Annotated in this window: 46 protein-coding genes; 25 read left to right on the top strand and 21 right to left on the bottom strand. The window is 46.9% G+C overall.

Annotated elements, in window-relative coordinates; genetic code table 11:
* From COV52_10400 to COV52_10385, 4 genes are all read right to left on the bottom strand, one after another.
* Positions 1–1354: transposase (locus tag COV52_10400; GenBank protein ID PIR10106.1), on the bottom strand; the 1354-nt coding region annotated here is incomplete at its 3' end.
* Between the two features lie 146 nt (positions 1355–1500).
* On the bottom strand, positions 1501–1854 hold the full coding sequence (locus COV52_10395; GenBank protein PIR10105.1) for an IS66 family insertion sequence hypothetical protein: 354 nt from the start codon (positions 1852–1854) through the stop codon (positions 1501–1503).
* On the bottom strand, positions 1848–2183 hold the full coding sequence (locus tag COV52_10390) for a hypothetical protein (GenBank protein PIR10104.1): 336 nt from the start codon (positions 2181–2183) through the stop codon (positions 1848–1850). Before COV52_10390 ends, COV52_10395 begins: the two co-directional genes overlap by 7 nt.
* Before the next feature lie 273 nt (positions 2184–2456).
* Complete coding sequence (locus COV52_10385) at positions 2457–3254, bottom strand: hypothetical protein (protein ID PIR10103.1); 798 nt, start codon at positions 3252–3254, stop codon at positions 2457–2459.
* 105 nt (positions 3255–3359) lie between these two features.
* On the opposite strand from COV52_10385, the gene COV52_10380 reads away from it, so the two are divergent.
* Positions 3360–4247: a hypothetical protein gene (locus tag COV52_10380; protein ID PIR10102.1), complete on the top strand. Its 888-nt coding sequence runs from the start codon at positions 3360–3362 to the stop codon at positions 4245–4247.
* Positions 4248–4498: 251 nt separating this feature from the next.
* Here the strand turns inward: COV52_10380 and COV52_10375 are convergent, their stop codons facing one another.
* Entirely contained in the window at positions 4499–4882 is a 384-nt protein-coding gene (locus COV52_10375; GenBank protein PIR10101.1) for a hypothetical protein, read from the bottom strand.
* A 25-nt stretch (positions 4883–4907) separates the two neighbouring features.
* Entirely contained in the window at positions 4908–5702 is a 795-nt protein-coding gene (locus COV52_10370) for a hypothetical protein (GenBank protein ID PIR10100.1), read from the bottom strand.
* Between the two features lie 132 nt (positions 5703–5834).
* Here COV52_10370 and COV52_10365 point away from each other — a divergent pair, with 132 nt between their 5' ends.
* Complete coding sequence (locus tag COV52_10365) at positions 5835–6281, top strand: DUF188 domain-containing protein (GenBank protein ID PIR10113.1); 447 nt, start codon at positions 5835–5837, stop codon at positions 6279–6281.
* Between the two features lie 2 nt (positions 6282–6283).
* On the opposite strand, the gene COV52_10360 is transcribed toward COV52_10365, so the two are convergent.
* The 3 genes from COV52_10360 to COV52_10350 are packed head-to-tail and all read right to left on the bottom strand — an operon-like array spanning position 6284 to position 7484.
* Positions 6284–6670, bottom strand: a complete 387-nt coding sequence (locus COV52_10360; GenBank protein ID PIR10099.1) for a cupin — start codon at positions 6668–6670, stop codon at positions 6284–6286.
* A gap of 3 nt (positions 6671–6673) precedes the next feature.
* Positions 6674–7030: a hypothetical protein gene (locus tag COV52_10355; protein ID PIR10098.1), complete on the bottom strand. Its 357-nt coding sequence runs from the start codon at positions 7028–7030 to the stop codon at positions 6674–6676.
* Between the two features lie 10 nt (positions 7031–7040).
* Positions 7041–7484, bottom strand: a complete 444-nt coding sequence (locus tag COV52_10350; protein PIR10097.1) for a hypothetical protein — start codon at positions 7482–7484, stop codon at positions 7041–7043.
* Positions 7485–7916: 432 nt separating this feature from the next.
* On the opposite strand from COV52_10350, the gene COV52_10345 reads away from it, so the two are divergent.
* Positions 7917–8378, top strand: coding sequence for a hypothetical protein (locus tag COV52_10345; GenBank protein PIR10096.1), 462 nt, complete (start codon positions 7917–7919; stop codon positions 8376–8378).
* A 41-nt stretch (positions 8379–8419) separates the two neighbouring features.
* Here the strand turns inward: COV52_10345 and COV52_10340 are convergent, their stop codons facing one another.
* Positions 8420–8896: a hypothetical protein gene (locus COV52_10340; GenBank protein ID PIR10095.1), complete on the bottom strand. Its 477-nt coding sequence runs from the start codon at positions 8894–8896 to the stop codon at positions 8420–8422.
* 193 nt (positions 8897–9089) lie between these two features.
* Between COV52_10340 and COV52_10335 the strand changes: the two genes are divergently transcribed.
* The gene (locus COV52_10335) at positions 9090–9911 is read left to right on the top strand and encodes a proline hydroxylase (GenBank protein PIR10094.1); all 822 of its coding nucleotides are present in this window, start codon (positions 9090–9092) and stop codon (positions 9909–9911) included.
* Positions 9912–9949: 38 nt separating this feature from the next.
* On the opposite strand, the gene COV52_10330 is transcribed toward COV52_10335, so the two are convergent.
* From COV52_10330 to COV52_10320, 3 genes are all read right to left on the bottom strand, one after another.
* On the bottom strand, positions 9950–10513 hold the full coding sequence (locus COV52_10330) for a disulfide bond formation protein B (GenBank protein ID PIR10093.1): 564 nt from the start codon (positions 10511–10513) through the stop codon (positions 9950–9952).
* A 234-nt stretch (positions 10514–10747) separates the two neighbouring features.
* Entirely contained in the window at positions 10748–14062 is a 3315-nt protein-coding gene (locus COV52_10325) for a hypothetical protein (protein ID PIR10092.1), read from the bottom strand.
* A 92-nt stretch (positions 14063–14154) separates the two neighbouring features.
* Complete coding sequence (locus tag COV52_10320) at positions 14155–15054, bottom strand: hypothetical protein (GenBank protein PIR10091.1); 900 nt, start codon at positions 15052–15054, stop codon at positions 14155–14157.
* A 146-nt stretch (positions 15055–15200) separates the two neighbouring features.
* On the opposite strand from COV52_10320, the gene COV52_10315 reads away from it, so the two are divergent.
* From COV52_10315 to COV52_10305, 3 genes are all read left to right on the top strand, one after another.
* Positions 15201–16928, top strand: coding sequence for a ubiquinone-dependent pyruvate dehydrogenase (locus COV52_10315; protein ID PIR10090.1), 1728 nt, complete (start codon positions 15201–15203; stop codon positions 16926–16928).
* Positions 16929–17207: 279 nt separating this feature from the next.
* Entirely contained in the window at positions 17208–18236 is a 1029-nt protein-coding gene (locus tag COV52_10310) for a peptidase M14 (protein PIR10089.1), read from the top strand.
* A gap of 2 nt (positions 18237–18238) precedes the next feature.
* A complete protein-coding gene (locus tag COV52_10305; protein PIR10088.1) occupies positions 18239–19549 on the top strand; it encodes an MFS transporter in 1311 nt (436 codons plus the stop codon).
* On the opposite strand, the gene COV52_10300 is transcribed toward COV52_10305, so the two are convergent.
* Positions 19509–20081 (bottom strand): DNA-3-methyladenine glycosylase I, encoded by a 573-nt coding sequence (locus tag COV52_10300; GenBank protein ID PIR10087.1) that lies wholly within the window; start codon positions 20079–20081, stop codon positions 19509–19511. The two genes, COV52_10305 and COV52_10300, sit on opposite strands and share 41 nt — an antisense overlap.
* 147 nt (positions 20082–20228) lie before the next feature.
* Here COV52_10300 and COV52_10295 point away from each other — a divergent pair, with 147 nt between their 5' ends.
* Genes COV52_10295 through COV52_10275 form a run of 5 tightly spaced genes read left to right on the top strand, consistent with a single transcriptional unit; the run spans position 20229 to position 24782 of the window.
* On the top strand, positions 20229–21155 hold the full coding sequence (locus COV52_10295) for a hypothetical protein (GenBank protein PIR10086.1): 927 nt from the start codon (positions 20229–20231) through the stop codon (positions 21153–21155).
* An 18-nt stretch (positions 21156–21173) separates the two neighbouring features.
* Positions 21174–22370, top strand: a complete 1197-nt coding sequence (locus COV52_10290; protein ID PIR10085.1) for a beta-ketoacyl-[acyl-carrier-protein] synthase II — start codon at positions 21174–21176, stop codon at positions 22368–22370.
* Positions 22367–22822 carry a hypothetical protein gene (locus COV52_10285; GenBank protein PIR10084.1) on the top strand — a complete coding sequence of 152 codons (456 nt, stop codon included), beginning with the start codon at positions 22367–22369 and terminating at the stop codon, positions 22820–22822. The genes COV52_10290 and COV52_10285 overlap by 4 nt, the downstream gene beginning before the upstream one ends.
* Positions 22819–23544: a 3-oxoacyl-ACP reductase FabG gene (locus COV52_10280; protein PIR10083.1), complete on the top strand. Its 726-nt coding sequence runs from the start codon at positions 22819–22821 to the stop codon at positions 23542–23544. Before COV52_10285 ends, COV52_10280 begins: the two co-directional genes overlap by 4 nt.
* Positions 23541–24782 carry a beta-ketoacyl-ACP synthase II gene (locus COV52_10275; GenBank protein PIR10082.1) on the top strand — a complete coding sequence of 414 codons (1242 nt, stop codon included), beginning with the start codon at positions 23541–23543 and terminating at the stop codon, positions 24780–24782. Before COV52_10280 ends, COV52_10275 begins: the two co-directional genes overlap by 4 nt.
* On the opposite strand, the gene COV52_10270 is transcribed toward COV52_10275, so the two are convergent.
* Both COV52_10270 and COV52_10265 read right to left on the bottom strand, forming a co-directional pair.
* Positions 24750–25211, bottom strand: a complete 462-nt coding sequence (locus COV52_10270; protein PIR10081.1) for an excinuclease — start codon at positions 25209–25211, stop codon at positions 24750–24752. The two genes, COV52_10275 and COV52_10270, sit on opposite strands and share 33 nt — an antisense overlap.
* Before the next feature lie 48 nt (positions 25212–25259).
* Positions 25260–26336: an SAM-dependent methyltransferase gene (locus COV52_10265; protein ID PIR10112.1), complete on the bottom strand. Its 1077-nt coding sequence runs from the start codon at positions 26334–26336 to the stop codon at positions 25260–25262.
* Between the two features lie 75 nt (positions 26337–26411).
* On the opposite strand from COV52_10265, the gene COV52_10260 reads away from it, so the two are divergent.
* The 12 genes from COV52_10260 to COV52_10205 all read left to right on the top strand — a co-directional run bounded on the left by COV52_10260 (position 26412) and on the right by COV52_10205 (position 37263).
* A complete protein-coding gene (locus COV52_10260) occupies positions 26412–27089 on the top strand; it encodes a hypothetical protein (GenBank protein ID PIR10080.1) in 678 nt (225 codons plus the stop codon).
* A complete protein-coding gene (locus COV52_10255; GenBank protein PIR10079.1) occupies positions 27086–27835 on the top strand; it encodes a 1-acyl-sn-glycerol-3-phosphate acyltransferase in 750 nt (249 codons plus the stop codon). The genes COV52_10260 and COV52_10255 overlap by 4 nt, the downstream gene beginning before the upstream one ends.
* A gap of 1 nt (position 27836) precedes the next feature.
* Positions 27837–28097, top strand: coding sequence for an acyl carrier protein (locus COV52_10250; protein PIR10078.1), 261 nt, complete (start codon positions 27837–27839; stop codon positions 28095–28097).
* A gap of 3 nt (positions 28098–28100) precedes the next feature.
* Positions 28101–28358, top strand: coding sequence for an acyl carrier protein (locus COV52_10245; protein ID PIR10077.1), 258 nt, complete (start codon positions 28101–28103; stop codon positions 28356–28358).
* Positions 28355–28927, top strand: coding sequence for a DNA gyrase subunit B (locus COV52_10240; protein ID PIR10076.1), 573 nt, complete (start codon positions 28355–28357; stop codon positions 28925–28927). The genes COV52_10245 and COV52_10240 overlap by 4 nt, the downstream gene beginning before the upstream one ends.
* A complete protein-coding gene (locus COV52_10235) occupies positions 28924–30567 on the top strand; it encodes a hypothetical protein (protein ID PIR10075.1) in 1644 nt (547 codons plus the stop codon). The genes COV52_10240 and COV52_10235 overlap by 4 nt, the downstream gene beginning before the upstream one ends.
* A complete protein-coding gene (locus COV52_10230) occupies positions 30564–32216 on the top strand; it encodes an acyltransferase (protein ID PIR10074.1) in 1653 nt (550 codons plus the stop codon). The genes COV52_10235 and COV52_10230 overlap by 4 nt, the downstream gene beginning before the upstream one ends.
* Positions 32217–32276: 60 nt before the next feature.
* Positions 32277–32702, top strand: coding sequence for a hypothetical protein (locus COV52_10225; GenBank protein PIR10073.1), 426 nt, complete (start codon positions 32277–32279; stop codon positions 32700–32702).
* Positions 32699–33289 carry a hypothetical protein gene (locus COV52_10220; GenBank protein PIR10072.1) on the top strand — a complete coding sequence of 197 codons (591 nt, stop codon included), beginning with the start codon at positions 32699–32701 and terminating at the stop codon, positions 33287–33289. Before COV52_10225 ends, COV52_10220 begins: the two co-directional genes overlap by 4 nt.
* Positions 33286–35637, top strand: a complete 2352-nt coding sequence (locus COV52_10215; protein PIR10071.1) for a hypothetical protein — start codon at positions 33286–33288, stop codon at positions 35635–35637. The genes COV52_10220 and COV52_10215 overlap by 4 nt, the downstream gene beginning before the upstream one ends.
* Positions 35621–36226: a hypothetical protein gene (locus COV52_10210; GenBank protein PIR10070.1), complete on the top strand. Its 606-nt coding sequence runs from the start codon at positions 35621–35623 to the stop codon at positions 36224–36226. The genes COV52_10215 and COV52_10210 overlap by 17 nt, the downstream gene beginning before the upstream one ends.
* A gap of 128 nt (positions 36227–36354) precedes the next feature.
* Positions 36355–37263 carry an acyltransferase gene (locus COV52_10205; GenBank protein PIR10069.1) on the top strand — a complete coding sequence of 303 codons (909 nt, stop codon included), beginning with the start codon at positions 36355–36357 and terminating at the stop codon, positions 37261–37263.
* On the opposite strand, the gene COV52_10200 is transcribed toward COV52_10205, so the two are convergent.
* A complete protein-coding gene (locus COV52_10200) occupies positions 37260–37559 on the bottom strand; it encodes a hypothetical protein (GenBank protein ID PIR10068.1) in 300 nt (99 codons plus the stop codon). The two genes, COV52_10205 and COV52_10200, sit on opposite strands and share 4 nt — an antisense overlap.
* A 90-nt stretch (positions 37560–37649) precedes the next feature.
* On the opposite strand from COV52_10200, the gene COV52_10195 reads away from it, so the two are divergent.
* Positions 37650–38876, top strand: a complete 1227-nt coding sequence (locus COV52_10195) for an integrase (GenBank protein PIR10067.1) — start codon at positions 37650–37652, stop codon at positions 38874–38876.
* Between the two features lie 300 nt (positions 38877–39176).
* Here COV52_10195 and COV52_10190 read toward each other — a convergent pair whose 3' ends face one another.
* The 4 genes from COV52_10190 to COV52_10175 all read right to left on the bottom strand — a co-directional run bounded on the left by COV52_10190 (position 39177) and on the right by COV52_10175 (position 43238).
* Positions 39177–40196 (bottom strand): IS110 family transposase, encoded by a 1020-nt coding sequence (locus COV52_10190; GenBank protein ID PIR10066.1) that lies wholly within the window; start codon positions 40194–40196, stop codon positions 39177–39179.
* A gap of 324 nt (positions 40197–40520) precedes the next feature.
* The gene (locus tag COV52_10185; protein ID PIR10065.1) at positions 40521–41795 is read right to left on the bottom strand and encodes a hypothetical protein; all 1275 of its coding nucleotides are present in this window, start codon (positions 41793–41795) and stop codon (positions 40521–40523) included.
* Between the two features lie 160 nt (positions 41796–41955).
* Positions 41956–42867 (bottom strand): TIGR01777 family protein, encoded by a 912-nt coding sequence (locus COV52_10180; GenBank protein PIR10064.1) that lies wholly within the window; start codon positions 42865–42867, stop codon positions 41956–41958.
* Positions 42868–42881: 14 nt separating this feature from the next.
* A complete protein-coding gene (locus tag COV52_10175) occupies positions 42882–43238 on the bottom strand; it encodes a mannose-6-phosphate isomerase (GenBank protein PIR10063.1) in 357 nt (118 codons plus the stop codon).
* Positions 43239–43408 lie beyond the last annotated feature (170 nt).

Raw genomic sequence — 43408 nt, 5'->3', positions numbered from 1 at the left:
ACCAGTCGTATGGGTTGATGCTGTGGGCTTTGCACGTTTCAATCAGGCTATAGATAATCGCGCCCGCTTTGGCGCCAGCAACACTGTTAGCAAAGAGCCAGTTTTTCCGTCCAACCGCGAAGGGTTTGATTGCACGCTCCATACGATTGTTACTGATTTCTAAGCGGCCATCTTCGAGATACGTTAACAACTTCGGCCATTGGTTCAGTGTATACGTTATCGCCTGACCCAGCTTGCTTTGTGAAGAGACTTTGTCGTGATGATCATCCAGTTTTAGTTTGATTTTTTTGATCGTGGGTAAAGCTTTTTCTATGCGATACCGCTTGGCTGCCTCAGCTTTCAACTGTTCAGCCTGAATCGCTTTTTCGACTTTGGCAAGATGCTGAATTTCCTTAATGATGTATTTGGCTAAACCCGGTTTCTTGCTGACCTTCTCAGCCTCCACAAATTTGCGGCGAGCATGGTACCAACAACCCACTAAGGTAATTTCTTCCGGATCTTTCTTTTTCACAGCGTCGTAAGCTTGATAGCCATCACAATGGAGATAGCCCCTGTAGCCTTCAAAGAAGTCGATCGCTTTTTGATGCTCACGGCTCGGGTGATAATGATACACCACACTGAATCGACCGGGTGGCCCGCCACCAAAGCACCATAGATAGGATTGGCTTTGCGCCGGTTTATCGGGTTCTTTTAATACTTGAAGTGTGCTTTCATCCGCATAGGCAATATCATAATTCAGAATGTCATCTTCAAGCAGATTCACCAAGGGTTGTAGTAATTCGCTGCAACGTATGACCCAAAGACTCAAGGTGGCGCGCGGTATATCCACCCCAATGCCTTGGAACATCATCTCCTGACGATACAGCGGCAAATGGTACTGATACTTCTGCGTTAGTACATGCGAAAGCAATCCAGGCGCCGCGATGCTTTTCGGAATCGGTTGCTTGGGCTTATCCGCCATTTTAATCGTTTCTTCACAACCTTTACACGCATATTTTTTCTGAACATGCACTAAAACCTGCATCTTGGCCGGAATGATCTCAAGCTGTTCTGTGCGCGTATCACCGATGCAGGTCAATTGACAGCCACAAGTACATTGCTTATCGCCGTCGGCCAAATCATAAATGATTTCAACACGAGGCAAGTCTTCCGGTAAAGGCTTGCGCCCGCGCTTCTTGCGCTGATGTTCAGGTACCGTAATGCTTTCATCGGCAGCTTCAATTTCAGGTGTGTTTTGTGGTAATTCAGCTTCATCAAACAAGCGACCTTGCGGCTGTTCATCGATATAACGCTCTGAGCTCGCGCCGAACTTGCCGTGCTTTAATAAGTAAATTTGTTCGTAGAGTAGATCAATGAGTGTTTGTTTTTTTGTAACTCAATGTGTTTTAAATCGATTTGACTTTGTAAATTCTCACTCAGCGTGACGATAATTTTTGTTAATTCTTCAGGCGTTTTATGCTGTAATTCGCTGATCTCTAACATGAAAACAGTATACCAGGATCAATAATAATGTGTGTAATTTAATTCATTAAATTGCTGCATTAATTGAAATTCTAAACCGGCTAATAGCCATTGTAATTGTTGCGCAGTCACTTCCAATCGCCCAGCTTGATTTCGCTCAATACGAAATCGACCTTTATCCAATCGCTTGTAATGAAGCGCAAAACCGTTGCGATCCCAGTAGACCAATTTCAGTTTATCTCTCGCTTTATTATAAAATACAAACACGTCGCCCGATTGCGGCGATTGTTCTAACTCATCAACAACAAGCGCCACCAACCCATCAATCGATTTGCGCATATCAATGGGTGTTAAGGATAAATGAACCTTGATGGATTCAGAAAAGCTTAACATGTTGAAACCCCCAACAACTGAAGCACATCGCTTACCAAGCCTAACTGGGCTGATGCACTGATCGATAGCTGAATACCGTTGGGTAGATGAATTCGAATGTTAGACGAAGCATGTTGGGGTGCTGGAACCGTCAGCGTTTCGAACCGTGATTTAGCCCTGTCTGAATTCTGGCTTAATTGTGTGCGCCAGTAATAAAACGACGCATAGTTTAAACCATGTCGCTCACAATACGTGGTCTGACTTTCACTGCTCGACACCCAGGCTTCATAGTGTGCTCGCCAGTCCTCGCGGCTTAACTTTTTGCTGGATTGCTTTGACCGTTCGCCCATCGGCTCATCTCCTCATCGTTTATCGATGAAGACAGTGTTAAGCGTTTTTGATGGCTTTGAAAGGTGGGGATAAATTACCGCTTACTTCTATGAGTGACACTTTTGGACCGCTTTTGGAGTTGGACCCACTTATCAGTTGAGTCCGCCTTTTTCCCCCAAACAAAAAGACTGATAATTTCAGTTATCAGTCTTTTCCGTATCTGGTAAGTGGTGGATTCAAGTCATAACTGCAACTACGCCCATTTAATATTACACTACCTTATATAACAAAAATTACCGTGGGTATAACGTACATGGACATGACCACACGTGCGACACGGGTGATTTCTCAATAACCAGCTGCATCAATTTGTATAGTTCGCTTATTATAGTCGGTTGTGTACGATGAAAAAAAGAAATCCTTCTCGTTTTTTTCTCTCGCTTTAATAAACTTACAATTTCCTTATATTTTTTATCAACAAACTCAAAAAACTGCGCCTTGTCCTTCAAATGCATTCGTTGAAAGTAAGGTCCAAATTCTTTGTAATACTGCCTTAGCTCACCTAGCACTTTGACAAAAGGTTTTTCTGCAAAGGTATTTTTAAAAAAAAGATCGAACAACTCATGGATGGTTATTAATTCCGGTATAATATTCAGGTACAAGTAATCCGTCGGTTTCCATGGTTTTTCTGGTAATTCACTTGTATTATATTCCGGCCAATCTGGTGCTGTTATCTTTTCTTTAATATTCGAAATACTAAGACGTATGAAAACGTTAACTTCCTCACTGTTTAAACGGATAACCTCCTTTTTTATCGGTAAATAAAAAAATTCTTCCTGTGCAACCTCTTTAAATGTACGACATGTTCTCATGAATCCAGCTAATTCTGCGCGATCAAAATGTTGCAAAATTAACGACCATGCATCATAAGGAATATCAAGAGCTGTAGTTTTTGCTTTAGGAGTATCGGGCGCTATGGTTGCTGCTTTTGGCATGTCGCCATCAAGTTCCTGCAATTCAATCCAACTTCCCGAGGATATATCATCATAAGGATTTTTTGCTTGTCTAAACTTTTTGTGCTGCTTTGCCATCACTCACTCCAAATATCACTTTTGATTAATAACTGCCCTATTTTAATATTTGGCAAATTGTTAGCATATTGACTATAATCTTTACCATATTAACTATTTGTTATAATGCTTATGAATGAACTTGCCTGTATTGAAGCTTTTGTGACGATTGTGGATTGCGGCTCTCAGCTAGAAGCGGCGAAACGGCTACATCAAACCGGTGCTGCGATTAATAAAAAACTCGCCAAGCTAGAAGAAAAACTAGGGGTTTTATTGCTGGAGCGTGATAACAAAACCTCTAAGCTCACCCCTATTGGTGAGCGTTATTACCATGCTTACAAAGAACTCCTTGAGAAACTCGATGAAACCCATCAAATTGCAAAGCTTGATAAAGCAAAACCCAAAGGCCGTTTGATGATCAGCGTTAACCGCGCCATTGCCAATGGTTGGATTGTTCCCCATATCGAAAATTTTCTAAAGCGCTATCCGGATATCAATTTAGTTTTTGATATCGCTGAAAAATCTTCTGACTACGTTCCTGGAAAACAGGATATCTTAATTGCCCCTGATTTTATTCAGCATGAAAACCTGGTGAGAAAGAACTGCTTTATCACGCGCGATATTTTATGTGCTTCACCACAATATTTAAAGCAACAGGGTGAACCTGAAAAATTAAGCGACTTACACCAGTTGCATTACATTGGCTTGTGTGCTCGCGCACCTTTAAACACAATTCAATTAAGTGATAATAAATCACTTGAAATTAACCAACCCTATATTCGCGTCAATGACGACCAAACAGCCATTGAATTAGCACTTAAACACTTGGGTTTTATTTTTATTAAAGAATACGAAGTTATTCACGAACTTCAATCAGGCAAGCTAGTAGAAATCTTACCGAGGCTGAATAAAAATAAAACGTATATCGCCATGTATTATCATTACCAACAGTATATTGACCCCAAAATACGTGTGTTCGTTGATTACTTTTCAGAAAGGCTCACTAGAACCTAGTAATAGCACTAAAAATCGAGCCGCATAAATACATCTGAAGAAAGCCCACCATCAACATTAATAACACTACCACTCATATAGCTTGAAGCCTCAGAAGCTTTAAATCGGCAAATTGTCCTGCTCGTTTCTCAGGCATTCGATTTAAGTAACAAGCAGCCTTTGGGTTAGTGTGGTTTTTTTGGCTGCATTTTTTGGAAAATCGAGATTATCTTTATCATAGGCGAGCAATAACTGCCAAGTTTTGCTTAAAATTAGCTGGATGGTTTCTCGATCAGCCACCGCTTTAAGCGCTTACAGTTGACACCAAAATCATAATAACCATAAACACTTCTGCTATAGAAATAAACAGTGGTTTTCTTCTGTCCAAGCGATACAAATTGGATATCAATAATATCAGGGAAATGAAACACGGCTGAGCGTTGTTCGAAGCGATAATGATGCTGGTGTTTGTCGACAGATAAACGTTTTATTCTGGGTTGTTTAGAAATGTATGCTAGCCACTGTTTTTCGACATCATGGATATTACGATCGTAAACCGGTGGTTGGATAATACGGTCGCCCGGCTTTTGCTTTGCGCTATAAACCAAGCAAAAATTCGGTGAGTTGGGTGGCGCGATAGTGTTAAACTGTATCATTCGATTCCCCTATTCATTGATTGATTTAAACGACAATAATAGCCCCAATAATCACAAGATACGTGTAGAAGATAGTTTGCATACGCCGCACCGGCACTTCTTTGACAAGCCTTAAACCCAGTGGTGGGAAAATTAGCATAGTGATTGAAATAAAGATAAAGGCTGGCAAATAAATATAACCCAGCGAGGCAGGAATGCTGTGCGTGACAGACAGGCCCGACGTGGCATAGCCTATGCTACCAATAATAGCGTATGGCACGGCCAGCACCAAATTGCTGCCAACCACGGATTTATGATCGGCATAGCGAGACAAAAAAGGAATCATGATGATGCCTAGGGCAACACCCGCCATGCCGCTTAAACAAGCACTCACGAAACTGACGGTGAAAATCAGAGCGGGCTGCAAAGGCTTTGTTTCAATGTGTTTGTGACGGTGTTGAAAAAGCTTGATGAGCTTATACACCCCCATAATAAAAATGTATAAGCCGATGTACCACTTAAGCAAACCTGTGGGTAAATAGTGTGCAGTAAAAGGTGCCACGATACCGCCAAGGATAACGCCAGGCAGGCAAAGCTTAAGTAAGGTGTTGTCATGGTGCCCGGCTTTCAAATAACTGGCTGCACCTGAGATCGCCCCAATAATGAGTGTTGCAAGACAGGTGCCAACGGCCATTTTAAGCGCAAGATTGGCTGGAAAAATCAGCGGAAAAATCAGCGATAAAGCGGGTAAAATGATCAAGCTGCTGCCGCTACCCAGTGCGCCAATAATGATGCCGCCCAAGCAACCGACGACTAGATAGATAAGGTCAGTCCACCACATGTTAATTTTTGACTCCAGTTAGCGACGTGAATAGTCTTCTGCTTTTCATGCATACGGTTTATGCTGCGATCATACCACTTCATCGTTGATGTGGTAAGATTCATGCCTGAAAATAACCTGGCGTGGTCTGTGATGAAGATTTGGGTTGATGGTGATGCCTGCCCTAAGGCGATAAAAACAATACTGTTTAATGCGGCAAAGCGCACAAAAACGCTGCTTTGTATTGTGTCGAATCATTATTTTGACATACCCCCCTCGCCGTTTATCACACGAAAAATTGTCGAGTCTGGCTTTGATGTCGTGGATCATTACATCGTTGAGCACATTGAAGAAAAGGATTTGCTGATCACGGCCGACATTCCATTGGCTGATGCGGCCCTCACCAAAAATGCGGCGGCACTCAATCCACGCGGTAAATTTTACTTGGCTGAAAACATTAAGCAAATTTTAGCCACGCGCAACATCAACGAAGTGTTGCGTGACAGCGGCATGATACGCGGTGGTGGTTCGCAGATGAGCGCCAAGGACATTCAAGAATTTTCTAATCACCTGGACCGCTACTTGGCGCAGAATCGCTAGCTTTATTTGACAGTGGGCGCCCAAGCTCCCTTTTTGACATAGCTGGCTTCGTCCGCACCAGGCCATGGTGGCAAAGTAACACAAATAAATACCAGATCAGCATTATCACTGCGGTATTGAAAATCGCAACCCAAAGGGATGTCTATGCTCACGCCTGGTGTGAGCGTGGTGATCTGTTCTTCATTGTTCTCTCTGCGCCAAATCGCGCCTGAGCCGGATAACACATACCAAAACTCACTTACAGTATGGTGCCTAACGGCTCTGGAAACCGTATTGGCTTTCAGCGTGCAGTGTGCCATTCCACCCTGCTCATTGTTCATCAGTAGTCGAACTTCGGCGCCTGCCGGGGATGTGTGTTGATAGGTTTCTGGTGTGCTTTGCGTTTGCATGTTTTATACCTGTTCGGTGTCGTTCACGTGTTGATGTTGCTCTGGCGTAAAGGCGGGGTTGCAAGCAATATGCAGCGTGTAATGCCCTTCCCAGTAAAAAAGCTCGCCCGGGTTGATGAGGATCACATCACCTTGATTGAGCTCAATGCGCTGGTTCTCAACAAAAACCAACCCACTGCCCTCGCCAATATAGACAATTTCCTTCACCTCGCGGTTCACAGCAAAGCCAGTTTCAGGGTATCGGCCATCCACACGAACGATAGCGAAATCTAGGTCTTGATCGTTGGTGGGGTATTCAGACACCACGCAGTTGTCTGCGTTGTTTCGCTTGATGATGTCAGTTTTTTTACAAAATTTCATAGGCTACCTATTAAAGCTCGAAGTTTGGAATGGTGACGCCGTAGCGCTTAAATAAGGCCAAAAATCTTTCTTTCGCGAGTGCTTCGCTGTCATTGCCATTAAGAATTTCAGCCACGCCTTTTAGGTAATCGGCCAAAGAATTTTTTCCGCTTGCCACAACCCACATGATGCAGTCTTTGTCACCGTGTTGTTGAAAGCCGTGCGGCGTGCCGCGATGCACGGGAATAAAGTCTCCGGCTTTGGCGATGCGCTTTTCGCCATTGATTGTGAAACATGCCTGGCCATCAATGATAAAAAAGAACTCCTCTTCTTCTGCGTGAATATGCGCGGGCACGGGCTCTGAACCTTTGGGCAAAGTGTAGTGAAAGCATTCTGCCTGACTGGGCGTTTGTGATTTCTGTAGTAACACGTCAATTGTCTGGCCGTGAAATTCGATGCGTGGTGTTGAGTTCATGAGGTTTGCTCCCAGGGGGGTGAAGAATGTTATTGTGTTCTAAAGGGCTGCTCTTGTCGACCACTGCATTTTTGGCTTGACAAAAATTGCTCAATCTGTAAAGTGCGACCACATGCGCGCATGGCTTCGTTCGTGGTCACAATCACAGGGCAAGGCGCAGGCTCAGCGTGTTCTTATCATGTATATCAAGATGAAAATGGTGATGAGCGTGTTGATGCTCAAGCTTTGCCGGTTGCCTCTTCAACCATCCAGTGCAAGGTTGATAACGGCAATATCGACGTAACGCCTGCCTCTTAGTTAATCGCTAGGCATTTTAAAAAAGTGGCGCTAAAACCATGGGGTTAGCGCCACTTTTTTTTCCCTTGCTTAAGCGCATTCGACGAGTAGACTATGGTTATTCGTTATGTGGTGTCATTGTCCAAGGGGGAAATTATGAAAGCCATTCGAATCCACGCTGTCGGTATCGTGCTTTTTTTTTCACTAAGTGTCTTGGCCGTTGCCAAGCAGGCCTTCAATGGCGAAGCCTCCCTGCTTATTAATAATCAAACTAACACCACCCTGTACACTGACACTTGGTTGCTTTCGGGCGCCGATGCCAGGATGGAAGCATCGCCCAGTACCGTCGCTTCCAAGGCTTCGCCTGCGAATATAAAGGCTGGCAATCTCGTGCCTTGTGATCCCGATTCGATGGATCCGATTCCTGTCTTTGGGTTGTCAGTCGGTACCAACTCAGAGCCCTCAGACATTGACTGTATTTATGATGTGTTGCTAGAGCCTAGTCTATTTCAATGTGTTTATCTCACCAAGGTTAATTTGATCTGGCAATTTCCGAATGCTGAAATGAATTGCCCTGAACAACCAGACGATAATGGCGTGATGACGTTCGGCGACTAGCGTGTCAACCTATCTCTTAATTCACGGTGGGACCTGCTGAGCTACCGCATAGAGCGCGCCTTTGGTCTTCTTTCGCGCTCTTGCCAGTCTTTATACGCGCTTAATATCCGTGTATTATCTTCTACTGTTTTAATACGCCATATTTTCTTTCCTTCAAATTCAACCATATTGGCAAAATGAATATTTTCAATGGCGATTGTGTCAAACATTCGTATGGTATCCTTTGCAAAGACAATCAATCGTGATGTGTCTTCGATGATTAAATCATACTCTCGTGTTAAGACCTCAATCTTGAAGGGTTTGATTTTTTGTGCGACACGGATAATTTCATCATGCCCTTGAAACAGGCCAATCCAGGGCAAGCCCTCTTTAGTTTGACTTCCGGCATTAAAGTCCCAAACGATGTTTTCGCTGCTGAGCGCTTTTAGGCGCTCTGTATCACCGGCTTCTGCTGCGACAAAAAAGTCGACATAAGCCTTAAGTTGCCAAGAGTGATGGGAATTTGATGTGTTCTTCATGACCTGTGCCTCGTTTTTGTTTTACAGGGTACATTTTACGATAACTAAAGGGCGAGTATATTGATATAAAGCAAGTCAGTGTTAACTATTCGTTAATACTAATTATTAAGGCTGCTGAACAAAAAGGTACTGTTGCATGCCTAATCATTTTCGGTATCATGCCCTTAAGTGAAAACAAAGAGCAAATAGTGCCATGACAGCAATATTCAAAGATGAAAAAGCGTTATTAGCCCTGGCCGAGCAGTCTGCGCAAGCCTACCAAACGGCAGCGCCTTTCTCTCATGCGGTGTTTGATAACTTTTTGAACGAGCTCGCTGTGCAGGCCGCGGTCGATGCCTTTCCCAAGCCCGAAGAGCTGGATTTTTACCGCTATGACAATCCTCTGGAGAAAAAGCTCGCCTTTGATCAGGTGGGTCTTTTGCCCTCGCCCATCTCGAGTATTTTGTACGCGCTGAACTCGCCGGTGTTTTTATGTTTTTTGGAAAAACTCACGGGCATTGATGGCATTATTCCCGATCCGTATTACCGTGGCGGCGGTATTCATCAAATCAAGCCCGGCGGTAAGCTCGATGTGCACATCGACTTTAACCACTACAAAAAGCTTAAGCTTGAACGGCGATTGAATGTTTTACTGTATTTAAACCAGAGTTGGGAAGAAGAGTACGGTGGTTATTTTGAGCTGTGGTCTGGCAAGCGTGAAAATGGTCGCCATGTGTTAAACCAGTGCGAAAAGAAGATTTTACCGCTGTTCAACCGCTTGGCGGTGTTCACGACTTCTGAGCATTCCTATCACGGTCACCCAGAGCCCTTAAATTGCCCTGAAGGCATGACCCGTAAATCTATCGCCACCTATTACTACACCGTAGGCCGCCCGGAAGACGAAATCGCCGATGCACACTCCACCACCTTCATCGCCCGCCCGCATGAAGTGGGCGATGAGACGCTTGATGCTTTGCGTGAAAAACGCAACCAATCTCGCTTAACGAGCAATGTGAAGAAAGATTGGTTGGCTTAAACTCAGGCTTGCGTTTTGGCGGGATACATGCCTTAACTTTATGGGGAAAAATTTATATGCGTTTGTCCTGTGGGGTTATCCGGGCATTGCTTGATGCCGCACTCCATCAAGGTCGAGACGATATTCACGCCGATGAACCCGAGCACAATCAGCATAAGAACATAGCTTACAATCTTATTGCGCTTAAGCCCAGTCACGGGGAAATATTGCCGATCGATGGAGAGCATGATGGTGGTGAACACAATAATCACCATGGATAGAATAAACGACCAAGTGTACATGTGATAACCCAAAAACGGGCTACCGTAGGCGCCACTGCCCGGCAATACATGCAACGCAATCTGGCGCAGTGCAACAAAGGCGGTGTACAGCGCGCTTAAAATCACCAGGGCATAATGACTCGGCCTTAGACCAAAACGTAAATTTAACATAAACCCAAAGGCCATCATCACAAAGCCCACACGTTGCAATAAACACAAGGGACATGGTAGCTCGCCAAAGGCAAACTGAAACACAAAGGCGGCCAGCAAAACCACAATAATGCCACAAAGTTCTAAGGCATTGAGCGTGCGCTCGATGAGTTTGATCGTGGTTGTGCTCATACCCCCCCCTCCTCACAAATGGATTTCAATGCTGGCGCTCATGTGATGCATAAACCACAAGCAAGCCAAGATAAAGGTGATGATAAAACACGCGATGGCAACGCGACGCAGCCCAAAGGCGGCGAGCAGAACACATACAGCGAGTAACGTGAATAAAAGTGCCATCATGGCGAAGTGTCCTTGGTTAACGTTTAGGCTAGCTTAGCAAAGCTCTTGCGGGTTTTCATGTTATTTTTAGCATTGAACCCTTGTGACTATGTTATCTCTGCCACAAGCGCTTCCTGCGCTTTGCTGTTGATTTGCGTAGAAGCTAGCGTGGTGTTTATGTAAAGGGTGCTTTTTGGGCGCAAAACGGTTTTCAATATCAATCGTATCTCGGCTCACGAACAGTAAAGCATTGCGAACGGCTTTTTCGACATCGTAGACAAAGTCAGGCATTGTACTGCCCTCAACACCTATTTTCATTGGATCAAAGAAGTATTGTTTATAGGCAGCCTTAATGGCCTTCGTAATTTCTTTTTCGCTGCGGGTCCCTGCCGGGCCTTTCGACAATACACAGGGAACTTTAGCTGGAGTCAATATTTTTCTTAATTCAGCGATAAAATCCTGAAGCTTTGTTTTAGCTGTTTCACGTGCACGATTTGTTGATGCACGAGGCGCTTTTCCAAGATGGTTGGCTTTCGCTTCAAGTTGTGTGGCCAAGTTTAAAAAATAGTCCTTGAATAATGTCATTTCACGATTTGTTTGTTCTTCCTGTGCGATTTCATAATAAGTGGTATTGCTTTTAATGAGGTTTAAATTTTCATCAATCTCGCCGATTAGCTCTCTAATGTTGGGACATGGGCTGTGAGGCTTTAGGGAGGCTTTCACGAGGTTCAAATTGAAGACATTAACTTCTTCCACTACGTCTTGGATGATATCGACTTTGCTACGTATTGTACGTAATTTTAATTCGGTAAAAAGATTGCGAATTTTTTTGCGCAAATGTGGAGGGTAATGGTTTATATTCCCTATGACTCGGTCTGAAAACTCTACAAGCGTTCTACGAGCGAAAGCACAGTCTGATTTTTGTCTTAGTGTACCATACACGGGTTCTGGCTTAACAGTGAGTGTCGTACGATCAAAAGGCGCAGCACCAAGCACACTTAATGCGCCATTAACTTTTTCTAGAATAGCATTGGCGGATTTTGGAATTGAAGGATCGCGAGAAACGGCATCAATAAAGGTTGTCTTAAAAGACTCGCGCAACTCGCTGACGATCTGTTGTCTTGTCACGCTTTCAGCTGCGCCATAATGCTCCGTCTCAAGCGTATCTACGATCAAATCATAAAGTGCTTTACTATGGTGTTCTCGTAGGTTCGCAATGAATACCTCAAGCGCTGATGAAACCGTACCTTCTGTAGTCGCAGTGAGCTGCTCTAATGTTGACATTAAATTTTGAAGATATGACAGAAATAGCCCTTTTTCTTCTGCTGCATACGCTTGAGGGCTTGGTTTTTGTTCATGATTTTCGATGGTTCCTGGACGCGGGCTGGCTGCTTGAGCCACCGGAGGTGAAGCGCCTTCCATAGGCCGCTCTATCGCTTCCTTACAGTTAAAATCAAACTCGCAAAATTCAATCAGTGTTGTATGGTTAGCACTAAAGGGTTGTTGAGCACCGCTTGGCATACCTAAGCGATTGAACTCAGCTGCGAGCAGATTCATCTTTTTGCGGAATATGCTTAATTTTCTATGGTAGTCGCTACGGTGGGGAAGTTTTTTGAATAGCTCATCGAGCTTTTCCACAACAATGCTGATATCAGCAGCGTCTGGATTCGCGGTGCTGGTTAACGTGCTCCACTTTAGTGCATTGATCTGTGATTGAAGGTTTTGCGCTAATGTTTCAGGCATGGTCTCACAAAGCTCAAGCACTTTGCCAAGAACGACTCTCGCGATATCTGTTTTTGTCAGTCTTTGTAAGTTACAAAGGCGAGAAAGCCTCTCGCCTGCTGCTTCGCGAATTTGCTGCTCAAATTTATACGCGATACCTGGGATAAAGCGGCCGTGCCGACTCAACGGGGTGAGAAACTTATCTTCGTAAATGATAGCAACCTCAAACAAAATCTCGTCAGCACTACGCAGCTCATATTGCGTTAAGGCTTCCACTTCTTCTTCGCTTGAAATCTGCTTATCTGCAAACAACAAGGTTTTCAGTTTTGCTGCAAAAGCATTTATGACGTCCTGGCTTTCACCAGCGGGTACCTGTGATGTTTCAGATTCACGAATTAATCTAAAAAGGTTGAGCTTCAGTTGTTTTAGCTTTTCTTGCTCGTGTTGAGTTAGCGATGTTTCTTGCTCAGTCGGCAATCGTAATTGGCCTACGCTCTGGTAAAGATCAATCGTGTTGTTACTCAAAAAGAGTACCGCTTCACGGATTTCAGCTTCAAATTCTCGCTCAATAGTCAGTAAATTTTCTGGGCGTTTTGCCTCGCTGGCAGGCGTGAAAAAATATTGTTCATAGGCAGATTTCATGCAAGCTATGATAGCTTGTGGGATTTTTAAGCCGGAATCATCAAGTATGCGGTTTAACTCAGATAGGGTTTGATTAATTCTTCCCAATCGCTTGTGCTGAGTTGGGATGTAGCGTGCTTGTTGTTCTTCGAACCTTGCAATGAGCGGGCGAAAATAAGCTTGAAATAATTGGTGCTCTTGGCTTAAATCTTGACGTTTATTATGGATTGGCGTGTCGTCTGAGCTGAGTCTCACGGGTTGATGTGGTGTGGCCGCTGGACATGCAAGCGGTGATAAAGGATCGGGCTGCCTTGCAGGAGGCGCCTCTTGTTCGGCTGTGAATTCAAAGCCTAAGCGGCAAAACTCTGTGAGGGTACGGTTTGCACCTGTGAAAATGTCGGGCGATTGCGCCTCAGAGGTTACGCTGAATGTTGAATACGGCGTTGAAGCTCCCGGGGTTCGACCCGGCGTGTAACAGGGGCGGCAGCTTACACTTTCCGGTTGTTGAGTTGGTGCTTTGAATTCTTTTATAAGCGCATCGCCCTGCTCTTTTAAGTTTTCTAACGCAGCAATCCAAGTTTGAATATGAGCTCCATACTGTTTTAGCGCCGTGATACAATTCGCCAGTCTTGTTGTGTGCTTATCTAGGTTAATCGTTTTAGGGTCGAAGGTGCTGGGTAAGGTGCCCCACTTGAGATCATTGAAGTGTTTTTTGATCGCTTCTTTTAAGTCTGCCGCAAGATCAAGCTCGTCAATAGCCCTTATCGCTGCATCGCAAAGTTCAACCGTTTTGGTGTTGATAAGACGTGCGATATCGATGCTTGTATATACAAAGATCTCAGAGTTGAAATTGCCGGGAGTATAAGGATCGCCAGGAGTGTTCGCTTGCGCAGATTGTTGACTAGGTGTTGATAGTGCTGCTGCTTGAGCGGCAAGAAATTCAGCCGTCATCACGCTCGGGCTTTCTTTGGGAGGTTGTAGTGTCGCCACACCGGGGCGTTGTCCACTAGGTGTTGTTGGGTTAAATGATAAACCACGGCGTACTTCTCGGCCACGCATAACTTTCCCCTTTTTTCCCCTGTATTGAGCATGGCGTAGAAAGATTAAGGAAACCTTAAGGTTTAGGCTTGGTGAATACCTACGTAGTGTGTTTAACTCATTGTAATGTCGAGTTGTTGAGAATCGCGACTCTCGATCGCTTGCTGCTGAGACTGATAAAACAAACTGGCGGGGTTGTGCCGGCCTAGCGGGTGCTTTTTAGGGGCGAAATGTTTAATGCCGCTCGAGTGTCGGCTAAAAAACCGAATGAATGCGTTCAGTTCTTTCTCAATACGGTAAGCAGCGTCTGGCATGATGCCTTTTTTCTGGCTCATCGTATTAAAAACCTGGTTTTCGTAGAGCTTCTTGATGTTGATTATCAGGGTTTCAATCGGTGCCGGTGTTTCAAATGGTGCCGGTGTTTCAAATGGTGCCGATGTTTCAAATGGTGCCGGTGTTTTAAATAAGGTGTTAACTGACTTAATAAATTCTCTGAGGTTAAAATCTAGATCTGCCCGATTACTTCGCGTGCTGGCGTTAACACACGGCGCTTGTTTGCGTAATAAGGTTTCTATGCGTTTTTGGCAAGTATCCCAATAGCCCTTGAATGATGTGGACAATACATTTAAGGGATTGACGGTATTTGATGGACCTGCAGCGCCCATCGCTGGCCTTCTTGGGCTTGCACCTGCGGGCTCAGCCCCACTTTGTGCGAGCGTCGTTAATTCTGTTATTAACTCTGTTGGGCGAAGAGACGCTTTTAGTTGATTAAGTTTAGCGATGGCATACTGCAATACCTTGGCCGTGCGCAATTCGTTTTCGGTATCTATAGGAGATTTTGAGGAAGCAAATAGAGCGTAAGGCTGGGTGATTTGTTCGACTTTGGTTCGGAGTATATGAAGCTTAAGCGCCTCAAGAATTGCAAGAGCACGCTTGGATATTGCTTCTTGAGCTATGGCCTCATTGCAAAGACGCGTGACTGCAATTTGTATATCCCTATGCCTGCTTGTCATTGATTATTGGGCTCGTCATTCGATGCTTGAGTATGTCATTGTTCAGCAACATTGTTAAGAAAGTCTTAACATCTTACAGACTTTGACATTTTATTTTTCACCGGCCTATACTCGATGCTCATGTTACACAAACAAGGAAGCTTATCGTGGCTCATCACAATGTGGCGCAAGTCTTGGTCGATAGTTTAAATGCGCAAGGGATTAAGCGGATCTACGGCATCGTGGGCGATTCGCTCAACGGCATTACCGATGCCCTGCGCGAGCAAAAAAGCATTGAGTGGATACACACGCGTCACGAGGAAGTGGCCGCGTTTGCGGCAGGGGCTGAAGCGGCTTTGAGCGGTGAGCTCACGGTCTGTGCCGGTAGCTGTGGCCCGGGCAATTTGCACTTAATTAATGGCTTGTACGATTGCCAACGCAATCAAGTACCGGTGTTGGCTATTGCCGCGCATATCCCGAGCACTGAAATCGGCTCGAATTACTTCCAAGAAACGCACCCTGAGGCGGTGTTTAAAGAATGCAGCGTGTTTTGCGAGGTGGTTTCGCGCCCTAGCCAAATGCCGCACATGCTGAATTTGGCCATGCAGGCGGCGATTGCCAAGCGTGGTGTGGCGGTTCTTGTGCTGTCGGGCGATGTGGCCCTCTCCCTCTGTGAAAATGCGCCTTTGCCGCGTAAGCTCGAGCGGCCTAATCCGGTGATCATACCTTCCAGTGATGAATTAGATAAGATGGCTAATTTGCTGAATAGTAGCGAAAAAGTGACGATTCTCTGCGGTGCAGGTTGTGCTGGCGCGCACGATGAGCTCTTGAATCTTGCCGAAGCCTTAAAGTCACCAGTGGTGCACGCATTACGGGGTAAAGAGCATGTGGAACACGATAATCCTTACGATGTGGGCATGACAGGCCTCATTGGCTTTTCATCCGGTTATTACGCCATGGAATCCTGTGACACCCTGCTCATCTTGGGCTCTAGCTTTCCGTATCGTCAGTTTTATCCCGAAAAAGCGAATATTATCCAGGTGGATATTGAGGGGGCGAACCTCGGCAAGCGTGCGTGTTTAACACAAGGTGTGGTGGGCGATGTGAAAGCCACGATTCATGCCTTATTGCCTAAGTTAACCGTGAAAGCCGACGATGCACATTTAGCCACCGCACGCGCGCACTATCAAAAAGCGCGCGAAGGTTTGGATGAGCTCGCGGTGGTGAGCGATAAAACCCGCGTGGTGCACCCGCAAGCCTTGGTGAGATTACTCAGCGAAAAAGCGGCTGACGATGCGGTCTTCAGTTGCGATGTGGGCACGCCCACGGTCTGGTCGGCACGGTATTTGCAATTAAACAGCCGGCGACGTTTGCTAGGCTCGTTTAATCATGGCTCCATGGCCAATGCACTGTCACAAGCGATCGGCGCGCAGTGTTACGATCGAAACCGCCAGGTGATTGCCTTATGCGGCGATGGCGGTTTTACCATGTTGATGGGCGATGTGATTAGCTTAAAACAGCTGAATTTACCGGTGAAAGTGATCATCATCAATAATGGCACATTAGGTTTTGTGGAGCTTGAAATGAAAGCCACCGGCTTTTTGGATGCGGATACAGAGCTGCAGAATCCGAATTTTGCTGACATGGCCAACGCGATGGGCATACACGGCATACGCGTGGAAAAACCGCAAGATTTAGCCGGCGCGATCGATGAATGTTTAGCGCATGATGGCCCTGTGGTGTTAGACGTGGTGAGCAATCGCACCGAATTGATCATGCCGCCAAAAGTCACCGCCGAGCAAGTCAAAGGGTTTGGTCTGTACGCGACCAAGGCGGTGTTAAGCGGCCGCGGCGATGAGCTTGTCACGCTCGCCAAAACCAACCTCTGGCGTTGAATAAAATAGCCTGTCGATAAAGTGTTTGAGGGGTATCGCTGAGAGGCTGTGTGAGGCAGGAGGCCGAACCCAGAGCCCCCAAGGATGGGTTCACGGCGTCCTTGAAGTGGTATCCCTCAAACACAAAAGACAGGCTACTTTAGTGACGTTGCCTAGATCTGTGCGCTCACTTTTTCTTGCCCTCTGGCTTTTCTTCTTCAAGTACACTTTTCGCCGTCCATTTGAGAAACAAAGCGATCTTTGTTATCATGCGCGTCCGATAGATGATAGTAGTACGGTATGAAAAATAGTAAGTTAAAAATTTATCATGAAACGATTCACCCCGGCGAAAGCGCCTCTCTTGCCCTGCCCCTGCCCGAATTATTCAGCTGTGCGCCTATGTACATGCCGATTAAAGTCGTGCACGGAAAAGAAGCCGGTCCGTGTTTATTAGTGATTGCTGCCATGCACGGCAACGAGCTTAACGGTGCGGAAATCATTCATCGTTTAATGCAATCTAGTCACTTAAAGAAACTCAAAGGCACGTTAATCACTGTGCCAATTATGAATGTGTATGGCTTTATTAATAAGTCCCGCACGTTGCCCGGCGGTGCCGAATTGGGCATGAGTTTTCCAGGTTCTGAGCACGGTTCACACGCGGCAAGATTAGCAAATTTATTTTGCTCCGAGATTTTTTCTTTGGCCGATTATTGCATCGATTTACAAACCGGCTGGTTAAACCACACCAATCTGCCGCAAGTGTTTGCCAGCGATAACCATGAAAATGAATTAGCCCTGGCGCGTGCGTTCGACGCACCGGTGATTGCCGAAGTGGCGGCACCCAAAGGCAGTTTGCGAGCCTATGCAAATAAAAAAACAGTGCCCTACATTGTTTATGAAGCCGGTGAAGCGATGCGTTTTGATGAATCGTCGATTCGCATCGGTTTGAAAGGCGTGATCAATAGCTTACGCCATTTAGGCATGATTGCGCCAAGCACGAAGGCTAAATCCTCTAAACAAAGCTCCTTTTTGGTGCGCGATACCCGTTGGGTGCGCTCGCCCACCAGTGGTGTGAGCCACAGCGATATTAAGCTCGGGCAGTCCGTTAAAAAAGGTGAACGCCTGACCGTAATCAAAGATCCTTTTGGTGCAGGTTCCGATGTGTCGGTGCTGGCCCCTTATGAGGGTGTTGTTGTGAGCATGAACAATTTGCCATTGGTCTATGAGGGCGTATCACTATTTCGGCTCGCTTCATTCGAGCGCCTATCTGGCGCTGCTTCACACCTTGAAGACTGGCATGCTGAGACTCATCCGGATGCAGGTCAGTAGACATGCAAGCCATACAACAACGTATCACCATATTGGGTTTATGGGTTTGGTTTATCGCCGCCCTGTTCTTCTTGTATGAGTTTTTCTTGCGGACGTTTGTCGGCTCGATTGCACACCAAGTTATTGCAGACCTTCACTTAACCATCGAGCAATTCACGCTGATTGGTTCAGCGTATTATTTTGCCTATGCCGCGATGCAAATGCCGGTGGGTGTATTGGCGGATAAATTTGGCGTGAAGTTGAACATGATCGTTGCTACGCTCGCTTGTGCTGCCGCCACGTTTTTATTCGCGCATTCCACAGGCTTTGCCTCGGCGGTGCTTGGCCGCGTGCTCATGGGCTTGGGTTCCTCGTTTGCCTTTGTCTGTTTGCTGGTGATCGCATCAAATTGGTTTCCGAGACAGTACTTCGCATTTTTTGCGGGTGCTTCGCAGTTTATCGGCACGATGGGCCCCGTGTTAGCCGGCGGCCCACTGATTACCTGGTTGGTTGATACGCACACCAATTGGCGTATCGCACTTAGCGGCATTGCTTTGTTCGGTTTGGTGTTGTCCATATTGTCTTTATTGTTTGTGAAAGACAAACCCAAGGGCGCGAAAAAACGGTTGTTGTTTTTATCGAAAACCGAGCCGATTTTATTTCGCTTAAAACACTTGTTTAAAACGCCTCAAACTTGGGTGGTGGCTCTTTATTCGGCGACAAACTATGTGTCGATTGCCGCGATTGCGGCGGTTTGGGGCACGGATTTTTTGCAGGCTAAAGGCTTGCCGCAACAAAGTGCAGCCTACATGATTTCAATCGCCTGGATTGCCTATGCGATAGGTTGCCCAGGTTTTGGTTTTTTATCGGACCTAAGCCGGCGCCGCAAGCCTTATTTTATTTTATGCGCTTTGCTCGGTTTAATGAGCACGCTTTTAATTATCTACGCGCCTATTCATGCTATGTGGCAATATGAAGCTTTGTTTTTTATGCTAGGTTTAGCCGCTACGGGGCAAAATCTCGGATTTGCTGCGATTGCAGAGCACAATGCACCCGATGTCAAAGCCAGTGCCTTGGGTTTAAACAATGGCGTCATTGTTTTACTCGGCGCGATTTTGCCGCTTTTGATTGGCGCGGTGATTACGCATGTGAGCCACGGCGGAAATGCCGATCACTTGAGCGTGTTGGATTTTCAATATGGCTTAGCTTTTTTGCCGCTGATGTATGTGATTGCGCTGGTGCTTAGCCTTTTCTTTTTCAAAGAAACGTATTGTCGGCCCCAAAACGAAATGCTCATTTTGGGTGGAGAAAACAGCTCGCCACGTGGTCATTGACCATACCGGTGGCCTGCATAAAGGCGTAGCAAATTTTGGTGCCCACAAAGGTGAAGCCGCGCTTTTTTAAATCTTTGGCCATGGCGTCAGAAATATCGGTTAGGCACGGCACCTCGCTTAAACTCTGCCAATGGTTTTTAATGGGTTTGCCGCCGACAAAGTTCCAGATATAACGATCAAAACTACCAAACTCTTTTTGCACCGCTAAAAACGCTTTTGCATTTCTCACGGCCGCATTCAGTTTTAAACGGTTACGAATAATGCTTTCATTTTTTGCGAGTGCTTCAATTTTTTTCGGTGTGTAACGTGCGATTTTTGCTGCATCAAAGTTGTCAAACGCTTTGCGAAATGCATCACGTTTTTTGAGCACGATGTACCAACTTAAACCGGCTTGCATGCCTTCTAAGATCAGAAACTCGAACAACTCTCGCTCGTCGTGAATGGGCCTGCCCCATTCTTTATCGTGATAGTCGATGTATAAAGGGTCGTTATTCACCCAGCCACAACGGGTTTTTAGTGCTGTTTTCGACATACTATGCAAGGAGTCAGTGTTGAAAAAATACGCATAATAACTTCCTGTATTCTGGTCGCTTAGACTAATGATTTGCCCCCAGCATTGTCAAGCTGGACGCTTGCCATTACACTGCAGCCTATCCAACAGTTTGAGTGAGGAAGCCCTATGTGGTTCAAAGCGCTACGCGTGTATACATTAGACAATAAAATGGCTTATGAGCCGGACGCCTTGGCTGAACAACTGGCCACCTTTGCCTTTAGAGCCTGCCCGCCAAGTTTCTCGTACAGCTACGGTTTTGTGCCGCCTGTCGGCCAGGGCGATGAGGCGCCCTTGGTGCATGCGGCCAACGGTTATATGATGTTTTGCCTTCAAGGTGAGGAGAAAATTCTGCCAGCCAGTGTGGTGCGAGAAGCCTTAGCCGAGAAAATTTTGACCATTGAAGCCGAGGAGCATCGCCGTGTTTCTCGTGCTGAAAAACAAGCCTTAAAAGAAGAATTAACTTTAACATTGATGCCTAAGGCCTTCTCGAGAAAGACAAAATTTTATTCTTATATCGATACCCATAAGCAGTGCTTGGTGCTCAACACCACCTCAAAGCGCCAAATCGAGAAGTTTCTGTCGCTCTTTCAAAAAGCTTGCCCGAATACACCTTTGGTGCCGGCCGTCACTCAACCGGTCAGCGCCCTGCTCACCGATTATCTGAAAGCTCAAGCACCCAAAGGCTTTTACCTGCTGCCGCGCTGTGTTTTGAAAGATCCCGATGATACAGCCCGCGCCATCCGCACCAAAGACCATGATTTGGCCAGCCCCCTATTTAGCCAACTGTTGAATGACAATTACTGGGTGACTGAGCTTCGTATGAATTGGCAAGATCGCATCGATTTTACAATCAACCGGGATTTTGATATCACCAGCATAAAATTTGATGTGGCCTTAAAAGAGCTGTCCAAAGCACAAAGCTCTGAGACAGAAGCTGAACGTTTTGATACGGATTTCTATATCATGACGCAGCATCTATCGGAGTTCTTAAACGATTTGCTTGAGTGTGTGGCCAAGTGCGCGCCTTCAAAAGCTGCTGAAGTGATCGCTTAAGGTAAGCAGTGCATTTTTATGAAAAACGCTCATCCGATTTACATTCATGATTTTAGCGTCATGTCTGCTTTGGGGGCGAATAAAAACGATGTCTATCGCAGGCTGATTCAAAACGACACTTCCGGGATCGATGAATATACGGCCTTGTTTTCAGGTCGCACAACACGTATAGCGCGTGTGCATGAAAAGCTTTCCGTGCTACCTGCCTATTTGTCTCGCTATGATTGTCGCAATAATCGTTTGTTAGCCGCCGCGTATGATCGTATAAAACCTTCTGTTGAAGCTTTAATTGAAAAGTTTGGCGCCTCGCGTATTGCCGTGGTGTTAGGCACCAGTACGTCAGGCATTGCTGCAGGTGAGGCGGCTTACAAAGAGAAAATGCGTCGGGGCCAGTTTCCGGAGTGGTTCAACTATATCCAACAAGAAGCGGGTTCTTGTGCTGAATTTTTAGCGCGTTACGCGAAGCTTGGTGGCATCTATTACACAATATCAACAGCCTGCTCTTCCAGTGGTAAAGCGTTTGCGGCGGCGAAACGTTTATTACAGGCGAACTTGTGTGATGCGGTGATTGTCGGGGGTGCAGACAGTGAGTGCGAGCTGACGCTTAATGGCTTTGACTGTTTGGGTTTGCTCTCTGATGAAATCTGCGCGCCGTTTAGCGCTCAGCGCAAAGGTATTACTTTAGGCGAAGGTGCTGCTTTGTTTATTGTGTCACGTGAACCTTCAGCCCTGCGCTTATCCGGCGTTGGTGAGTCTTCCGATGGTTATCATATGACAGCGCCACACCCCGAAGGTGAAGGTGCGGTGCTTGCCATGCGCCAAGCCCTACAAGAAGCTAAGCTCAACCCTGAAGAGATTGAGTATTTGAATGCACACGGCACAGGCACATTGAAAAATGATTTAGCCGAAGCCTGCGCAATTCACCGCGTGTTTGACGAACAAGGCCCCTGGTGCGGCTCCACCAAATCACTCACGGGTCACACACTCGGTGCATCCAGTGCGGTGGAAATTGCGCTTTGCGCCCTACTGTTATCACCGGCTTTTAATCCCTCTAAGCAATTGCCGGCTCAACACCTTAAAAACGCGTCTGACCCGGCGCTCTCACCGATTCGCTTACTCACACAAACAGAGCCTTTCAAACATGGCCGCTTCATGTGTAATGCCTTTGCCTTTGGTGGTAGCAATGTCTCACTGATACTCGAGGCTTGCGGATGAAATACGATTTAGATCGACTGCTGCCGCAAAAACCGCCGATGCGACTTTTGGATGAAGTGCTTGAGATAGGTGAGTCAACCATTACAGCCAAAGCAAGCGTCACCTCTGAGCATCTTTTTTTTGATCCAGTTCGGCAAAGCGTGCCTGCGCATGTGGGCGTGGAAATGATGGCGCAAGCGATGTCAGCTTTTGCCAGCGCACAAGGCGGGCACGATGAGCCTCGGCTAGGCTTTCTGATCAGTGTTCGACAGTTTTCATCTACCGTGTCTGAATTTGCCTGTGGTGATGAGCTCTTGATACGAGCCGAAAAAGTGCTGATGGATGATCAAATGGCGGTGTTCAGCTGTGAGATTTATTGCGATAATGATTGCCTTGCAAAAGCCAAACTCTCAGCGTATCAGCCTGATGACAAGGGCCTAGCCGTGTTAATGACAGGAGAACACACACGATGACACGACGCGTTTTAGTGACAGGTGCGAGTAAAGGCATTGGCCAAGCTGCCGCGATCAGGCTTGCGCAATCCGGTTTTCATATTACTGTGCATTATCATCGCGATGAAGCTGGCGCTATGGCCACTGTTGAAGCCATCACGCAACACGGCGGCAAGGCGGATACTGTGTCATTTGATATTGGCAATGCAGCGCAGACTCGTGTCGCGATCGAGCAACTGATTGAGCAACACGGCGCCTTTTACGGTGTGGTGAGTAACGCAGGTATTTGCAAAGACGAGGTGTTTCCAAGCCTCACAGAAAACGATTGGACGCGCGTGGTACACACGAATTTGGATAGCTTTTATAACGTGATACACCCTTGCGTGATGCCGATGATTCAGTCGCGTCATGGTGGGCGTATCATTACGCTTTCTTCTGTCTCAGGCTTAGTCGGTAACCGTGGCCAGGTGAATTATAGCGCAGCAAAAGCCGGCATTATTGGGGCGACAAAAGCCCTGGCTGTTGAGCTCGCTAAGCGCAAAATCACCGTGAATTGTGTAGCGCCAGGCTTGATCGATACCGCGATGGTGGAAGGTGCGCACATCGATGAAATTCTTAAACATATTCCTGCGCGTCGCATGGGCAAGCCTGAAGAAGTCGCGAATGTGATTAATTTTTTAATGTCCGATGAAGCCGCGTACATTACACGACAGGTCATCTCCATTAATGGAGGTTTGGCATGACACAACGTGTTGTCATCACAGGCATGTCGGGTATCACTTCCTTAGGTCAAGATTGGCAAACCATTCGATCGCAGATGCAAAACAAACACAATGGCGTACGTGTGATGCAGGAATGGCGAGAGATTAAAGGCCTGCACACCCTGCTCGCAGCGCCTGTCATGAATTTTTCAGTGCCATCCCATTACACACGCAAGCAAACGCGCGCGATGGGTCGCGTGGCCAAGCTCGCGGTTGTGGCGAGTGAGCGTGCGCTCGAGCAATCGGGTCTTTTGGCTGACAAGGCTTTTTTATCCGGTGGCCAAGTCGGCGTGGCTTACGGGTCTTGTTCGGGTAGCACACCCCCTTTGTGCGATTTGGCGGCGATTCATTTTGAAAAACGCGTGGGTCGCGTCACGGCCACCACGTATGTGCAGTCCATGAGTCACACTTGCGCGGTGAATGCGGCCGTTTTTTTCGGGCTCACAGGGCGTGTGATCCCAACTTCGAGTGCATGCACGTCGGGCAGCCAAGCGATCGGTTATGCCTACGAAGCCATTAAGCACGGTCATCAAACCGTGATGATTGCCGGTGGCGCTGAAGAATTGTGTGTCAGTCAGGTGGCCGTGTTTGATACTTTGTATGCGACCAGCCAGCGAAACACTCAGCCACACACCACGCCTCGCCCTTTCGATCGTGACCGGGATGGGTTGGTGATCGGTGAAGGTTCGGCCACCTTAATTTTGGAATCCTATGAGCATGCAAAAGCGCGTGGCGCGACTATTCTTGCGGAAATTGTCGGTTTTGGCACGAATTGCGATGCGAAGCATATTACGCAGCCTTCCTCTGAAACCATGCAGGCTGCGCTGCAGCTAGCCTTGTCAGACGCTAAGCTTACACCTTCTGATATTGATTTTATTTCTGCGCACGGTACGGCAACGAAAACCGGTGATAGTGCAGAATCGGCAGCGACATTAGCGGTCTTGGGCGATCGTACGCCCATCAGTTCATTGAAAAGTTATTTTGGTCATACGCTCGGTGCGTGTGGCGCGATTGAAGCCTGGCTCGGCATTGAAATGATGCGAGAAGGTTGGGTCATGCCCACCTTAAATTTAGACACACCGGCTGAAGATTGTGCGCGCCTTGATTACGTTCAAAACGCGCCGCGAGCACTCAACGCTCATTGTTTCATGTCGAACAATTTTGCATTCGGCGGGGTGAATACCTCGCTAATTTTTAAGCTTAACGATATCACCGCGTAAAACGATTCTGGCTGACGCCGCACCAATTGCGCAGGTGACGTATTTGGTGCTGCTCATCGGTTTGTTTTTCGTGGTCATGAAGTAAGATTGGATGTTAATCACTGCATTGCCGCCCGCTTCTTCAGCTTGATTGCGCAATTTTTTCAACGCGCCTAGAAAGCCCCAAGAGCAAGCATTAAAATCTGATTTTAAAAATGCGTTGGTGTTTTGCAAAGCTATGGCTGAGCCCAGTTTTTTAGTCACTGCGGGATGCGATTGACTGCCGAAATAAAACGAGACGGAATCACCCAATTTAGCTTTTTGAACCAGAGTAGGTTTCATCGCCTCTTTAATTGATAAATTGCCCGCGCGATCATCGGCGAAGGCTTGCTGGCTAATCGCGATAGCAGCCAAACCAGCCAATGTCGCAGTGAGTATGGTTTTTTTCATCATAATTACCCCTTTTAAAATGATGTTGTTGAGTGTAGGTGTCCTGATCTACTCGGTCAAGCGGCAGCACAACAGTGTGTGGCCTGCGCCGATACCGTCTTTTTCGCTCACCACGGATAAGCCAGAGGTGCGAATAACGTCTAGAAAATTTTTCGATTCGTACATGCGGCTGTTGCCATTGGCCAAGCACGTAAAATACAAGGACGTGCAATTGATGGTAAAACTCGCCGCTTCAAAATCTTGCCGATCCCAGAGCGTTTCCAAAATATACAATCGGGTGTTGGGTGTCATCACTTGTGCGGTGCGGATTAGAACGGAGTGTATTTCTTCGAGTGAAAAACAATCCAGAAACTGGCTCATCCAGATGACATCGTAGCCTGTCGGCAGTGAGGCCTCGGGGTTGAGTAAATTAACCGGGTGCGTTGAAAAGCGCTCGGCAAAGCCCGCTTGTTGAACATTCGCAGACGCAACGGCGAGTTGCTCAGGTAAATCGGCAATCGTGACATGCACATGCGGATCATAGTTAAAGCAAGATAACGCCCACTTGCCCGTATTGCCACCGACGTCGAGCAAGCGTTTGACGGGTTGTTTGAAGACTTCGGGCAAGATATCCGGAAACGATTTATCCGAGTAGTAATGATCAAAGGCGTGCCAGCTCGATTTCGCCAGTTCCGGTAAGCTCGATAAAGCCGGGTAAATGGTCGGCCAGTCGCCAAAGACTTTTAGGCCTTCAGGCTTGCCCGTTTTGATCGAGTCCAAGAGCGAGGCCATGCCCTGGTAGCAAACATCCTGGCAAAAATCCATGTTCACTTGCACCATGCTATCCGTCACTAAAAAATGCCCCACTTTGTCGAGTATGTAGTGCTCGCCGTCTCGCCATACCAGGCTTAAATCAAGGCCCAAATCCAGCAGCACTTGCACACCATACTCGCTGAGCTTGAGCGTTTCACTGATCGCTTTCACACTTAAACCTTCATCGCCATGCTGCGCAATCAGCGATAAAATGCCGAGTTTCACGAGCGCATAGGCGGCTTGAAAGCTGATGGGGGCAAAGGCGAGCTTGAGTGCTTCAGTTTTGGCGTCTAGCGCGCTGAGTTTACTGGGTTGATGATGGTGTAAAGACATGCCTTTTTCTTGCATTTCGTTGATCAAATAAAGCGCAGATGGTAAGATAGCCCGCTTCAAAAATCAATGTAAAAAATGATAAAGCTAGATACACAGCACATTGCCGTCCTTGATTGGGCTTTTATCACATCGGACGCTGTGCAAACATCGCGCATTCCTGCGATGGTGCGACGACGTTGTTCAACCACCATGAAATTATCCCTGGAAGTGGCTCAGCAGCTGTCTGAAGGGCGTGTGTTTGATTATGCCCTGTTCTGTTCGCAACACGGTGAGCTCGATCGCTCGATGGGCCTACTCAAATCCATTGAAAAAGGAGAGCCCTTCTCCCCAACACAGTTTTCACTGGCTGTCCATAATGCGTCTGCCGGTCAGTACAGCCTGATGAATAGCCTGCAATGTAATATCAGTGCCTTGGCTGCGGGTGAAAATACTTTGACGATGGGCTTACTGGAAGTACTGGCCTATTTATCACTGAACCCTGAACATACCGTTTTATTTTTGATTGCCGATGATCACATCCCCATTGAGTTCGAAGATTTGGCCATCACACCCGATGAACGCTACGCCTTGGGTTTAGTGTTGAGATTGCCGGCTGAAGTGGATAATGGAACCGTACTCAGTCTTGTCCCTGCTGCGCAAAGCGAGAGTGAAACAGCAACTTCACCTATGGCGCCTGCGATGGCCGCCTGGCTTTCTGCCGCTAGCGACCAGCCACTCTCGCTTGGTTCACTGGTTTTGAGGCGAAGGCGGTGAGCCGCTGCTGGCGCCTATTGGGCACGGGCATAGCCTTTGCCACCTTTGGCCTGGGTGGCTTGGTCCTGGCTTATCTCATTATTCCCTGCATCTGGTTGCTACCCTCAAAGCAAGCGAAAAAATACGCAGCACAAGCGGCGATCAGCCGAACGTTTGCCTGTTTTACCTTATTGCTTCGCTTGCTCAGGCTTGGATCGGTGGACTTTATCGGCTTTGAAAAATTGGCTGACGATAAAGGCTGCTTATGGTTGGCTAACCACCCTACACTGCTCGACTACGTGTTTATTGTTTCACGCCTGAGGCGTTGCGACACGATGGTTAAAGCGGCTTTATGGGATAATTTTTTTCTCTCCGGCGCGGTCAAAGCCGCAGGCTACATCCCCAATCGGCGAGATGCTTCAACCTTTGAAGCGATAGATGCAACCCTGACACAGGGCCACAACCTTCTCATGTTTCCAGAAGGCACACGTTCTCGCGCTGGCCAGCCTTTAAAGCTTGAGCGAGGGGCTGCGCAGGTCGCTGTACGGCTCACGCGCCCAATCCGCTTAATTTCTATTCATTGCCGCCCTACTATTCTTGAAAAAGGTGAGAAGTGGTATAAAATTTCCAAAGAAAAACCTAAGCTTACGATCACTGTCGGCCCGCGCCTTGAACCTTCAACCTTCATTGATGAAGGCAGGCCCTACTCGATTTTGGCCAGAGAGCTTACCCGCACGCTAACTGAGTATTTTGAAAGAGAACGATAATATGCCTGTGACTGAACTTGAAATAAAACAGCTCATCATTGAAACCTTGAACCTGGAAGATGTAAGCCCTGACGATATCGACAGTGAAGCCGCACTCTTTGGCGAGGGCCTGGGCTTGGATTCTATCGATGCGCTAGAGCTCGGTGTAGCGCTAAAGAAGCGCTATAACATCACCGTCAATGCCGATGACCCTGACACGCCGAAGCACTTTACCTCCGTGAACACACTGAAAAATTATATTAATAACAATAATGCAGGATAAATAATGACAACACCTTCCAAAGCAGAAATGTACGAACAACTTAAACGCACGCTGCATGAACTTTTTGAGACACCGCTTGAGAACATTCACGGTGAGGCTTTGCTGTATGAAGAGTTGGATCTTGATAGTATTGATGCAGTGGACTTGATTGTGCATTTGCAAACACTCACAGATCGCAAGTTCAACCCTGAAGAATTTAAATCGGTAAAAACCGTTAATGATGTCGTTAATGTGATTTATGCCGAGCTAGAAAGGCCATGAAGTTTTGGCTGAATGGGCTCGTCGCTGTCTTTGTTGTCGCTTACCCTGTTCTCGTTTATCTCGGTTTTCATCTAGGTTTCCCACGCTACATTCCATTAGCGCTGGCGTTTTTATTGCTTTTGCGCTACTACCTACTATCAAACAAAGAATCGCTTGGCGTATTAGGTAAAACCTTCGCGCTAAGCTTAAGCCTCCTTGGTATTGTCATTTGCGGCATTGCTGCACTGAGCAACTCACTGCTGCTCATGAAGCTTTATCCGGTGTTCGTCAGTTTTTTGTTTTTTGTGGTTTTCGCATCATCGCTATTTCAAAAGCAAACAGTCATTGAGCGTATGGCACGATGGAAAGAACCGAACCTTCCCAAAGCCGGCGTGCGTTATACTCGCTGGGTCACAAAAATTTGGTGCGTGTTTTTTATCATTAACGCGGCCATAGCAGCCTACCTTGCCTGTTTTGCGAGCACGGCGGCCTGGGCGTTTTATGCTGGTGGTTTATCTTACCTGCTTATCGCGGCCTTGTTTTTGATAGAATACTGTGTTCGCCCTTTCTTTAAGCGGGTGATGGTATGATCACTCAATTTCTCGAAAATGCTTTAGACTTACCCGAAAAAATACTGTTTTTAAATAAAGAGGGTGAAATCACTGCGCGTGATTTTTTACGTGATATCGCAGGTTTTACGGAAACGCTGCGGGCCAAACAACGTTACGCACTGTGTTTTGATGAGCCTTATCATTTTTTGGTGGCCTTGTTTTCGGTGTTATTAGCAGGTTCAGAGCCAGTTGTATTACCAAATAACCAATCTGGCACACTCCACTTATTGTCTCATGCTTACGATGATTGCCTGGATGATCAGCACACATTCCAAGCTACAAATAGTGGATTCGACCTCACCTCGCTCGACGAGCAGGCGACCCTGCATTTTTTTACCTCAGGCAGTACGGCAGAGCCCAAGTGTGTGAAGCGTTCTTGGTCGGGGCTTGTGCGTGAGCTTTGTGCGCTTGAAGCAAGCTTTGCCAACGAGGCGTTTCGTGACTGTGTGTTTTATCGCAGCGTGTCCCACCAACATATTTATGGTCTGACCTTTGGCCTACTTTGGCCGTTAATGTTTGGCCGCGTGGTTAGGCTCGAGCGGATACAGCATCAGGCAGAATTCAGGCGTGATCTATTAAATACCAGTCCAAGCGTGTTTATCAGTAGCCCCGCATTTTTGTCGCGCTTGCACCTTGAAGCGTGTCCACCACACAGCATACACGCTATCTTTTCTGCAGGCAGTGCCTTACGTTACTCCGTGGCGAATCAACTCCATCAAGCGCTCACTCTTTGGCCTATAGAAATTTTTGGTAGCACAGAAACCGGTGCGGTCGCGTTTAGGCAACAGTCTTTGCGTAATGAAGTCTTTGAGGTCTTTCCAACCATCCGCTTTCATGAAGATGAAAGCAAGCAGTGTATACACGTCCGCTCGCCTTTTTCTGACATAGCAGAGTCAGACTACATGATGAGTGATACGATTCGCACTGTGGATGAAAAACACTTTGAGTTGTTGGGGCGTGCGAGCCGGGTCGTGAAAGTTGAAGGCAAACGTGTCTCTTTATGTGAGCTTGAGCACCGCCTATCCTCTTTGCCTGGTATTGCACAGGCAGCTGTTACGGTGCTAAATCAAGCGCGAGAATGCACGGCTGCGCTGCTTGTGCTTAATGAAAAAGGCGTTGAAGCGTTTGTTGATAAGGGGCGTTTTGCGTTTTGTGCTGAATTAACCTTAGCAATGAATGGGTATTTCGATACCGTTATCGTACCAAAACAATTTCGTTTCATCGATAATTTACCACAAAACCCACAAGGCAAGCTCACTGACGACGCGACTCAATCTTATTTTAACCAATATCAGCTCGATATTTTAGACGGTCACTGTGATGCTCATGCTGCTTCAATCGTGATGAACATCAGGCCGGGCTTGGTGTATTTTAAAGGGCATTTTGAAAACCAGCCTATTCTGCCGGGTGTGGCGCAGTTGCATATTATTTCACAGCTGATTCAACAGTTTTTCGATCCGAGCTTTTCGAGTGTGACGCATATCGAAAATATGAAATTTACACGCGTTATTCAGCCTAATACAGTGCTAAAGCTAGTGCTTTCAAAAGAAAAATCTTCTTGGAGGTTTTCTTATTCAGATCGACACGGCAAGGAGTATTCATCGGGGAAGGTAAAATGAACGTCTGTGTCATCATCCCCGTGTATAATCATGGCCACGCTCTAACGTCAGTGATCGAACGACTAAACCGGTTTAATCTGCCCTGCCTTCTGATCGATGATGGCAGTGAGTCAGAAACGCGTCAAACCTTAGAGACGCTTGCAAAAGCCGAACACCTACGCTTGGTTCGTTTGGATAATAATCAAGGCAAAGGCGCTGCGGTGATCGCTGGCATGAAAGCGGCGTTTGGCTCTGGTTTTACACACGCTATCCAAGTCGACGCCGATGGCCAGCATGATATTGAAGCCTTGGGTGAATGTTTATCGCTCATAAACCATAATCCCACTTCAGTGATTAATGGCGTGCCGATTTACGATGAAAGCGCCCCAAAGAGTCGTGTGCACGGCAGGAAAGTCACTAATTTTTGGTGTGCGATTGAAACCGTGTCCTTAGCTATCGATGATGCTATGTGCGGATTTCGCGCTTACCCTTTGGAGCCGGTGATGCAGCTTATTTCTCGTCAAAAGCTAGCGACTCGTATGGGCTTTGATATTGATATACTGGTTAAACTGTTTTGGCTGGGTGTTCCGATTGTTTCTTGGCCTACGCGAGTCACTTACCCTAAAGACGGTGTCTCACATTTTCGACTGTTTAAAGACAATGTGGGGATTAGCTGGCTACACACCAAGCTTTTTTTGGGCATGTTGCCGCGTTTTCCTTCATTGCTAAAGCGTGCGCTTGCACGAAAAAAAACTACGCATTGGTCTAACATTAGCGAAACAGGTAATCACTTTTTCTTAAAATCCGGCGTTTTACTGTATCGCTATGCAGGCGATCCTTTCCTGCGGCTCATGCTGTATCCGATTACGCTCGGTTATTACCTGACACAGGCTAGCATGCGATCTTATTCAAAACGCTATCTCTTGCATGTTCCATCTAAAAAACCTTTATCGGTGTTTAAACATTTTCATGCCTTTGCCGATATGGTCTTGGATAAACTTGCGTGTTGGAGTGGCGATATCTCACATGAGCAACTGGATTTTCCTAATAAAACGTTGTTACTGAACGAATCGCGCGGGTGTGTGATTTTTACAGCCCATCTCGGCAATATCGATATTGCGCGCGCCATCTCTAGCCTTTTGCCCGATCGCACATTTAATGCGATTGTGTTTACAAAACACGCCAAGCGCGTGAATGACTTGCTGCAAACCATCAACCCAAGCTATCGGCTTAATCTGATTGAAACCGAAGAGCTGGATGCCGCGATGGCTGTGCGCTTAAAAGAAAAAGTGGATGCCGGTGAGCACATTGTGATTGTGGGCGATCGTACTGCCATTGCTAATCCCACCCAATCCATTGCGGTCGATTTTTTAGGTGAATCTGCGTATTTTCCGAAAGGCCCGTTTACCTTGGCTGGCGTGTTAGCCTGTCCCGCGTATTTTATGCTCTGTCTTAAAACCGGTAAAAAACGCTTTAAGCTCGTTTTTGAGCCCTTCGCTGATCGGCTGGATATCTCAAGGCCTCAGCGAGATGAAAAGCTTCGCTCAGCCATTGAACACTATGCGAAGCTTCTAAGTCAGTATTGTCAGCAGTACCCTTACCAATGGTTTAATTTTTTTGACTTTTGGCAAGTCCCGACGGAGCAGGAAAAGCAAGATGGCAAGGCGTGATCTTCACCCTCTTGTCGGGTATAGTGCTGGTGAGCGAATAATCTGGGAGCCTATACACGGATGAATGAGCCTTTATTGCGGTGTGAAACAGAACTCACCATCCCTTTCTTTGATGTGGACTCTATCGAAATAGTTTGGCATGGCCATTACGCAAAATATTTTGAAATGGCACGCTGTGAGCTGCTGGATAAGTTAGGTTATAACTACGTGGACATGAAAGCCTCAGGTTATGCTTGGCCGGTGGTGGATATGCGTATCAAATACGTTAAGCCTTTGCACTTTCAACAACGCATTCACATTATCAGTGAGCTCGTTGAGCATGAAAATCGCTTGAAAATTGATTATCGCATTGAAGATGCAAACACGGGTGAGAAACTGTCTGTGGCGTATACCATCCAAGTGGCTGTGAATATGGCAGAGAAAACGATGTGTTACGCTTCACCAAAAGCACTATTGGATAAAATTGAGGCCTTGAAAAACGCATGATAAAAATTTTATCTCAACGCAGTATCTTGATTTGCTCGTTAGGCGGTTTATGCACTTTAGCGCAAGCCTCGCCTGCTGCATTTGAGCAAGTTAAAGCGCAGTTATCCAAAGACACGGCTATCTCTGGCGATTTCAAGCAAATACGCCACATGAAACTTCTCTCTTCACCCGCGGTTTCCACAGGGCATTTCACACTGTCTCAATCGAAAGGCTTGACCTGGCAGCAAGTCACGCCGTTTAAATCGACGATGCGTGTGACAGCGCACAGTATCAGCCAAACGTTTCCTGGGATGCCGCCAACGGTTATTACCCAAGACCAACAGCCTGTAGTTTTTAGCTTTACCCGGGTTTTTTTGTCGACTTTTCAAGGGAACCTTAATCAAATCCAGCAAACGTTTAAGCTGAAATTTTCTGGCACCACCAGCGCTTGGTCATTGACACTGACACCCAAGTCCTCGCCGATTAACAAAGTGATTCGCTCCATTGTACTAAGCGGTGGTCGATATATTACACAAGTGATCGTTAATGATACCCAGGCCAACACGATGACTTTACTGTTTAGTAAAATACGTAGCCAGACTTCATGAAGATATCCAAGCGTCAGCACAACGCACTTTTTTACCTGTGGCTTATCCTTTGCCTGGGTTTATTGCTGCTGTTGGGCAAAGGCTGGCTGGGCGGCTTTGACATCAACACAAATTTATTGTCTTTACTGCCGAAAAATCAATACCCAGCGAATACTCAAACCGCCATCGATCGCTTTTCTTCACGTATGAGCCGACAAGTGGTGGTGCTGATTGGGCAAGCTTCTGAACAAAAGGCCATTGCCTCGGCCAGCTTATTTTCAAATGCACTGAGTCAAAGCGGCTTATTTGTTTCTATTCAAGATAAAGTCGAAACGTCTGAACAAGCCGCCTGGGCGGCGTTGTATTTCCCCTATCGTTATGCCTTGCTTTCACCTAGCGACAGAGCCTTGATGCAAGCCAACAACACGGCCGCCATTTATGTGCAAGCGCTGCAAAGTTTTTACAACCCGATGGGGGCTAATAGCGATGGTGTGCTAAAAACTGATCCGCTATTTTTATTTCAGCATTATCTTTTTTCTCTGCCAAAGCCTGCCACTCACTTAAATTTATCGAATGGGTATTTGGTCGCTCAGTCTCGCGCCATTCACTACGTGATGATTAACGCCGAATTACGTAATGGCAGCTTTAATCTTGGCAACCAACAAGCGGTGGTGAATGAGATTGCGCGGGTTAAGCACGCTGTGGAAAAAGCCTACCCTGGCAGCACAATACTCACCACGGGGATGGTCTTTTTTGCACAAGCCGGTGCACAGAGTGCGCAGCACGATATCCGCTTAATCGGCATCGGGTCGATCATTGGTATTATCTTGCTGATGCTTTGGGTGTTTCGTGGCTTATCGCCTTTGTTTTTCACGCTATTTTCAGCGATAGTCGGTATTGTGGCAGGCTTTTTAGTGTGCGAATGGGTATTCGGCAGTATCAATCTATTAGCACTGGTATTTGGTGCGAGTCTCATCGGTATTTGTGTGGACTACGCGTTTTTCTTTTTATCGGATCGGATGCTAGGGGGTGCGTCTTGGAATGTATTGGCCTGCCTACAGCGGATATTGCCCGGCACCAGCTTGGGCTTGCTCAATATTATCGTCGCTTTTGCCGTTATGGCTTGCCTGCCCTTTCCAGGGCTGAAGCAGCTTGCGGTATTTGGCGCGGTGGGTTTGTTCTTCGCTTTTCTAACGGTCATTGCTTTTCTACCTCGCGCGCTAAAAAAACCGGTCAAACCGGTGTCTTCTCGCCTGCTCACCTGTGTTTCAAGGTATTTATCGCTTTGGAAAAAAGCCACAGCAGGCTCACTCATTTTATCGATAATTCTATTGCTGGTTTTTATCTTCCTTGGCGTGCTTAAACTTCACGCCGACGATAAAATACAACGCTTGCAAGCCCTGCCTGCCGCACTCGTTAAAGAATCCTCACGGCTTCAGGCGATTATCGGTAATCATTTTAGCCAAAACATGATCCTCGTTTCAGGTAAAACACCTGAAGAAACGCTGACGCACGCAAGCCATTGTCTAAAGAAGATACAACAGCATTACGCCTCGGTGGCTTCATCCGCGTTATCTGTCGCCCAATACCTACCGACGCAAACACAGCAACACCATGATCACGAGCTAATCGTTAAAACATATCAGCAAGGTCTTAAAACGTATTTTCAGAAGATTCACTTAAAGCCCGAGCTCATTGAGCCACTGTATCATCAGGCAATCAATGCACCCGCTCGGTCTATGACGGTCAAGGATTGGCTGTCATCTCCGGCCTCCCAACGCTTGCGCTACCTTTGGTTGGGCCGCATCGGCGATCACTATTTCACAGCGATCTTGGTTTCAAACCAAATACCGTCGACATCGTTGTCAGTGCTCTTAAAGCATCAGCCAGGCGTGACCTGGATCGATCGCGCAGATAGCCTAAGCCAGGTTTTTAAAGTGTATCGTCAACGCTTGTCCTACCTGCTCGTATTGATTTATGCGCTGGTTTTTTTGGGTTTTTTATATCGCTATCGGCAAAAGGCCTTTGTCTACATTTTGCCGCCGTTATTGGCGAGCCTGACAAGCCTGGCCTGCTTGGGCTATCTTGGCTGGCCGGTGACCTTATTCAGTGTGCTCGCGCTAATGTTAGTGCTGGGCATTTCGGTGGATTACGTGGTCTTTTTTGCTGAAACGCGCGGACGGCTTGAAAGTACAATGCTTGCGATTACTTTGTCGGCCTTGGTTACGATATTGTCTTTTGGTTTATTAGCGTTTAGCGCCACCCCGGCTGTGGGCTTTTTTGGGCTCACTGTTGGGGTGGGTATCCTTGTGGCCTGGCTGCTATCGCCTTGGGTTTCACGCTTTAAAGGGAATGAACACCATGTTTAAACGCCTTATTATTACGCTATCCTGCTTGCCCTTGGCTGCTTGCTCTGCGCTATTGTCAAAAAAACAGGTCGATGCGCCCCAGTTATTTATCGCGCCCAAACAGGCTGTCACTTTGCCCACACCGCAACAACTTGGTTTAAACATTAAAGCAACCCAGTTACTCAGTGCACGTTACCGTATTAACGGGCAGTCGCAGAGTAAAACCGCGCAAGTTGAGCTTGAGGCAAACCCACAGCGTATCGTGATGGTGGCGTTAGCCCCTTGGGGCGGCAGTCTATTTTCGCTGCGCTACGATGGCAGGCAAATTCACAGCAGTAGCTTGCCCATGCCCAATGCGTCTTTGGGCGTGAAACATGTGTTGTTGGATTTTGTGCTCACCTATGCTTCGCCTACTGTCATTCAAACTATGCTTAAAGGCACGAATGTTCATGCACGCTTTGCACCACACTTGCGCGAGTTTGTACTCAAAGGCCAGCCGATAGTGACCATTCGTTACCAATATCGCAACCCCTGGCAAGGTCAAATTGTTCTCAATAATCGTTGGCTGCATTACACCATCACCATCCAAACCCTGTCCCAGCAGGCCTGAATACAGGGCTGCGTCATTAAAAATTTTTTGTTTAAATTTAATGAAGTGATCCTGGTCTAAGCAAGAAATCCCTTTATTCGTGAGCTGTAGCTCGTATAATGGCTGCAGTTAATTAGGAAACAAGACCTATGCTACGTTTTTTACCTGGCCCTGTTCGTGGTGTATTAGCCATACTGTTGCATGTTTTGCTGGTGATGGTGTTATTTTTTTATATTTTAGCTTTGGCTCCGTTTCAATACTTGATCCCTGCACGTGCATGGCGTGATTTTTTCACCCGCCGTTATCGCCAAATCCCTGGGGCTTGGAACTTTGTGAGCGATGCAGTTTTGGCCAATCTCACCAAGTTGAAAATTCGCATCCAGCAAAATGCCAGTGTCAGCAAATTGCAGTCGTATATTGTCTTGGCCAATCACCAAACGTGGGCTGATATTATGATCGTACAACGAGCGATCGGTCGCATCGCTTCACCTTCCGTGTACATGATGAAGCGAGAGCTGGTGTGGTTTCCGTTTTTAGGGCAAGGCTGTTACCTCTTGGGTTTTCCCATGATGCGTCGTTTCAGTAAAGCCTACCTTGAGAAACACCCTAAAAAACGCGGTTTGGATGTAAAAAGCACACGAAAAAGTTGCGAGCGATACCGTCGTTTTCCGGTTTCATTGGTCAGCTTTATTGAGGGCACACGCTATACGCAAGAAAAACACGACAGGCAAGGCTCACCGTATAGGCACTTATTAAAACCGCGCGCCGGCGGATTGGCTCATGCTTTATCGGCCATGGGCGATCAAGTCAAAGCGTTTTTAGATGTCACCGTGGTTTATCAAGGTGGGCGCTCGAGCATCTGGGAGCTTTTCACGGGTAAAGCACGCGAAGTGTGTGTGAATATTGACTTGCGCCCTATCGCCGATTTCTTGCGCGGCGACTACGATAACGACAAACACTATCGCGAAGTGTTCCAGCGCTGGGTGAATGAACTCTGGAGCGAGAAAGATCGCTTAATCGGCGAGATTTCGGCGCGCTTAAATCAAACGCCAGTTTAATTGCTCGTTGTGCCTACGGCTAGTCCGCCGCCGAAATAGACCCCAGTGGATGGCGGATTTTGTTGAGAGGTTTGCACCATGCCATCTGCGGCACTGTCGCTTAAGACTTTTGTATTCGCCTGGGTGACTCCGTCTGTGACTTGAGTATCAACCCCCGCCGGTTGCTCAGCCACGGATTTCACATTAGAAATGCTGACAGACTCTGTGATCTTAGGGTTAACACCTGTTGATGCAGGGCCAGCGATGGCGCTGAGTGTGATGAGGCTTATAAGTGAAATAGCAACAAAGACTTTCATATCTGGCTTCCTGGTGAAATTAACAGTCGGTGAGTATAGCAAACTTCCTGAAAATACGTAAAAATGACGCTCTGGGTTTCGAGGGTTTCTATGGTGTCATCAAGCACAATTTTACCGCTCTTTGACACGGTCGATCGTATCGAGGAAAACACAGCGCCCGATTGGTCGCGCTACCCGGCGTTTGCCGCCAAAGACTTCCAGTACAGTATCGCGTTTTTAACCAGCTACAACGGCAGCCAGGCGACGTTTAACGCCTACCGGCGCGAAGCCGAGCGATTGTTGCATTGGGCCTGGCGATACCCCAAAAAGTCAGTATGCGCACTGAGACGAGCCGATATCGAAGCCTATCTCTATTTTTGCCAGAAACCACCGGAAGATTGGATTTCCGTGAAAAAAGTACCGCGCTTTTTAAGCCAAGATGGCACACGCAAAGCCAATCCGGATTGGCGTCCTTTTGTGGTCACTCTGCCTAAATCGCGCAGCAAGCAAGGCGAGAAAGCTGATGTTAAAGCTTATGTTTTATCTGAGGTGGCACTTAAAGAAATCTTTGCAATCCTCAGTTCTTATTATAATTTTTTGATCCAAGAAGAAGCGACGGAAGTTAACCCCATCGCCCATATTCGCCAAAAAAGTAAGTATTTGCGAAAGCGCCAAGGCAAGCCCAAGATCCGCCGCTTAAGCGAGCTGCAATGGGGCTACGTGATTGAAACAGCCAGACTCATGGCTGAAGAAAACCCCGATAAGCATGAACGCACGCTATTTATACTTTCGGCTTTGTATTTAATGTATTTGCGGATCTCAGAGCTTGCTGCCAGTGATCGCTGGACCCCGACCATGGGTGATTTTAGTCGAGATCATGATGGAAATTGGTGGTTCACCGTGGTGGGTAAAGGCAATAAAGAGCGTGAGATTGCCGTGAGCGATGCCATGCTCAATGTGCTGCGCCGCTGGCGCGTGCATTTAAACCTCACGCCGCTGCCCTCGCCGGCCGACCATTCACCGCTCATACCCAAGGTGCGTGGCCACGGTGCGATCAGCAATACGTCCTTTATCCGCAAGATTGTCCAAGCCTGTTTTGATGAGTCGATTAAGCGCTTACACGCCGATGGCTTTGCGGATGATGCCGCTCAACTTTGTGAAGCTACTGTTCACTGGTTGCGCCACACGGGGATTTCAGACGATGTGAAAATTCGTCCGCGCGAGCATGTGCGTGATGATGCCGGCCACAGCAGCGGCGCCATCACCGATCGCTATATCGATATCGAGCGGCGTGAGCGCCACCGTTCTGCGAAGGATAAAAAGCTGTCCGATGAATAGGGTCTTATATGGACTCGCTCCGTATTGTAAAGAATAAAATACGTTGTGATTAAAAATGGTATAGATTGCGACCTTATATCCGGCGTCTCAGGGGTGACTTAGCTCAATCACTGGCGCCCTAATGAAATGCGCGCGCTTTCTCCTTATCTGTCGAACGGCTATTCATAAAAAGCCTAGACCCTAGTCAGGTTTTGAAAACGCTGGTCTTACCTATTTTGTCATCACGTTGATTCTATTCCTCGCAATTCACAGAACGTGTCTTAAGTTAATATCCAAGCACTATCTTCTTTTCAGCACGTGCTAAGCAGCTTCCTGATAGCGCTCCCCGCTTAATAATATAGCCATTGCAATACGGGCGTTTTTATTCGCTAACGCGACACAAGCTCGATTGATGCCTTTTTCATTTCTAAGACGCTCCACCCAGGTTGATCGAATACTTGGTTTATTTTTACTTCTGATCACCACAGACCTGGCGCCATGAATCAACATGCGTCTAGCAAACTCATCACCACGTTTGCTAATACCCAGTAGCTTTTGTGTGTTACCGCTTGAATGCTGCTTGGGCACTAAGCCTAGATAAGCAGCAAAATGACGTCCATTTTTAAAGCCAGCACCCGTCCCCACCAAAGCAACTAACGCTGCTGCTGAAATAACACCGATACCTGGAATTTCCATTAAGCGTTCACAACGATCATCTTTTTTAACGAATGCTTTCAGCTTATTGTCGCAAACAGCGATCTCCTGGTCTAACTGCAACAAGGTGTTGTATTGTTGCTCCAACAAAGCCTTTAGTTGAACACTTAACCCATTGATAACCTCTCGATCATAAAGCTTAGGCAATACTTTTCGAAGCGTGGCTAATCCTTGAGGAATAGCATGCCCATATTCTGCCAGCAAACCTCGTAGCTGGTTAGTCGCCCGGGTGCGCATGGTGACATACATTTCCCGTATTCTGAGTAGGCTTTGTAAATCTTGCTGCTCGACGGTTTTGTGGGTAACAAACCGCATGTGAGGACGTTGTGCTGCCTCAACAATGGCTTCGGCATCACGATAGTCATTTTTATTCCCTTTGACAAAAGGCTTCACATACTGTGGCGCAATTAACTTAACGGTATGCCCCAGTTGTTCAAACTCCCTAGCCCAGTAATTGGCGCTACCACACGCTTCCATCACAATGGTGCAAGGCAGAATTTGACTGATTTTTTGTAAAAGTTGGGCTCGTTGCAGACGTTTTCGTGCAATAATCTTTCCATGTTCATTGGCACAACACAATTGAAAAACAGTTTTTGCCACATCAATACCTACTAGTGTAATATTCATATCGGACTCCTTCTCTTCGTTAATTTCAAGCGGTCCACCGAGACCACTTTGGCGCATTTATTATGACGCCGTTTTAAAAGAGGAGCGAGTCCATTTCATTTGTTTACAATTGATTTTCACGCTGCAAACTGAGTGAAATGGGTCCAAATTGCTCATTATTTTCGTTAAATAGGGTTAGCTATTCGCCTCAAATAATAAACAACTTGGCCTCAACCCCTTCAGTTTTCGCTTGCAAAAATCAAAGGTAAAATGGTTTTAACACCGGGCCGCTGGGAGCCTCGAGCACATCACACAAGGCATGCGAGCGCGCCGGCGTATCGTTAATTATTCCTGTTCCGAGCATACGCCGCTAGCGTGGCGTACGCTGACATTAGGTAAGGTTTCTGGAATGCAGCGGCTGATAAAAAACGCAGCGAGAGCCGCGACGGCGACGATAAAGCCCGCCATCAACCCTAAATGCCCCAGGTGAAATAAATAACTTAAGGCCGCGGGTGTTAGCCCACCAATGACACCGGCGCCGATATTGTAGGCTAATGAGCAGCCTGTGAACTGAACACGCTTGGGAAACATTTCAACATAAACCACTGCACAAGCCGCCATAAACGCGGTGTTTGCCGTGGTCAGCAACCACATGCCTAAAAATGCCAGGGATAAATGCGCCGTATCGATCAATAAAAAGCTCGGTACCGTGAGTATTGCCAACCCCAAGGAACTGGCGACAATAATCGGCTTTCGCCCTATTCGATCCGCAAGGCGTGCGAAATACATAATCGCGACGGCTGATGACATCAAACACAGCATATTAATCACAAAGACATCGTGCATGGCAATGTGTGCCGTGACTTTCATATACGAAATAATAAACACGAAAAAGCTCGAGTAATACACACCACCAAAACAGGCTAGAATCGTCACGCGAAACGTTAAGCCTGGGTGTCGTGAGATGAGCTCGACAATTGGAGCCGGTTGATCCGTTCGTTTTTTCGTCGGTATATGCAGGCTGATGAGCGAGCGGCGCGTTAACAATAAGGGCGGAATCATGATCAGTGTGGCTAAAAATGGCAGGCGCCAAGCCCATTGATCATGAAAAAAACGTGTGCTGAGAAAGCCAACAAATGACGCCAGCAAAAAACCAAACATGCAACCGATATACGCCATGGCCGCGCCCTGTGCGCCACGCCTCGGTTTTTGGTTATTGCGAAGCACAGCAAGCGCACCGCTGTACTGCCCACCAACGGATAGCCCTTGGACAATGCGAAATACCACTAAAAGAATGGGCGCTGTTATGCCGATTTTCGCCTCTGTGGGTAATGCGCCAATCAGAAAAGTCGGAAACGCGATCAAGGAAATCGATAAGTACAGTGCTTTGCCCTGCCCGTAATGATCGCCAATATGGCCGAAAATTACTCCACCAATCGGGCGCATAATATAGCCCAGGCCAAAGGCCAAAAAAGCGGCCATTAGCGATAAGTAGTGGCTGTGGCTGGGGAAAAACGCGGTGGCAATATAGGCGGCAAAATAGCCGTATAAACAAAAATCGTACCATTCAACGACATTGCCAAGACTGGCTGCAAGGTTCTTCCGTGATAAAAGTCGCATGATAAATCGTCGTTTGGTGTCATTTCAGTGATACCCACCTTAACAAATTTAACCCTCGTTCGCAAAAGCTTCGCCGGTATTGAGCGTTTTAAAATAATCACAGCAGGCAAGCCCCATAAGAAGCTCACAAGCTGTGATAGCCACTGTTCTAATACGCTTGTCATTGATTAAAAAAATCCTCGAATGCTTCGTTTAGCGTAGGGTACTTGAAGTTAAAACCTGTGCTGGCAAGCCGTGTGTTTTTCACGCGCTGGCCTTGCAGTAAAAGCTCCTCGCCCATTTGCCCAAATAAACCTTTCACTACGCTTGCAGGCATGTGCATGAAACATGGTCGATGCAGTGCGCCTGCTAAGGTCTGTGCAAATTGTTTTTGTGTGACCACATCGTCAGCCACCAAATTAAACACACCGCGTTGTTCCGGGTGATTCAACAAAAAACTGATCGCACGTGTTAAATCTTCCAGAGCAATCCAGCTAAAGGCTTGTTGGCCGCTGCCTAAAACCGCGCCAAAACCTAGCTTAAAGCTCGGTAAAAGCTTTTTCATCGCACCTCCTTCAGGTGATAACACGACAGCAAAGCGCATAATCACCACATTGACACGGGCTTTAATGGCGGGCTTAAGTGCAGCTTCCCAGGTTTGGCCTACTTCACTTAAAAAATCGCGCGGCGGGTTTGGCAAGGTTGAGTGTTCATTAAATACGGTGTCTGAGGATAAACCATAAATACCAATCGCACTGGTGTTTAAAAGCCTAGGACTATGCTCGCCCAAACTTGCGCACAATGTGGCGAGTTGTTGTGTGGTGGATACACGACTTTGAAGAATCGCCTTTTTGCGCGCACTAGACCAACGTTTGTCGCCGATATTTTCACCGGCTAAGTTAATCACCGTGTCAAAGGTTTTTAATGTTTCACAGCTTAAGTCATTCCAGCTCATGCAGGGCTGGTCGTCGCCAAACGTTTTCTTGAGTTTATTTATGTTGCGCCCAAGCAGTGTGAGCGTGTGTTCATCTTTGAGGGTTTTAACCAGCGCTTGTCCGACAAAACCGCTAGCACCACAAATGAGTATATTCATCCTTGAAACTCCTGTTAACGTCGACCGTAAACATCCTCGACACGTTCAATATCATCCTCGCCGAGATAATCGCCAATTTGCACTTCCACCAGCTGGCAAGCCGTGTCGCTTAAATTTTCAATGCGGTGCAGTGCTTCGATTGGAATATAGACTGCTTCATTCACTTGATAGGTTTTTTTCGTGTCGTTTATCGTAAGTGTTGGCATGCCTTTAACCACGATCCAATGTTCAGAACGTTTGAAATGTTTTTGTAATGATAAACGACCGCCTGGGTTAATCGTGAGGATTTTGACCTGAAAGCCAGAGTGCAGCGCCAGTGTTTGGTAACTGCCCCAGGGGCGTTCGTAGAGTTTACCTGTTTCATTCAGCATGTTTTTTTCCTTACTTATCTGTAGCTGGGATTGAGCGCCGAAGGCGTGATCACCCAGGGTTTATTTCTCCCCGGGTTATCGCTACGCTCAATACAGGCTACCCGATACTGTCATTGCGAGCGAACGACAGTGAGTGCGGCAATCTTGTTAAGTAACGTGGAGATTGCCAC

The organism is Gammaproteobacteria bacterium CG11_big_fil_rev_8_21_14_0_20_46_22 (assembly GCA_002796245.1).
In the GTDB taxonomy this organism is placed as follows: domain Bacteria; phylum Pseudomonadota; class Gammaproteobacteria; order UBA12402; family UBA12402; genus 1-14-0-20-46-22.
This window is presented reverse-complemented; position numbering and strand designations above follow the sequence as displayed.

Coding starts and splice junctions, on each gene's coding strand:
- COV52_10395 (PIR10105.1), bottom strand. CDS start 1,854: ATGTTAAGCTTTTCTGAATCCATCAAGGTTCATTTATCCTTAACACCC.
- COV52_10390 (PIR10104.1), bottom strand. CDS start 2,183: ATGGGCGAACGGTCAAAGCAATCCAGCAAAAAGTTAAGCCGCGAGGAC.
- COV52_10385 (PIR10103.1), bottom strand. CDS start 3,254: ATGGCAAAGCAGCACAAAAAGTTTAGACAAGCAAAAAATCCTTATGAT.
- COV52_10380 (PIR10102.1), top strand. CDS start 3,360: ATGCTTATGAATGAACTTGCCTGTATTGAAGCTTTTGTGACGATTGTG.
- COV52_10375 (PIR10101.1), bottom strand. CDS start 4,882: ATGATACAGTTTAACACTATCGCGCCACCCAACTCACCGAATTTTTGC.
- COV52_10370 (PIR10100.1), bottom strand. CDS start 5,702: ATGTGGTGGACTGACCTTATCTATCTAGTCGTCGGTTGCTTGGGCGGC.
- COV52_10365 (PIR10113.1), top strand. CDS start 5,835: ATGAAGATTTGGGTTGATGGTGATGCCTGCCCTAAGGCGATAAAAACA.
- COV52_10360 (PIR10099.1), bottom strand. CDS start 6,670: ATGCAAACGCAAAGCACACCAGAAACCTATCAACACACATCCCCGGCA.
- COV52_10355 (PIR10098.1), bottom strand. CDS start 7,030: ATGAAATTTTGTAAAAAAACTGACATCATCAAGCGAAACAACGCAGAC.
- COV52_10350 (PIR10097.1), bottom strand. CDS start 7,484: ATGAACTCAACACCACGCATCGAATTTCACGGCCAGACAATTGACGTG.
- COV52_10345 (PIR10096.1), top strand. CDS start 7,917: ATGAAAGCCATTCGAATCCACGCTGTCGGTATCGTGCTTTTTTTTTCA.
- COV52_10340 (PIR10095.1), bottom strand. CDS start 8,896: ATGAAGAACACATCAAATTCCCATCACTCTTGGCAACTTAAGGCTTAT.
- COV52_10335 (PIR10094.1), top strand. CDS start 9,090: ATGACAGCAATATTCAAAGATGAAAAAGCGTTATTAGCCCTGGCCGAG.
- COV52_10330 (PIR10093.1), bottom strand. CDS start 10,513: ATGAGCACAACCACGATCAAACTCATCGAGCGCACGCTCAATGCCTTA.
- COV52_10325 (PIR10092.1), bottom strand. CDS start 14,062: ATGCGTGGCCGAGAAGTACGCCGTGGTTTATCATTTAACCCAACAACA.
- COV52_10320 (PIR10091.1), bottom strand. CDS start 15,054: ATGACAAGCAGGCATAGGGATATACAAATTGCAGTCACGCGTCTTTGC.
- COV52_10310 (PIR10089.1), top strand. CDS start 17,208: ATGAAAAATAGTAAGTTAAAAATTTATCATGAAACGATTCACCCCGGC.
- COV52_10305 (PIR10088.1), top strand. CDS start 18,239: ATGCAAGCCATACAACAACGTATCACCATATTGGGTTTATGGGTTTGG.
- COV52_10300 (PIR10087.1), bottom strand. CDS start 20,081: ATGTCGAAAACAGCACTAAAAACCCGTTGTGGCTGGGTGAATAACGAC.
- COV52_10295 (PIR10086.1), top strand. CDS start 20,229: ATGTGGTTCAAAGCGCTACGCGTGTATACATTAGACAATAAAATGGCT.
- COV52_10290 (PIR10085.1), top strand. CDS start 21,174: ATGAAAAACGCTCATCCGATTTACATTCATGATTTTAGCGTCATGTCT.
- COV52_10285 (PIR10084.1), top strand. CDS start 22,367: ATGAAATACGATTTAGATCGACTGCTGCCGCAAAAACCGCCGATGCGA.
- COV52_10280 (PIR10083.1), top strand. CDS start 22,819: ATGACACGACGCGTTTTAGTGACAGGTGCGAGTAAAGGCATTGGCCAA.
- COV52_10275 (PIR10082.1), top strand. CDS start 23,541: ATGACACAACGTGTTGTCATCACAGGCATGTCGGGTATCACTTCCTTA.
- COV52_10270 (PIR10081.1), bottom strand. CDS start 25,211: ATGAAAAAAACCATACTCACTGCGACATTGGCTGGTTTGGCTGCTATC.
- COV52_10265 (PIR10112.1), bottom strand. CDS start 26,336: ATGTCTTTACACCATCATCAACCCAGTAAACTCAGCGCGCTAGACGCC.
- COV52_10260 (PIR10080.1), top strand. CDS start 26,412: ATGATAAAGCTAGATACACAGCACATTGCCGTCCTTGATTGGGCTTTT.
- COV52_10250 (PIR10078.1), top strand. CDS start 27,837: ATGCCTGTGACTGAACTTGAAATAAAACAGCTCATCATTGAAACCTTG.
- COV52_10245 (PIR10077.1), top strand. CDS start 28,101: ATGACAACACCTTCCAAAGCAGAAATGTACGAACAACTTAAACGCACG.
- COV52_10240 (PIR10076.1), top strand. CDS start 28,355: ATGAAGTTTTGGCTGAATGGGCTCGTCGCTGTCTTTGTTGTCGCTTAC.
- COV52_10235 (PIR10075.1), top strand. CDS start 28,924: ATGATCACTCAATTTCTCGAAAATGCTTTAGACTTACCCGAAAAAATA.
- COV52_10230 (PIR10074.1), top strand. CDS start 30,564: ATGAACGTCTGTGTCATCATCCCCGTGTATAATCATGGCCACGCTCTA.
- COV52_10225 (PIR10073.1), top strand. CDS start 32,277: ATGAATGAGCCTTTATTGCGGTGTGAAACAGAACTCACCATCCCTTTC.
- COV52_10220 (PIR10072.1), top strand. CDS start 32,699: ATGATAAAAATTTTATCTCAACGCAGTATCTTGATTTGCTCGTTAGGC.
- COV52_10215 (PIR10071.1), top strand. CDS start 33,286: ATGAAGATATCCAAGCGTCAGCACAACGCACTTTTTTACCTGTGGCTT.
- COV52_10210 (PIR10070.1), top strand. CDS start 35,621: ATGAACACCATGTTTAAACGCCTTATTATTACGCTATCCTGCTTGCCC.
- COV52_10205 (PIR10069.1), top strand. CDS start 36,355: ATGCTACGTTTTTTACCTGGCCCTGTTCGTGGTGTATTAGCCATACTG.
- COV52_10200 (PIR10068.1), bottom strand. CDS start 37,559: ATGAAAGTCTTTGTTGCTATTTCACTTATAAGCCTCATCACACTCAGC.
- COV52_10195 (PIR10067.1), top strand. CDS start 37,650: ATGGTGTCATCAAGCACAATTTTACCGCTCTTTGACACGGTCGATCGT.
- COV52_10190 (PIR10066.1), bottom strand. CDS start 40,196: ATGAATATTACACTAGTAGGTATTGATGTGGCAAAAACTGTTTTTCAA.
- COV52_10185 (PIR10065.1), bottom strand. CDS start 41,795: ATGCGACTTTTATCACGGAAGAACCTTGCAGCCAGTCTTGGCAATGTC.
- COV52_10180 (PIR10064.1), bottom strand. CDS start 42,867: ATGAATATACTCATTTGTGGTGCTAGCGGTTTTGTCGGACAAGCGCTG.
- COV52_10175 (PIR10063.1), bottom strand. CDS start 43,238: ATGCTGAATGAAACAGGTAAACTCTACGAACGCCCCTGGGGCAGTTAC.